Origin of the sequence: Flavivirga aquimarina, from assembly GCF_030540835.1 — a bacterium.
Lineage (GTDB): Bacteria > Bacteroidota > Bacteroidia > Flavobacteriales > Flavobacteriaceae > Flavivirga > Flavivirga aquimarina.
On sequence record NZ_JAUOEK010000169.1, the window covers coordinates 1 to 57,671 of the forward strand.

Consider the following 57,671-nt stretch of genomic DNA (forward strand, 5'->3'; position numbering starts at 1 on the left):
CGTTGAAATTGTCATTCCCGTGAAAACGGGAATCTAAATACAGAATTTCGGTTTTTGACCTTTTTAGGTCAAAATGAAACCAGCGAAATACCTCTATGGCTCTGCCTCGAGGATAGTTGGTTTCAAGAAATTCTTTATTAAAATTCCTGTCTTTCGGCTTCGCTCAAGATAAACTTTGGCAGGAATCTTTTATTGGTTTCAAATGCAGTTAAAACTATATGATTTAGTACACGTTGCTTTCAGTGTCTAAAAACTTTAAATTTTTGACACGAACCAGCCTGCCGGTGGGCAGGTTTCACCAGTTTACACTAATTCCATTTTACAATGTTTATTATTTTATATTTCGGTATTTCACGAAGCAGACTTTCAGCCTGCAAAAACGAATCTATGGACTGGAAGTCTATAGATTCGTTTAGTTAACCTTAGTATAGCTGATACGAGTTGACGTATTTCAATCTTTAAAGGTGGTGAAGAAAATGATTTTTAAAATAGTTTGTTGAAACATATCTCTTTTGGTGTTATCGTTTTTTGTTTGAGAGTACGTTAAAACTTATTCTTCAATCCAGCCCATAATAGCATTGGCAACAAATCGCGGTTCTGGTAGTAATGAGTAAATATCTTTCTCGTAATTTTTATTGTATGGTGAAATATTCATAATGTTACCATCAACAACCAAGGTACTGCTGCCTCCAGGGTCAAAGCCCATGGCTTTATCCATGCCGTATTTTAAAAGAATGTCTACCATATCAAAATGGGTAGCTCCAACAGATTCTCTAATACGTCCGTTTACCATAAGCACCATAAGTTTTCCTGCTTTTGTAATACCTACGGCTATTTTTGGGCCACGCATATCTGTAAAATCTAATCGAGCCGCTTGTGTATTAATAGAATTAGTCGTTTTCCAACCTTCATCTTCCATATTTAAAATTTGCTTGCCGCCATTAATTAACATCGGTCCTGCTTCAATAGCATACGATATCTCATCCCATTTGTAAGGGTTGGTTTTTGGCTCTAATAACTGAATATCTAATGGCATGCCTTCTTTAAATTCCCCATTAGCAAACACCTCTAAGGGTATAGACAAGGTAATCCCTACTGGAATAACAGGCACAACTTCATTTGCTTTTGTTTTAATAATTTGCTTTACTGTATGGCCTGCTATTCTTAAAATAACATGACCATCACCTTGTATAGTGTCTTTAGGATAAGACAAATCGTAATAACAAGGTTCGGTTTTGCTGTGTATATTATAATGGCCTGGAGCAAATAGGATGTTTTGTTTTCCTTTTACAATAAAGCCCGCTTTGCTGTTTACCTTTCGAATATCTACATCGCCATTTTTATAAATAATGAATGCTGGTTTATTAAAAAGTGGCGGACAGAACACGGTATTATTCATAATTAATAGGCCTAAAGGTGAGCCTATATAGGTTTCTGGCAATCCTAGTTTGCCAACCAATTCCGGGTTTAATATGTAGCCTCCATTCCAAGCTAACTCTATTTTATTCGGGTTTTTACTGGTCTTCTTATACTCATCGATGAGCGCAGGTACATTTTTAGGTTCTTTTTTGGCAATATGGGCTGCGAATTTCCAGTTATCTTTTTTGGTATCAATTTCAGCTAATACACCGCTCCAGGGTAAACCATCTTCATAAACGCCTCCAGCAAATGATGCTGTTACTTTTTCGACAGTTTTAGTGTCTTTTAAGTTCTCATTTATCTGTTTTAATAGCTTCGCTATAGGGGTGCCATTTTCAATAGCATCTTTAGATATAAGTTGCAACAATTCCTTTTCGCCAAGCGTTTTTTTAAGTTTTTTATATAGTTTACCTTTTAAAACATTATCAAAATCTTTGGCTGTTTGTATGGGAGTAGGAAATGCTAAAGTGGTTCTAACAGCTGCTGGTACAAATTGAATAAAACCGCTATCCTTAGGGATTCCCATAATCTTAGCAGTCATGGTATGCTGTACCTTTCCTATGTGGAAATGATCTATTTCTACAATGTCGGTCATCATTGCCGCATACTCACCATTGGTAATTATAAAACCGTTAGATTCTTTAATGTTTCGTAAAATCTTAATTGCTTTGGCTCCCATTTGTGGAAAATGAACCCCTTCAGACCATTGTTTTGTTTTTATTATCTGAACAACGCCTGTTTTAAATAGCAACCCTAGTTCAGGCTCCTTTCCACTTTCTAAATACTCCTTAATATTGGCATTTGAAAACCATTTTGTGATTCTCGGTTCGTGTATAAAAATATAGACTTTTTCTAATTCTTTACCTTTTTCTTTAAGGACATTTGCAGTAAGTTCTTCTTCTATTTTAAGTTTAAGCTGCGCACGGATAGGTTGCAACACAAAATATTCCAATTCATGCTTAATAAAGCGCCCTGGAAAGTACCCCTTAGGAACATTGTTTTTTAATTTTTTTGTTAAAATTTTTCGATCATCAATTCCTAAAAATTTACTATTGGTTAATTGAAATAATGCTAATTCCCAATCAGCAAAAAATTGTGGTGCTAAGGTTAAATCTGGTAGATTTTTTGGTTTAAAAACATCGCTATAAATCATATTAACCAAGCCCGTTACTTCATGATACGTAAATGCTTGATAGGCATATTGTTTTTTGTTTCTATGCCTGTATGCCAAAGCATGATCGTGTCTTATTGTTAATTCTCCATCTACATATTTAAAAATATCATCTATGGCATTATAATATTTATGGATTAAATTAAGATTAGTATTTACTAAATCAGGAATGTCATTTTCCATCATTCTAGCATACCCCATTACTTTTCCTTTTATAAGCTGCTCTTCTACTCTAAAAAAACTAGGGTCTATTAGAGATTTTAAATACGTCATAAACGACAATCTGCCATAACCAGGTAAGTAATGTCTCGTTTTTTTATTAAGTATAGCATGAAGGTCTTCATTTTCAAAATGTACCATATTTTTGTATGCTTCTAATAAATTAACCACTTGTGGGTTAACGGTATTAGAAATAGCTCCTAATTGCAAATGCAGTCTTCCTAGAATATATTGCATGTTTTTTTGCAACGCCTCTATGCTATAGCGCTTATTAATAACGCTTCTATTATGCGTAACATCAACCATTCTGTTTTGAGGATAAAACACATGATCACATATTTTTTCTGCCAATCGTTTAGGAATTTTAGAACCTTTAAACTCTAAGACGTTTAAACGTAATGACTGATCTAAATGACGACCAATAACTTCATCATAAACTTCTCTTGGTTCGTACTGTCTACAAAATATGGGTGTGCCACAAGCTGCTGCTTCAATAATGGGTAAGCCTCTGCCTTCGGTTTGACTTGGCAATAAAATTAAGGAGGCCACATCATACAGTTGCTCAATGTCTAATGGCTTTTTATATTTTTTCTTAAATTCATTTTTATCGAACTCACTAAATAAAAACCCAAGAAGGACTCTTGATCTGAATGTTTTTGGAAGCTCCTTAAGGAACTTTTCAAAATCTTTTTTTAAATCGTGATAGTAATTTTGTTGACCATGTGGTATAGGTCCTGAAACAATTAAAGATAATTTTAATTGTGGATTTGTAATAAATTTTTCGGCAAATGAATCATAAGAAAATAAGCGCTTAATTAATTTAAAATTAAGCTCTATAGATTTTCTGCTAATTACCCGTGTAGGTTGTAAGAAAACAATATTATTATTTACAAAATCAAATTCGCGAATGGTTTTATGGCCTAATAATATGGGTTTTAATGACCGTTCACTATCGGTATGGTGTGCTGCTGTATGAACTGTTATCGTGTCTTTTTTATTAGCAAAAATAGTAGACACTTGCATAAACGCTTTAATAATATCACGTTTACTCATTTGATGCATTTTCGTATCTACCGCTGTTCCTATTAATGCCACATTGGCTGGGTTATGACCATTAATATCTATAAGATGATTTTGTTGGATTTTATTAATATTTACATGCATCCAAGAGCGACTTTCCCATGGATAAACCATTTCTATAATTGAGAAAAACTCTCCGACATGCGCATTATGAAAAAAGAAATCTCTTGGCCCTTTTTTTAGACCTTTCTTTTTAATTTCGACCTTTCTATTACCGCCTTCCCAATAAAAATCATGATTATTATTAATGACTGGAATTCCTAAATATTCTGAAATTAATACGGTAGCCAAAGCCAAAGAAACATTACCAGGATTAGAGCACACATTGATTAAATACAACAGCGAAATATCATTTTCTTCAATATAATGGCCTAATTTTTCTACTAGCACTAAAACCTCTTTCCAAAACTTACCAATAAGGTCATTGTAGGCTTCACTGCCACGTTCCATTTTTATTCTAAAAAAATCATCGTATAGCGGCCAGGCATCAAAAGCCTCCATTTCTGGGAATACTTTTTTAAAGGCATCTTTTGGAATTAATTCATCGGCCTCTTGTTTAATATCTCCTGCTATAAAATGAATGGGAATATTAGGATAAATCTTCTTAAAGGTTTTGGCATATTTTTCTGTTTCTACTGTAATACCATCTATAGTGAAGTAAAATGTTAAAAAAGCAATGCCTCCTTTTTCAATGTGAGCATTAAATGACTGTGCATCACCTTCAAAGGCTGATTTTGAATTTTGTTCTTTAAATTTATCAATAAATAACCCTAAATCAAACCAGGTGTTTATTTTTTCATTTTTAAGTTCATTTAAAATATTAGTAATTTTCGCTGTCTTAGTCATTTGTTCGTTTCTTAAAATGTAAATAGGCTATTTAATTTTTCTTCAAGGACATCAAATGAGAAATATTTTTTACCAAGGTTAAAGTTATATGCGCCAATTTCTAAACATCGTTTTGGATTGTATATGATGTCTGACATTTGTTGAACACTTTTAGGAGTGAGATGTCCGTCTTCTATCATGACTGTTTCAAACCCTTTATTGCCAATATCTTGCATATATACAGGCTTGTAGTTATTTACAAATATGGGTTTTTTTGCAAGTACACTTTCAACAAAAGCATTTCCAAAACCTTCATAAGTGCTAAAATAAGTACAGGCTCTACCGTGTGCATAAACATCAGATAAATCTTTATGGTCTAATACCTTGTGAGCTGCAAATATGATTTGATTAGATAGATTTAGTTCATGAATTTGATCGATTAATTCATTATAATATTCTTTGTTTTCGTCATCATTATTATTTCCAGTAATAACCAGTTTTAGCTTTTTGTCATCTAGTTTATCAATTAACGAAATAGCCGTTTCAATGCCTTTACGTCTAACGATACGTGTTACTTGTAACAATGCAATTTCATCTTCTGTAATACCTATATCTTTAAGGAAGCACTGGTTTTCTGGAGTTGGAACTCCGTAAACCCGATTAAAATCCATAACATTAGGTACCAAAGTAGCATCTATATTAAATCTGTTTTTAAAGGTTTCTACACCAAAGGTGTTAATGACTGCGTGTTTTACGTTGGGTAGCAATAATGGGAAATTATCATCTACATATTGGTTGATCTCAGGATGCACTGAAACATAACGCTGCCCGCGTTCCCAATGAAAATCATGATCGTGAGTTACTATAGGTAACCCAGTATCTTTAATTAGTTTTTTAATAGCCACCCCCATAGACAAATGGCAAGGGAGTGCTGAAGCGTTTTCTGAAAGTATCGCGTCTATTTTTTTATCTGTAACCCATTGAAGCATGGCTTCATAAATCATGTTAGACGCACTTTCAACATGATCTAGTAATGGGTCTGGATCTTTATCAGGTTCATAAAAAGCTTTCCGTTGTCCCCATTCGGCTTCAACCGAAAAAAAGGATAAGGCAGGAAAGAGATAATCATGCTCATAATCCATATCCCAAGATTCGAATTCTCCAGACATGATAAAGACTTCATGACCTAACTTTTTTAATACTTCTATCCATTTTTCGGTTTCAAGTGCTACGCCATCTACACCACCAATTCTACCAATAATAATACCTATTCGCATGTAAATTAAATAAGGGGTTCGTATACCTAAAGATACATTTTTATAAAAAACATGAAAGGTTTTGGAAGGTTATTTGTAATAAATTACCACTTCAAAAATTTTAAGAATATTTAAAAATGAGTTATGAAATTTACTGTAGTTATTTTGTCAAATCGATAACTTAAAAGTTTTCTTTAATAACGAAATCGTTCTTTTTGAGTTCTTTAGATATCATTTTAATCTTAGTGTAACTGATTGCGAGTTGAAGTACTTCAGTCTTTAAGGGAGAGGAGGGAATGATTAATGATTTGGGATAGATATAATAGTTTTTTGAGGATTTGTTCGTTTAACGGTTTTGTATATGGTTTGTTGCGTGTTTTAAGCATCTAATTTAGCAAATACAAACCGAATAGAAAATCTACGAGGATTTTCGTAAGTAGGCGAGTACTAGCAATGAATTATACATGTTAGCATTTGTAATTTTTCATTTCAATCCAACCAAGCATAATCGACTGTAAATCCAAATTCACTCAATTCTTGAAAGTCATCTTCAGTCAAATTGTTTTCAAAATGAATTGTTCCACCATCTATTAAATCAGTCAGAATTTGTTTAGACTCAAGTATTCCTTTGTTGGTCGTTTTTTTCAAAAGTGCTATCATTGATTTTAAGTCAAAATTTTTATTTTTGACTAATGATAAAATAATCTTTGAATTATCTTTTTCTAAATAAGGGTCTCCATATTTTTCAAATGATTCAATTGAATCTTCAACAAAGCGACCTGAACCTGTCTCAAATAATTTGCTATCAATTTTAGAAACTATTGTTGGTCCTTGTCCAACTGCAATATCCTCAAACTTGTTAGATTTTAGGTACTTGTCAGATTGATAAAAAACCGCAAAGCAAGATTCAGATTCCATAGTGGATTCTGAAATAACAGAGAAACCTTTTAAATTTTTCGTTAAATGTTCTTGTACTAATTTTTCAGCTTCTTCCTTGGTCATTTCTTATAAATGATAACGATATGATATGAAATCGTTTTAATACTGAAACAAGTTCAATACAGGTTGTTTTATAACTAATGTTAAACGAAGTTCGCTAATTTTTCTGATAAAATCAAGGATCTCAATTGCAAAAGTTTACAAAATAAAAAAGAGACTATCTTAATTTTAGACAGTCTTTTTATATAGGTTTTTCGATTATGAGATTCCTGCTGAAGTTTATCTTGAGCGAAGCCGAAAGGCAGGAATTCTATTCCTCCAAAAACGGATAACGATAATCTGTAGGAGTCACAAAAGTTTCCTTTATCATTCTAGGAGATACCCAACGTAATAAGTTTTGAGCACTTCCCGCTTTATCGTTTGTTCCAGAAGCTCTGGCGCCACCAAAAGGTTGTTGTCCAACAACGGCACCGGTTGGTTTGTCGTTAATATAGAAGTTCCCAGCAGCATTTTGTAAAGCTTCGGTAGCCTGAGTTACCGCATATCTATCGGTAGAAAGTATAGCACCAGTTAAGGCATATTCGCTCGTTTCATCTACCAATTTTAAAGTTTCTGCATAGGCGTCATCTTCATATACATAAATAGTAATTACAGGGCCAAATAACTCCGTGCACATGGTGGTGTATTTTGGATCTGTAGTCACAATAACAGTAGGTTCAATAAAATAACCTTTGCTTTTATCGTAATTTCCGCCAACAATAATTTCGGCATCACTATCAGATTTAGCTTGGTCTATATATTTTGCTAGCTTATCAAAAGAACCTTCGTGAATTACTGCTGTAATAAAGTTGCTCATATCTTCCGGAGAACCCATTTTGAATGATTTTACATCATTAATTACAAATTCTTTTACATCGTTCCATAAGCTTTTAGGAATATAAGCTCTCGAGGCCGCACTACATTTTTGTCCTTGAAATTCGAATGCTCCACGAACAATAGCAGTAGCCACTTGTTTGGCATTTGCAGATTTATGTGCTACAATAAAATCTTTTCCACCAGTTTCACCTACAATTCTTGGGTAGGTTTTATAGTTGTGTATATTATTTCCTATTTGTTTCCAAAGTTCTTTAAATATAAATGTTGAACCAGTAAAGTGTAAGCCTGAAAAATCAGGACTTGCCATAATCGTATTAGTTATCATAACAGGGTCACCAAAAACAACATTAATAACGCCAGGAGGAACGCCAGCTTCTTCAAACACATCCATAATTACTTTGGCAGAATATACTTGGCTATCACTAGGTTTCCAAACCACTACATTACCCATTAATGCCATGCAAGCCGGTAAGTTTCCTGCGATAGCAGTAAAATTAAAAGGGGTTACAGCATAGGTAAACCCTTCAAGAGGTCTATATTCAATACGATTCCATGCATCACTTGTGCTTTCAGGTTGTTCAGTATAAATGTCTGTCATAAACTGCACATTAAAACGCAAGAAATCTATAAACTCACAGGCAGCATCAATTTCAGCCTGATGGATGGTTTTAGATTGTGCTATCATGGTAGCAGCATTTATTTTAGCCCTATAAGGACCGGCAATTAATTCGGCAGCTTTTAAGAAGATAGCAGCACGTTGTTCCCACGGCATTACAGACCAAGCTTTCCTAGCTTCTAAAGCAGTAGCTATAGCATCATCTATATGAGATTGTTCTGCTACATGATACGCCCCAACAGTGTGTTGGTGGTCATGAGGAGGTGACATGGTTCTGGTATTCCCAGTTTTTACATCTTTGCCATTTATATATAAAGGGACTTCAATTTTGCTATGAAACATATCTTTGTATGTTTTTAAAACAGCATCTCTTTCCGGAGTTCCCGGTGCATAGCTTTTTACAGGTTCGTTAACTGCAATTGGTACATTAAAAAAGCCTTTTCCCATGATTTTCTATTTTTCGTTATTGAATTTTCAGTAAATGAGGTGCAAATTTACGAATAATTAAATGATTAATTGGAAGGATGACTTCTTAAAAGCACGTTAATTTATTTATTTTTTGTAAGTTGCCAAACTATATTTTGACTATAGGTTATATGTGTACAGTAACAATTATCCCTAAAGGGAAAAACGGTTTTATTTTAACCTCCAATCGTGATGAAGCTCCTAACAGAGTATCATTACCTCCTGATTTTTATAACATTCATGATGCAAAGGTTTTATACCCTAAAGATGTTTTGTCTGGAGGAACCTGGATAGGTTTGAGTGATAAAAACAGATTAATATGTGTACTAAATGGCGGTTTTGTATATCATGAACGTTTGCCTGAGTATAGAATGAGTAGAGGTGTTGTTGCTAAGGATTTTATGGTTACTGAAAATATTATTGATACTATTGAAACATATAATTTAAAAGATATAGAACCCTTCACTATGGTAATTGCCGACTGGAATGATGATTTAAAGTTTTTTGAACTGGTTTGGGATGGTAACAAAAGACATGCTACAGAATTGCCTAAAGAACCTAAGTTATGGTCATCGTCGACCTTGTACACTAGAGAGATGAAAGTAGAACGCCAAAACTGGTTCGAAGCCTTTAAGAGTGAAAACGAGTTGGATGCTAAAACAGTATTACAATTTCATAAAAAAGCAGGAGAACCCAATAATGATTATGGTGTTGTTATGAATCGTGGATTCGTTAAAACGACTAGCATTACCCAGGTTGAAAAAAGAGGTAATGCTGCTGATATGTATTATGAAAGTCTACAAGATAATACGGTTACAAACAAAGCTTTTAGTTTGCCTCAAATAGTTAATGAATAGCACAGGCATAATTTTAACATTGGCATATCCAGATACTATTGTTATGGTTTCTGAGGAATGGTTTTCCCCGTATTTACGATTTATAGGTGTTGGCAAAAAGAATTATTTAAGGGCTGGACATGCGGCATTGGTATTGATTGATAAAAACACAGGCGTTTTAGAATATCATGATTTTGGACGTTACATTACACCGGAACCTAATGGAAGAGTGCGAGGAAGAGATACTGATAATGAATTAGACTTTCCAATAAAAGCAGACATTGAAAATGATAGGATTAAAAACTTAAATGATATTTTAGAATTCTTAGGGACACATCCTAAATTAACACATGGCGATGGTAAATTGGTAGCTTCTGTTTGTAATACGGTGGATTATAAAAAAGCCAGAGCACATATTACCAGTATGCAAAAAAAGGCTTTTATACGCTATGCCGCGTTTATAAAAGATGCGTGCAATTGTGCACGTTTTGTAACTGATGCATTGATAGCTTCTGTTACAGATTTAACTATTAAAACCAAGTTAGAGAAATCGAAATGGTTTACACCAAGTACGGTTGGTAATGTGTTGTTGGCAGATACAGAAAATTACGTTTATGAAGTCTCCGAAACAGGAGGTATTTCAGAATTTAAAGGCACGCAGAAGAGTGAAAATGTACGTTGCTTTTTAGATAAACTAAAAGATCATAAAGTTAATTTAGTTGGTACTTTAGAGTCTAAACCTGTTGAAGGTTTGCATAAAAAAGCACAATGGTTATCTGGTATAGCGGCAGGGGCTTGGTTTGAGTTGCATAAAACGAATAATAAAACAGAATACCAATTTAGACGTGTTTCACCTTATGGAAATATTGATTGCGATGCTATTTTTACTGTAAATGAGGCTTTTAATTATGACATTCCTTTTGAGTTTGTCCATTATTCTAACTGCAAGTTTTTTAATATAAAGCAAGGAGAACAAGTTTTTAGATTTGAACGAAAAGTTTAATTTTTCTGTCATTCTGAGTCTCGTCCTAAAGCGAGACGTAAGAATCTGTTTGTCGTTTAGGACATTCTGAGGAGCACCAGAGCGCGACGTGAGAATCAGTTTAAAAAAGATCTGGAATTACTTATGAAACAATCTCATGTATACATTATAACCAACAAAAAATAATACTGTTTTGTATACAGGGGTTATCAGTGATTTGGTTAAGCGAATGTATCAGCACAAGTCAAAATTTCATAAAGGTTTTGCAGCAAAATATAACTGTGAAAAGTTAATTTATTTTGAGACATTCGATTCTATTGAAGAAGCTATTAAAAGAGAAAAACAGATTAAAAAATACAAGCGGATTAATAAGATTAACCTCATAGAGAAAGATAATCCAGAATGGAAAGACCTATCAGATGGGTGGTTGTTTTATTTTGGATAGTGCTTAAAATGAAGAGATTGTTACGGTCGTCCCTCCCTCACAATGACGATCTACTAGTTTATAGCAAAAGGCGCACTTAATTTAAAAGTAGGTATAGCCACTTTAAACTTTTTAGTCGTAGTAAAATTTATCATGCTATAGTGACCTTGCATGGCTCCAAAAGGAGAGGTAAGTAAGCATCCAGAGGTATAAGTATGAGATTCTCCAGGTTTTAGTACTGGTTTTTTACCAATAACACCTTCACCAGAAACGATTTCAATATTATTTAAGGCATCTAAAATTTCCCAGCGGCGTGCATTAAGCTGGACAGAATCTTTACTTTGATTTTCAATAGTTATAGTATATCCAAAAGCATACTGCATTTTATAATTTTTATAAAATGAGCCTTCATAAGTGGTAATCACCGATATTTTTATGCCTCTTGTTACTTGTTGAACCATCTTGATACTAATATACAACGTATTTGTTGGATGCTAAAATAGTAAATATTAAGTGTTTAGAAGTAAGTTTTTACGTCTTTGGTTAAAAAACTAGTTAAAAAGCACAATTATTAGTTCGAAATGTTGATTGAACTCCCTTCTCCAAGACCAATAATTTTATCGTATCGTCCACCTAAATCCCTATAATAAACAATCACTTTATAATTGTTTTCAGTTTGATAGAAGTTCCCGCTAATAGCACCTTCCTCCATGTTTTTATCACCATTTGCAACAACATACTTATAGTTATAAAAGCCTTGTTTTAGTAACATAGTATTTGTATAAACGTTGCGATATTCGTCAAAAATCATTTTGGTACTCTCGTCAATAACATAGTTGTTAAAATTACCATAAACATGAATGTCTTTATTTTTTAAAGATTCAATAGGTAGTAATGAGAAATGCATCCAGACATAATCTGCCTCAATGCTTGGGTTTTCTGCATCTATGTTTAGAATAACATAATTGCCATTAATATCCGGGTTATAAGTATATGGTCTGGTAGCTCTCTCAAAGTTTGTGAATAGATAATTATGGTATAAATCCTTTAAGTCTATGAGTTGTATTCCTGTATTAGCTGCACGAACATCTTTGTTTTCAAAAAATAAGTATTCATTACCACCCCAAAAACTGGTTTCTGTATCGTATCTGTATATTAATTGATTACCAACAGTATATTGCGGTTTTATATTAGAAATAGCAGTTTTTAGGTTGTTATTTTGAACTATAATAGCTTTTACAGTTTGTGTAGGGTTATTTAGAGGTATGGTATTAGAATCAATAACGATTTCGACGCGTTGTTTTTCTTCAATAAATTCAATATTCCGCGAACGTTTAACACTAACTCCAACATTCACTTTATCTTCATAAATCATGAATTTTCTTGAAAAAACGAGTTCATCATCATTATTAAAAACAGAAAGCATATAATTCCCTGAGACTTTTAAGCGTTTGGTCTGTGCATTAGGAATAGTGAGTTTATAATGCGAATAAATTTGATAAGTATTAAAAGAGTTTTCGTAGTTTCTAATGCGCTGATTGTCAAAACCGTCCATGTATTCAGATTTCACTAATACAGATGGTGTCCAGTCAAAATTAAAATGCTCAATTTTATAATAAAAATCGGCTTCATCTCCATTTAAAGCATCAAACTCTAAGATAACATATTCACCAAGGCTTAAAATAGGGAGCTGTGTTTCTGTGGTATCACCTTTAAAGTTTATGGTTTTAATATAATCGGGAGGATTGACTTCATCTATTTGGCCAAAAATCAGATTAGAATATAAAAGAATAGTTATAATAGAAGTAAATTTTAATAGCATTATAAAGACAGTTTTTGTAAATATAAAACAAATTTTATGCCTAAAACCTTTTCTTTATTTAGAATTAGTATAAATAAAAAAGAAGACTTTATTTGAGATAATTTTATAGGTATTAATTTGTATTTTTGCACCGATTTTTAGACAACTAATTACAATAAAAAAATATGTCACACGACATTCGCATTACAAAAGGTCTAGACATTAAACTTAAGGGTGCAGCTGAAAAAACCTCCGAGAAGGCAATAGTAAGCAACTTTTATACTTTAAGACCTGAAGATTTCCACGGCGTTATACCTAAATTAATTTCTAAAGTTGGCACAAAAGTAAAAGCAGGAGAAGCTGTTTTTTTCGATAAGTCAAACGAAGCTATCAAGTTTGCTTCTCCAGTTTCTGGTGAAGTTTTAGAAATCTCTCGTGGGGAAAAACGTAGAATTTTAGCAATTAAAATTCAAGCAGATAAAGAACAAACCTATCAGGATAATGGTAAGTTTGATATAGATGCTGCAGATTCTGAAGCTATTAAATCGCATTTATTAGCATCGGGTTGCTGGCCGTTTGTAAAACAACGTCCGTACGATGTTATAGCAAACCCAGATAAAGCACCAAAAGCTATATTTATATCGGGGTACGCAAGTGCACCATTAGCTGCCGATTTAGATTTTACTTTGCAAGGAAAAGAATCTGAATTACAAGCTGCTATTTCAGCTTTAGGAAAACTTACCGAAGGTAAAGTACATGTATCTGTTGGCAAAAATGGGAATTCCCCATTAGCAGGCTTAACGGGGGTTACGTTACATAAAGTTTCTGGACCACACCCATCAGGGAACGTAGGGACACAAATAAACAAAATAGACCCGATAAATAAAGGAGAGGTTGTTTGGACCGTTAATCCTCAAGATTTGGTCATTATTGGAGAATTGTTACTAACAGGAAAGTTTAACGCAGAACGTGTTATTGCTTTAGTTGGTTCTTCGGTTGAAAAACCCAGATATTTTGTGACTAAAATAGGAAGTGAAGTAGCTACTATGGTTTATGATAAAGGGGTTGCAAAAGATTCTAATGATCGTATCATATCAGGAAATGTTTTAAGTGGAAAACAAATAAAACCAGATGGGTATTTAGATTATTATAGCAATGTTATATCTATAATTCCAGAAGGTGATGATTATGAGTTTTTTGGATGGAACAAACCTGTTTTTAATAAAATATCTACATCCAGAGCACTTACTTTTTCTTGGTTAAGCCCTAAAAAAGTATACGATTTAAATACCAATACCAATGGAGAACATCGTGCTTTTGTAACAACAGGAACTTACGAAGAGGTATTCCCTTTAGATATTTATCCAATGCAGATATTAAAAGCATGTATGTATAAAGATTTAGACGAGATGGAAGCTTTAGGAATGTACGAGGTAGCTCCTGAAGATTTTGCATTAACAGAATTTGTTTGTGTGTCTAAACAACCACATCAAAAAATAATAAGAGAAGGTTTAGACTTAATGCTTAAAGAAATAGGATAATGGGTTTAAAAGAAAGTTTACATAATTTTAAGGAAAAGAACAAAGACAAGAAGTGGTTACCTGCATTCTCTGCAATCCATACGTTTTTATACTTACCAAATGAGACGACCCATAATGGGACTCATATTAAAGCAGCCGATGATTTAAAGCGTACCATGAATACTGTTATTATGGCTATGGTACCATGTTTAATATTCGGTATGTTTAATGCTGGTTACCAACATAATTTGCAAGTTGGAGATGTACAGGCAGCAGCAGGAAGTTTCTTTAGTTCAGAATTTTGGACTATGGCTAACTTCATGATTGGTTTCTGGAAAATATTACCATTAGTCATTGTTTCTTATGGTGTTGGTTTAGGAATTGAATTCATATTCGCTATTATTAAAGGACACGAAGTAGAAGAAGGATACTTAGTAACAGGAATGTTAGTGCCATTAATTGTACCAGTAGACATTCCACTTTGGATGCTCGCAGTTGCAGTTATATTTGGTGTTGTTATTGGTAAAGAAGTTTTTGGAGGTACAGGAATGAATATTCTTAATCCTGCATTAACGATTCGTGCATTCTTATTCTTTGCATATCCTACATGGATGTCTGGAGATAAGGTTTGGGTTGAAGGCGCTGTAGAAAGAACAAATGAAATTGTAGCTGGAGCAAATCTGGATGCTATTTCTGGTGAAACTATATTAGGAAGTTTGGCACAAGGAAAAGAAGCTGGTTATGAAGTCATGGATATGTTTTTAGGATTCATACCAGGCTCAGTTGGTGAAACATCTACTTTATTAATATTATTAGGAGGATTATTTTTGATTTTCGCTAAAATAGGTAGTTGGAGAATCATGTTGTCTTCTGCGCTTGGTGCTATTGTCATGGGGCTAATCTTTAATCAAGTAGTTGATTCTGGATGGATAACAGAAAGTAGTAAATTCTACGGTTTAATGAGTACGACTTGGTGGCATCATTTACTTATTGGAGGTTTTGCTTTTGGTACGGTATTTATGGCTACAGATCCTGTAACGGCATCTCAAACAAATAAAGGAAAATGGATTTACGGTTTCTTGGTAGGATTTATTTCTATTTTGATTCGTGTATTCAATCCAGCATACCCAGAGGGTGTAATGCTAGCGATTCTATTAATGAATGTGTTTGCACCAACAATTGACCATTATGTGGTTCAAGGTAATGTGAAACAAAGAATGAAACGTTTAAAAGCAAAAACAGCTTAATCATGAGTAAAAAAACGGATTCAAATTTATATACCATACTTTTTGCCATAGCTATGGTAATAGTAGTAGGAGGTTTATTGGCGTTTACGGCATCGGCTTTAAGACCTAGAATTGATAATAACGAACGACTAGAAAAGCAACAAAATATATTGTATGCTATGGGAGTTAATGCAAACGATGAAAGTAGTGCGATATTCGTTTCTACTAAAGAAGCTCCTGAGTTGTTCTCTAAATACATTACTAAGCAATTAGTAATACAAGGAGATAATGTAACAGAAGATCCTGAAGCATATTTAATCGATGTAAAGAAGGAACAAACTAGTGCAAAAGCAGGTAATGAAAGAAGACTACCATTGTTTGTCGGTACTAAAGATGGTAAAACATTTTATATAGCACCTATTAGAGGAAAAGGACTTTGGGATGCTATTTGGGCCTATGTTGCCATGGATTCTAATATGGTTGTTCAAGGTGCTTATTTCGACCATAAAGGAGAAACAGCAGGTCTGGGTGCCAATATTAAGCAACGTTACTTTATGGACGATTTTATAGGTGAAAGCTTAATGAGTAACGGAAGTTTTAAAGGGATTACAGTTGCAAAAGGAAACAACGATCCAAAGAATTTAGAAAAGAACGATAACGAGGTAGACGCTATAGCCGGAGCAACTATTACTGGCGACGGAGTTTCTGCAATGCTTAAATCTGAGCTAAGACAGTATGTACCTTATTTTAAAACATTGAAATAATTATTATGGGACTTTTATCAAAAAAAGACGCAGCATTAATTAAAGATCCATTAGCAGATAATAATCCTATTACTATTCAAGTATTAGGAATATGTTCAGCATTAGCAATTACAGCCGAATTAGAAGCAGCAATTGTAATGTCTGTTTCAGTATTGTTTGTATTAGGAATAGGAAACGTAGTTATTTCTTTAATGAGGAATATCATTCCATCAAAAATTAGAATTATTGTTCAATTAATTGTAGTTGCAGCTTTGGTAATTATTGTTGATCAAGTATTAAAAGCATTTGCATACGAATTAAGTAAAACACTTTCGGTATTTGTTGGTTTAATTATTACCAACTGTATCATCATGGGGCGTTTTGAAGCATTTGCATTAGGAAATGGACCTTGGCGTTCATTCTTAGATGGTATAGGGAACTCTCTAGGATACGGTGTTATTTTAATTATAGTCGCATTTTTTAGAGAATTACTTGGAGCAGGAACTCTATTAGGAATTAAAGTTTTAGGAGATCCTATTGAGAAAACGGGTGTTTATAAATATGGTTATGAGAATAACGGATTTATGTTATTAGCACCAATGGCATTAATTGTAGTCGGTATTATTATTTGGGTACAAAGAACTAGAAACAAAGCATTAATTGAAGACTAAAAATTAGTAAACAGTCGCAGTAGACAGTATTGAATACTGAACACTGGGCGCTGAATACTGAATACTAGAAAAAATGGAACATATAGAATTATTTTTCAAATCAATATTTATAGACAACATGGTATTTGCGACATTCTTAGGAATGTGTTCTTACCTGGCAGTTTCTAAAAAAGTGAGTACAGCAGTTGGTTTAGGAGCAGCAGTTATATTTGTACTAGCAATAACAGTCCCTTTAAACTGGTTGTTAGATCAGTATCTTTTACAACCAGGAGCTTTAAGCTGGTTAGGTGAAGAATATGCATCTTACGATTTAAGTTTCTTGTCATTTATCATGTTTATTGCAACTATTGCAACTATGGTACAGTTAGTAGAAATTGTGGTTGAAAAGTTCTCACCATCATTATATAATTCACTTGGTATTTTTTTACCACTTATTGCTGTAAACTGTGCGATCTTAGGAGGGTCTTTATTTATGCAATCTCGTGAAATAGCAACTTTAGGATTAGCAACAACTTATGGAATTGGTTCAGGTATTGGTTGGTTTTTAGCCATTTTAGCAATTGCTGCTATCCGAGAAAAAATAAGATATTCAAACGTGCCACCAGCTTTAAGAGGCTTAGGAATTACATTTATAATCACTGGTTTAATGGCTATTGGTTTTATGAGTTTTGGAGGTATGCTAACTGGAGGTGATGATGAAGGAAAAAAAGAAGAACAAACAGTGCATGTAAGTTCTGATGAGAATATAAAAGAAGAAAAAGTGTTAGCTAACAACATAAAAGTAAATGAGTAATATGATATTAGCAATTGATTTCGGAGTTATAATTGCAACCGTAATAGCGTTTTTAATAGTTACGTTATTGTTGGTAGCATTATTATTATTTGTAAAGCAAAAATTATCACCATCTGGTCCAGTAAAGATTACCATAAATGGAGAAAGAGAAATTGAAGTCGCTTCAGGAGATAGCTTATTATCTACTTTAGGTGCGCAAAAAATATTCTTACCATCAGCATGTGGTGGTGGTGGTACTTGTATTCAATGTGAATGTCATGTTTTAGAAGGAGGAGGAGAAGCACTTCCAACAGAAACACCTCACTTTAGTAGAAAAGAATTAAAAGAAGGAGCTCGTTTATCATGTCAAGTTAAAGTAAAACAAGACATGAATATTACCATTCCAGAAGAGGTTTTTGGTATTAAAAAGTGGGAAGCAACAGTAGTACGTAATTATAACGTAGCCTCTTTTATTAAAGAGTTTGTTGTTGAGATTCCTGAAGATATGGGATATAAAGCAGGCGGGTATATTCAAATTGAAATTCCACCTTGTGAAGTTAAATATTCAGATATGGATATTACAGCACACCCTGAGGAACATGAAACACCAGATAAGTTTCAAGCAGAGTGGGATAAATTTGGTTTATGGCCTTTAGTGATGAAGAATACAGAAACTATTGAAAGAGCATACTCTATGGCTTCTTTCCCTGCAGAAGGGCGTGAAATTATGTTAAACGTTCGTGTAGCTTGTCCACCATGGGATAGAGCTAAAAATGGATGGATGGATGTTAACCCAGGTATTGCATCTTCTTATATTTTTAACCAAAAACCAGGAGATAAAGTAATCATTTCAGGACCTTATGGCGAATTCTTTATAAATGAATCTGAATCTGAAATGTTATATGTAGGTGGAGGTGCAGGTATGGCACCAATGCGTTCACACTTATACCATCTGTTTAAAACATTAAGAACAGGAAGAAAAGTGACTTATTGGTATGGAGGACGATCTAAACGCGAATTGTTCTATTTAGAGCATTTCTATGAGTTAGAAAAGGAATTTCCTAACTTCAAATTCTACTTAGCCTTATCTGAGCCATTAGAAGAAGATAATTGGAAAGTAAAAGAGAATATTGATGCACCTGGTGATGGTTTTGTTGGATTTATTCATAACTGTGTTATTGATAATTATTTAAGCAAACATGAAGCACCTGAAGATATTGAATTATATTTCTGTGGACCCCCATTAATGAATAAGGCGGTTCAAAAAATGGGAGAAGATTTCGGTATCCCTGATGAACATATAAGATTCGATGACTTTGGAGGATAAACCAATGTCATACTAGTAGTGAAACACACCTCTCTGTCATAACAGATAGAGAATCCAGAATAAAATAAAACCCAACGTAATGTTGGGTTTTTTGTTTAAATATGTTAGCAGGAATTCTTTAATTAGTAAACACTAACTTATATTTTGGTTTATCATTTTCAAATTCAAACAGTTTTGTGTAATCCATAACGTTAGAAATATTATCCAGATAGCACAAAAATTTCACGACCTCATTTAGTCCATTAAATAAAACATCTTTATCGGTTGGATTCTTGGGCTTTTCGTTTTTGTAGTGGAGAGGTAATTTATAGTTACAGGCATTTAGAAAAACACGCTCAATTTTTAATAGTTCTAGTGGCGTATATCCATTAAATTTTCTACCTAAGGCTTGATGCACCTTACCAATATAATTCAATTCTAACGCACCATGTGAGTCCGAAAGATATTTCCAATTATCAGTATTATCTAAAATATTTCCAACGGCACATTGCTTACAGCATTCGGGGTTTAATTTATTATGGTGAAATGCAGTATATAACTTTTTTAAAGCTTGTTCTAAGCGTTTTGAAGTATTCATAAGCAGTATTTTTAGTTAAATTACTAAAAATATAAATTTAGACCGTCAAATAGCCTTAAATTTTTATTGATAAAATAAGAGATAATATTAATTGGCAGTAATTTGGAATAGTTTTTTTGCCTAAAAAAATAAACGGTTTTAGGACAGTTAAAAAGATGAGAAAGAATGAATTAAACGTAAAAAAGCTTTACCTATTGGTAAAGCTTTTTTTATTATTGAAGTCTGACTTTATCTTTATATAAAGAAAATCAAGACTATTTTAATGATCTTCGTCTAATTCAGACTTGTTATAAACCCAACTAGGTAATGATGAATTATCAAAATTAGGTTTCTTCAAAGTGTTTACATTTTCAAAACAAGAAGCATATACTAATGTCTTAACATTTAAAATGTCATACACCTGATCTTGTTGGTCTTTAGTGAAAGTTCCAAATACTAAATCTGGATCAACTGATTTGTACACACCATTTTCTAACATAAATGCAAACATCATTTTTACGCTACTTTCGTAAAAATCTGTGTTTTTATCATAGTCTTCTGCATTATCAATATAACTTTTTCCAGCTACTAAAAGATATTCGTTACCAGATTTTTTGTTTTTTACGCTAACAGTACCTCTAAATAACAAGTGGTAGTTTTCATGATAAATGTCTTGCTTCCCTTTTACATTTGACTTGTTTCTTTCATAGAAATCTTCAAAATAAGGAGAACCTAAGCTTTTTATTTGGTTAGAATGAATATGCTTAATATAATCTCCTTTTGTTTCAAAAAACGAAGGTAAATTATCGGCACAATATCCAGGATACCATGCAGGTACATACTCATCATGTAATAATTCATGGCTTCCTTTTTTAAAGATTACAGGACGCTCATATACTCTTGGATTATAAAACTTATAATTTCCAATTGCGAACAGCTCACACTTATTAACTATAGTATCTTCCTGTACATTTGTTTTACAAGAAACCACCAAGCAAAAAAGCATTAAAATTTTTAGTAAGGTTTTATTCATAACTTAAAAGTATTATTGTAAACTTAAAACATTAGGCGATTTCAAGCTTACCTGGTTAAATTTTTTAAGAACAAATTTACATTTGCTCTAATTTGGGTTCGTTAGTGTGTCATTATTTTTAAATTAAAGACTAGTATAACTAGCTATGATTCATTTTGTTAATAACGCCTCAAATATAAAATTTTTTTTGAACAAAATAGATTAAAAGCAAAAAAAATCGATAAAATGTATTTTGTGATTATGGATATCATTGATTTATTGAGGTTTACATACAAAAAAAACTGTCTGTAATACCCTGTAAAGCCTTGTAATCCGTGCTATTTACGACAGTTTTAACACATGTTAATGTTTCTTTTTCGTACAACATGGTCTTTAGCTCTGTTTTTTTGATAAAAATTAAAGATATTTCATGATTGTCTTGCTCTTTTTGAAGTATTTTTTCTACATAAAAATCTAGAAAGATTGAATATGAAAGATTTAAAATTGAAAATTCGATAATTAAAGATATCCTTTTCGGTTATTTAATTGCGACATTAATTTTAAAAAGAAGTAATAATCTTGTTTCAAATAACACATTTGGTAGCTCAAAATTTGTGCAATTTAAATAGCGTTAACTATTTTTGTATTATGAGTAAACCTCTTACGGAACAAGAATTGCATAACTTAGCCATGAACTATGTTGGAAAAGATCTGGAACAGCGTGGTTTCGAATTTATAGCTGTAAATAGTAAACTTAAAAAACATCCGCAGTTTGTTTGTATAGATAAAAACAAACAATATTATTTTGTAATTGTAAGAGCAGTCATATTACCTGATAACCCTAATAATTATGATGTTGTTTGGATGGAGTCATTTAAAAAGCATGCCAGAGAAAAAGATGCAAAAGTTTTATATGCTGGTGTTGGATTAGGTAATGTAGACAATAAAAAAGGCCCCATTTTTTTAGATAAAGAATATTTGTTAGAATATAATGGTATACAAGTTTTAGAAACAAATTTGAACTGAAAAAGGGAATGCTGAAAAAAAGAATGAACACCACCTATTATTTCAAACTAATAAGCAGAAAGAAATTATATAACTATTTTTCAATTATAGTTTCAATATTCTTTGTATTCATACTTGTTTCTTGTAAAGAAGTTAAAAATACAACTGTCACAAATTTTAAAAATACCAAATTATCTGGGACTGTTTTTGGTACTTTTTATGAGATAACGTATGATTCTGAAATAAGTTTTCAAAAGGAATTTGATAGCCTGTTTTATGTTATTAATAAATCATTGTCTACCTATCAAGCTAATTCAGATATTTCAAGAATTAACAGAAACGAATCAGTTACAATTGATGAGCACTTTGAAAACGTGTTTCAAGCTTCAAAAGAAATATATAATGAAACGCATGGTGCTTTCGATCCTACCATTGGTGCTGTTGTAAATGCTTGGGACTTTGGGCCGGAAGGTAAAATTGTAAATTTAGATAGTTTAAAAATTGACAGTTTGATGCTAACAGTTGGTTTTAATAAAGTTCTTAGAACCCAAAATACTATAGCTAAACCAAAAGGGACATTTTTAGATTTTAATGCGATAGCAAAGGGGTATGCCGTAGATGTTATTGCAAAATTCTTAGATAATAAAAGCATTCAGAATTACATCGTTAATATAGGAGGTGAGCTAAATGCTAAAGGGATTAATATTGAAAAAAACACAGATTGGATGGTTGGTGTTGAAAAGCCTAATTTTGATGGTACGCAATCCCTTTCCAGAATACTCGCTTTATCTAACGAAGCTATGGCGACTTCGGGGACTTACAGGAAATTTAAAATAGATAAAAACGGAAATCGATTTTCGCATATTATTGATACTAAAACTGGATATCCAAGTAAAACTAATTTGCTTAGTATTTCGGTAGTTGCTAAAGATTGCATGACTGCTGATGCTTATGCTACAGCTTTTAAAACGATGGGGATTGAAAAAGTGAAAATGTTTTTAAAATCGCACCCAGAATTAAAGGTGTTTTTAATTTTTGAAAATAATAAAAAAGAATTTGAAACATTATCTTTAAATGGGTTTCCTGAAAATGAAAACTAAGGCTTGTAAGCTATAGGGATAATTTCTCCTGACGCTAAACAATACTTTTGTACTGCCTCTTTTGTTAAATTAGCCGTATAATCAACTTCTTCAACATTAAAACCTACACTGCGAAGTGTATCAAAATAATCACGACCATATACACGTACATGGTCATATTGCCCAAAGATTTTTGCACGCTCTTTCTTGTCAGTTATAGTATCGTCCTCAAAAGTCTTTTCTCGCGTTAAGTCTTGAGGGATTTGAAAGATACCCATGCCACCAACCTTTAAAACCCGATAGAGCTCTTGCATGGCTTTTTTGTCATCTGGAATATGTTCTAATACATGATTGCAAAGAATAATATCATAACTATTGTCTTCAAAAGGTAAATTACAGATATCAGCTTTAACATCTGCCAATGGCGAAAGCAAATCTGTAGTGGTATAATCTAAATTTTTAAGTTTTCTAAAGCGTTTATAAAAAGCTTGTTCCGGCGCAAAATGCAATACTTTTAATACCGAACTTGTTTCGGGATCTCTTAAAATAACTTTTTTTGATTCCTTTTTTGAAGAACCTGAAACGAGTTCAGGTTGAAAGAAGTCCGTTTCATTTTTTAAATATAACCATAGCAGCCTATGGCGTTCTAAAGAAAGTGTGGAAGGGGAGAGAACATTGTTTCGTTGTTTACCATAACCATAAGGTAAAAAGCTTTTGAAACTTCTGCCGTCAATAGGGTCTGTATATGTATCTCCTTTTAAAAAAAATGCTAAAACAGGACGAATGACATAACTTAACCTAATGAGTAAAGGTCTGGGAATAAAATTTAATATGAATTTGAAGAGTTTTTTCAAGTTATTTCGCTGAGTTACACAGAGACTCACAGAGATTCACTGAGGTGTGTTTATAAATCGTTTAATTCCATCTTTTAAAAGTTTGGTATGGAAATTTATTAATAATCCTAATGGATAATTCCCTAATTTCATATAAGTCAATATCTGTGCAGAATGAACATCAGTAAAAGTTTCAACGGTTTTAAGTTCGATAACAATTTTATTTTCGACTAATAGATCAATTCTATAACCATGATCTAGTTTTATATCTTTATATACTATAGGAAGAGCAATTTCCTTAGTAACGTTAAGATTTAAACGTTTTAACTCGAAAAGTAAACATTCTTGATATGCAGATTCTAATAATCCAGGACCCAGAGTTCGATGCACTTCAATGGCAGCACCAATAATTTTTTCAGTTAGATTTTTATTCATTAATTTTTCTCTGCGTATCTCTGTGACTCTCTGTGTAACTCTGTGAAACAGTTTATAAGACTAAAGCCTTCTGACGAAATTCATCTTCCTCATCACTTTCAATACCTAAAGCTTCATGCACATAAGCAAAAGTTGACAGTATTTCGGGCTTTCCATTTACAAGTGCCACGTCATGTTCAAAATGGACACTAGGTTTTCCGTCTTGTGTAACAATAGTCCAACCATCCTTTAATTGTCTTACTTTATGAGTACCTCCATTTATCATGGGTTCTATCGCAACGACCATACCCTCAACAAATTTTTTGCCACGACCACGTCGACCATAATTTGGCATTTCCGGATCTTCATGCATCTTTTTACCCAGTCCATGGCCAACTAATTCCCGAACGACTCCGTAACCTTGATCTTCACAATGTTTTTGTATAGCATATCCAACGTCACCCACGCGATTATTAGCTTTAAACTCCCTAATACCAACATAAAGAGATTCTTTAGTTACCTGTATAAGTTTTTTAGTTTCAGGATCTACATCACCAATTTCAAAAGTATAGGCATGGTCTCCGTAAAAATCGTTCATTAGCGCACCACAATCAATAGAAACAATATCACCATTTTTTAAAGGTGTTTGTGTTGGTAAACCGTGAACGACTGCATCGTTTACACTACAGAGTAAAGTTGATGGACAGTCATATAACCCTAAAAAACCCGGTAATGCACCTTGATCTCTTATAAATTCTTCAGCAAGCTTATCAAGTTGCATTGTGGTAACACCTTCTTTGACTTCTTTAGCAAGCATCCCAAGTGTTTTAGATACTATTAATGCGCTTTTTCGCATTAACTCAATTTCTTCTTTTGTTTTTACTACAATCATGCTTAAAAAATAATGGCAAAGATACTTAAAATTAAGTATTAATATTTTTACAGTTATATGACTTTTGGCATTTTTTAAGATGCTGTAAATGAATACATTTATTGTATTAAATTAAAAGAAATGTATAAAATTGTTAGTGCAGAAGATGCTGTTAAAGTAATTAAAAGTAATGACAGGGTTTATATTCAGGCAGCTGCAGCAGCTCCACAGTTGTTAATGAATGCTATGACTGAACGCCATGGGGAATTAAAAAATGTTGAAGTGTGTCACTTACATGTCGAAGGAGAAACAGGTTATGCTAACCCAGAACTTAGAGATAGTTTTCATGTAAATTCATTTTTTATTGGAAATAATGTGCGCCATACATTAACAGAAGGCAATGGTTCTTATACACCTGTTTTTTTGAGTGAGTTGCCATTATTGTTTAAAAGAAATATTTTGCCATTAGATGTTGCATTAATCCATGTGTCTGTTCCAGATAAACATGGGTATTGTTCGTTAGGTGTTTCGGTTGAAGCTACTTTGGCGGCTATAGATAATGCAAAAATTGTAATAGCACAGGTAAACCAACTAATGCCAAGAACCCATGGAGATGGTATTATTCATATTACAGAGATAGATTTATTTGTTGAATGCAATGAGCCTATACCTGTCCATATTTTTGGGGAGCCATCAATTATTGAAAATAAAATAGGAGATTATGTTGCGAGTTTGATTGAAGATAAAAGCACCTTGCAAATGGGAATTGGATCTATTCCTAATGCAGTATTATCACGTTTAACGAATCATAAAGACTTGGGTTTACATACCGAAATGTTCTCTGATGGTGTTATTGATTTAATTTTAAAAGATGTCATAAACGGAAACTTTAAAGGTGTTAATCCAGGTCGTGCATTAGCAACATTTTTAATAGGGTCTAAAAGATTGTATGATTACGTTGATGATAATCCGTTTGTTGAAATGCGCGCTTCAGACTATGTAAATGATGTGTCTATTATTAAACAAAACCCCAGAATGGTTGCTATTAATTCTGCTATTGAAATAGATGTGACCGGTCAGGTTTGTGCAGATTCTATTGGCGCTAAAATGTATTCGGGAGTAGGTGGGCAAATGGATTATATTAGAGGGGCATCTTTAAGTAATGGAGGGAAAGCGATTATTGCATTGCCATCAATTACAAAAAAAGGAATTAGTAGGATCGTACCATCTTTAAAACCGGGGGCAGGAGTTGTTACTACCAGAGCACATGTACATCATGTAGTTACCGAATATGGAATAGCTAACTTATATGGAAAAACCATTAAAGAAAGGGTTAAAGCGTTAGTGAATATTGCACACCCAAATCATAGAGAATCTATTGATAAAGCTTATTATCAACTTATATAAACAGATTTATTTTAGAAAACTAAAGAAACCTTTCTTTTTTGAAATTTCTGGAGGAGCAGTGTTTGTGAGTATTTGATATATTTCACCCCAGCCTAAAAAACCACCAATATTTCTATCGTCAATAAATATATCGGCGTTAATTTTTCTACTTACATCTTTAGTATATTCCTCTTCGGGGAAGCTATTATTTACAGCATAAAAAATAATCCCTTTATCCTCACAGAATTTAACAGCTTCATTTAGTCTTTTACCACTTCTATAAGTCCACAAAATAAGCCGATGCCCATCGTCTTGTAACTTTTTTAAAGTTTCAAAAGCAAACAACATGGGCTTTCCTATTTTTGGATATGCGTCCTCAACAACAGTGCCATCAAAATCTATTGCAATAATAAGTTTATTGTTAAAATTCATTTAAGTTAAAAACTTGGGTTTATAACAAAAGTAAACAATTTATTTTTTGCTTATTTAAACCAAGGCATGCTGTGTCATAGATTCTGGTTGTTCAACACCCATTAACTTTAAAATGGTAGGCGCCATATCACCTAAAATACCATCTTTAATGCTTTTTAATTCGGTATCGATTAAAATTACAGGAACAGGGTTTGTTGTATGTGCTGTATTTGGTGAACCGTCTGGATTTATCATGGTTTCACAATTTCCATGATCGGCTATAAGTAGTGTCGTGTAGCCATTTTCTAAAGCTGTAGTAAGAACGTCTTCTACACATTTATCTACCGCTTCACAAGCTTTTATGGCAGCTTCCATAACACCTGTATGACCTACCATATCGCCGTTTGCAAAATTTAAACAGACAAAATCAACATCACCTTTTTGTAGCTCAGGAATTAATGCATCTCGTAATTCGTAAGCGCTCATTTCGGGCTTTAAATCGTATGTAGCTACTTTTGGCGAGTTTCTTAGAATACGTGTTTCTCCATTAAAAGGGGTTTCACGCCCACCAGAGAAAAAGAATGTAACGTGCGGATATTTTTCTGTTTCAGCAATACGGATTTGTTTTTTATCATGCTTTTCTAAAACCTCACCCAATGTTTCCGTTAAATTATCTTTATTGAATATAACATTTACATTTTTATAAGTTTCATCGTAATTTGTAAGTGTTACATAATACAAATTTAATTTGTGCATGTTTTGCTCATGGAAATCAGTTTGCGATAAAGCTTCAGTTAATTCCCTACCACGATCTGTTCTAAAATTAAAAAAGATAACAACATCATCTTCTTTTATAGTTGCTTGAGGATTACCAGATTCATCAACCATAATAATAGGTTTGATAAATTCATCAGTAATATCATTTTTATAACTTTTTTGAATAGTTTCAGTGACATTAGTAGAGGTTTCACCAATGCCATTTACCATAGCATCATAAGCCAATTTAACACGTTCCCAACGTTTATCTCTATCCATGGCGTAGTAACGACCAGTAACCGTAGCTAATTTGCCATTTGTTTTTTCTAAATGATCTTCTAATTCGGTAAGAAAGCCATAACCCGATTTAGGGTCTACATCACGACCGTCTGTAAATGCATGAACAAAAGTTTTGGTTAATCCAAAATCGTTAGCAGCATCTAATAATCCTAACAAATGATTAATATGAGAGTGTACACCACCATCACTTAACAATCCTAAAAAATGAACATTTTTATTATTAGTTTTAGCATAGTTAAATGCATCTACCAGTACTTTTTCGTTATTTAATGTTTTGTTTTTTACAGCTAAATTAACTTTTACTAAATCTTGGTATACGATACGTCCTGCACCAAGATTCATATGCCCAACTTCGCTATTTCCCATTTGACCTTCAGGTAACCCAACATGTAATCCGTCGGTTCTTAGCGTGGCGAATGGATATTTTTTATAAAGAGTGTCTATATAAGGCGTGTTTGCATGATCGATAGCAGAAACTTTAGGATCTGGTGAATTACCCCAACCGTCAAGTATCATTAAGATAACTTTTTTATTCATTTTTTGTTAAAATTTATATAAAACAAAGATAAAGAAGTTGTACAAAATAATACGGAAATAGCATTCTAAATACGAGGTTTTTTGGGGTTTTTTCGAGGTTTTGAAAAAAAGAATCGTTCAGTTAATTATTTGTGAAAAAAAAGTTAAAAATGTGTTATTTATTATTTTTTGTGTAACAGATTGAAATTAATGTCGTCTCTTTAGTATATCAAAAAACAACTATAAAAATCAAATTAAAACTTTCATCATGAAAAAATCAATCATTATCACAGCCATTGCATTATGTTTCTCTATTGTAACTGTTAATGCCAAACCTATTACAAAAAACATTAATAATACAAATGCAGAGTTTGTATTTAAAGTAAACTCATTTTGCGTTTCAATTGCTAAAGGCGATTTAGAAACTGTAAAAAAACTTATTAATAGAGGTGCAGATGTAAATGAAATGTCTAATGGAATGACCCCTGTAATGTACGCTGCTAAATTTAACAGAGTAGACATTTTAAAACTTTTAATAGCTAAAGGCGCTAATTTAAAAGCAAGATCTGCTAAAAAAATGACAGCATTAAAATATGCAGAATTACATGGCGCAAAAGAAGCAGCCGCGATTATAAAAAAAGCTATAGTCGAAGCCAAATCAAAAAAGAGAAAATAATTATAAAATAAATAATTATTTTGAGTTAGTCACTCGTAAAAGCCTCGAATTTCGAGGCTTTTTTATTTTATTGGTTTTTGTACTTTTCTATAGCTTCTTGAATTTTTTCAATCCTATTATCTGGATCTGGATGCGTGCTTTGAAATTCTGGAACTCGATTTGGGCCGGCTGCAGCCTTTAAAATTTTCATAACACCAATCATTTCTTCGGGGTTATAACCGGCATTGAGCATAAAAAGAACACCAAGGTCATCGCTTTCCAACTCATCATCTCTTCCATTAGTCAGTAGAGTATTTTGACCAATACTATTTACAAGACCACCCATATCTGCACCAACAGAACCGGCAGTGGCTAATCCTTGCCAATATTCACTTTCTGCAATTCTCTCAGCACTATGACGACCTAGAACATGCCCGATTTCGTGACCCAAAACTCCGGCTAATTGGTCTTCGTTTTCTAATTTAGCAAATAAAGCATGGGTTATAAATATTTGCCCTCCAGGTAATGCAAATGCATTTATAGTGTTAGGATCTGCCAGTAAATGAAATTCGTATTGATAAGGTGTGCCTTTAGCAATGCTATTGTTTACTAGTTTATTGCCAACATTATCAACTAAAGCTTGATATTGATTGTTTGGATGTAGCCCTCCGTGTTGTTGTGTCATTTGAGGAGCACTTTGTAAACCTATGGCAATTTCTTTATCTGGTGTCATAGATATGGTTTGTGTCCTACCGGTATAAGGGTTTACTTCTTGTTGGCTGCACCTTTTGAAAACAAAAAATAATGCAATGGCTGCACCTATTAATAATCTGACTTTTAGATTTTTTCCTCTCATTTTTTTAGTTTAATAGAAAAGAATTTTTTTGAGATTCAACTTTATTATAGATCTATGGGCAGATAAAATTTTCATTGAAATTCTTTATTGCAATTAAAAATATAAAAATTTTCTATACTAAATTGACTCGTTTAAAATTAATATGCAGCTAAATAAAATCAATTATGTATTTAGACACTATATTTTATTAAAAGTCACTAGAACAGTTATTAAAATAGAATTAATTTTAAGCACTCATTTTATAAAATATATATTATGTCTATTACATTTAAAATTATAGAAAAAGAAAATATAAATGCTGTTATTCCTTTGGTACAAAAGCTAAACAGTAATAAAATTTCTTATGCTGTTTTAGAACAACGTTTTTCTGAAATGATTACTCAAAATTATGAATGTGCCGTGATATATGATAATGATGATTTAATAGGCGTTACAGGCCTGTGGTTTTGTACAAGGCATTATTCTGGTAAAAGTGTGGAAGCAGATCATGTTTATATAGATGAGGCTTATCGAGGAAAAGGTTTGGGGAAGCAGTTTTTTGAATGGATATATAAATATGCTTTAGAAAAAGGCTATGAAGCTATTGAACTAAACACATATGTAAGTAATTATGCTTCTCATAAATTTTATTATAATGAAGGTTTTAATATTTTAGGATATCATTTTTTTAAAAAGTTATAATTTTTTCTTGCAAAAGAGTTAACAGTTTGTATATATTTGCAGCGTTAATAATGCGGGAGTAGCTCAGTTGGTAGAGCGTCAGCCTTCCAAGCTGAATGTCGCCAGTTCGAACCTGGTCTCCCGCTCACAAAAGCTTCATAGAAATATGGAGCTTTTTTATTTTAAATGGTTTAACTCGGTTCCAGATGGCACTTCGTAAGGTGTTTTGTTGTATTCAAAAACACGAGCGGTTAAATGTCCTTTTAAAATAATAGAATTATCTTTTACTTCTAACCAGCTACCTTCTCGTAAGCCAACAACAGGCTGGGTATTGAAATTATGAAACTCTTTTATTCTGGTTTCTCTGGTTTCACCCATATGTTTGCTACTTTTATCTGGATCTAAATAATGTGGGTTAATATTAAAAGGAACAAGACCTAATGCATTAAAGCTTGGTGGATACACAATAGGCATGTCGTTAGTTGTTTTTATAGTAAGTCCACAAATGTTACTTCCTGCACTAGTACCTAAATAAGGCGTTCCGTTTTTTATAACCGTTAGTAAGACGTCAATTAAATTGTTTTTATAAAGCTGGTTAGTTAAAACAAATGTATTACCACCACCTGTAAAAATGGCTTTGGCGTTTTTTATAGCATCAATAGGATCTTTGTATGTATGAATACCTTTTACATTTATATTTATTTTAGAAAAAGCTGCGTTAACAATTTTGGTGTACGCATCATGAGATATACCACTTGGTCTTGCATACGGAATAAAAAGAAGTTCTTCAATTCCGTTAAAGAGAATTGCTAAATCATCTAAAATATAATCCAAATAACCACTTCCATGAAGTGTTGAAGTACTTGCAATAAGTATATTTTTCATAAAAAATAATTTTCACAGTAAAATTAGCTATTATAGAACTAACATTAATATTATGTGTAAGAAATTTTTATGAGTTTTGATATAGAAAAGTCTAATAAAAATACTATTTTCAATAAAAATACAATTATGAAAAAAGCTATTTACTTTTTTACTTTATTATCTGCCATGCAAATTATGTCCCAAAACATTAAGAGAGCACCAGTTAATGGGAGAATCATTGTAGAAAGTAGTGATATTTCTGGTATTACTATTTATAATATATCATCAAATAAAGGGACTATAACTAACGAAAAAGGAGAGTTTATGTTGCTTGTGGCATTAGATGACTTAATAGAAGTAAGTGCGTTGCAATACGAAAATATTAGTTTTAGAGTTAATGAAGCCATTATTAAGTCTAAAACAATAAAACTCTTTTTATTTGAAGAAGTATATAAGCTAGATGAGATTGTTGTATCGTCAAAAGGGTTATCAGGAAATTTAAATACAGATGTAGATAACACCGATTTTTTCGAGCCAAAATTAGATGCTTTGTATTTCGGAATTAAACATAGTGACGATTTCGGTTTTAAGGATGATTATATGTCTAAAACAAAAAACATTACAATGAATTCTGAGCGTCAAACCATGATTAATGGACTTAATATAGTAAATGTAGTCGATCAATTATTATTGCCGTTATTTAGATCGAAGGTTATTAACAAAAAAGAATCTGGTATTCCCGATATTCCTGTCGAATCGATAAAGTACTATTTTGGATCAGAGTTTTTGGTTGATAATTTTAATATTCCAAATCATCGAGTTGAGGAGTTTATAAGATTTGTTGAAAGTAATGATTTTGACTTTTCGTTACTTAACTATGGGAAAGAAATGGATTTTCTTGAACTATTGAATAAAAAAAGTATTGAGTTTTTAAGACTAAACAAGAAAAAACAATAAACGTATCTAAGCTTTTTCTATTGAAATAAAAATGAGCTTAAAAAACTATTTTAAGTTTCAAGTTGGTTTTTAACAAAAGTTTAGAATGGTTTTTAAATTTATTTAAGACTTTAAAAGCGTTCTTTATGCTCTAATTTCAACAACTTGAAACGAGCACCTACCTCTTTTATACTCCTTTTTTTATCACTTCACTTAAGTGGTCAATCAATTAATAGAATAGAAATAAAAGGTGTGCTTCTTTCCGATAGCAATGATGTAGAAGCTGTAACAATTTTTAATACGTCATCAAATAAAGGCACCATTACCAATGAAAAAGGGGAATTTGTTATTGAAATAGCATTATATGATACTATTGAAATTTCAGCCTTACAATTTCAAACCGTTACAATTACTGTTGATGCAGACGTTTTTAAAGCAAAACAGTTAAAAATACAATTAATTGAGCAAGTTAATCGATTAGATGCTGTGACACTTTCTTCAGGTCTATCAGGAAACCTAGTAACAGATATGTTAAACGTTAAAACCGTTGACCCTATTCGTATCGATATGGGAAATATGAATGTGGCTTTTGAATATAATGACGATAAAGCTTTTGACAATGAGGCCGTACAGAATCATTTAAAAGCAGTAATAAACCCGGAAGCACGCAATTATCTTCCCGACGTTGAGAAAATTTTTAAATTATTATTTAAAAAAGATTTACCTCTCAAATATGATTTATACAAGAGAAAAACAGAAGAAAAACCAGTTCCAGAATTAAAAGGGATATTGGATGTTTATGACCATAAATTTTTAAGCGAAACTTTAAATATACCATTAGAAGATGTTACAGATTTTATTGCTTTTGTAGAAAGAAAAGGGATTGAGCCAAAACTTTTCACGAGTGAAAATAGAATATATCTTATTGAGTTTTTAGTAAAACAAAGTGAATTATTTTTAAAGTATTAAGATGTTAAAAAATAAGGCTATAATAATAATGTTTATGTTGTTTTCTTTTCAAGTAGCTGTTTCTCAATCTGTAGAAATATCTGGAAAAGTTCAAAGTAATGCCAATGTTGAAAATATTCACGTTATTAATAAAACAGCACAGGTTTTTACCATCACCGATAAAAATGGAGCGTTTAAAATTAATGTTTCTTTGTACGATTCTTTGATGTTTTCATCTATTCAGCATAAATTAAAAGAGATTGTCATTTCAAAAAATGAGATTATATCTAAAATAATTATAGTAAACTTAGATGAGCAAGTTAATAAATTAGATGAAGTCGTAGTTGGTAAAGTCTTAACAGGAAATTTGCTTACCGATATTGCTAATATGGAAGGAAAGCCACCAGTTAATTTTTTCGATCTTGGTATTCCAGGATATACGGGAAAAATAGCGACACAAAGTGAACGTAGACTAAGTCAAGCAGGAGATTTTAAACCTAAAATGTTAATAGGAATGGTATTGGGGGGAGCTTCTTTAGACCCTATAATTAATGGGATTTCTGGTAGAACTAAAATGTTAAAAAGGCGCGTTGAGATTGAAACAAAAGAAACACTTATGCTAATTATAAAATCGAGATTGTCACGAGACTTTTTTGCATCTAATCCGTTAGATGAAGAATTAAGAATGGATTTTTTCTATTTCTGTGCAGATGACGAACATTTTATTAAATATTGTAAAAATAAAACCGACTTTAAAATACTGATTTTTTTAAGGCATAAGTACAAACAATATTTAAATAATTTAGAATCTGGTAAAGACTAATACTTTTGGAATGCTTTTTGAAACTTTTATTACCAAAATGTATTTATGTTATAATATGATTATATGAAATTCTGGAGATTAGACAATTAAAACAGTAAAGGGTAAGTTTATAAAACGCCAAAATAATTACTTTAGCAAAAAATAATATAGATGAAATTGATTAAACCATTTTTGTTTTTTTTAATCATACCGCTTTTTGCGTTTACCGGTCTGCATAAATATTATATAAGTGTTACCCAAATTAATTTTATTGAAGAGAAACAATCTGTACAAATAACAACAAGAATTTTTATTGACGATTTTGAAAATTTGTTACGCGAACGTTATGATGAAACTATAACGTTAGCAGGTAATGATGAACCAAAAACTACCGATAATTATATTGGTAAGTATTTAAAAGAAAAAATAAAGATTAAAATTAATAACGAAGAGGCATATCTTACTTTTATAGGCAAAGAATACGATCAAGATATTATGCGTTGTTATTTAGAAATAGAAAAAGTTAGTAACGTTGAATCTTTTGAAGTTAGTAATAAAGTCTTATTCGATTTATTTGAAGACCAGCAGAATATTATTAAGACTAAAATAAACTCTAAACAAAAAAGTTTTATTCTTATTCGCGAAAAAGATAACGTATTGTTAAATTTTAATTAAAAAGAAGTTAAAATCTTGCTTAATTTATTATTTTCGATTTTTAGTAATAATGGTTCAATTATTTTTATCAAAATGTTGAATTTATTAAATAAAACATAAAAATTAATAATGAAAAAGCTTAATTATTATTTCCTTGCTATAGTTCTACTTTCAACTGGTCTTTTTGCGCAAGACAAAGAAGCAATAAAACCTCAAGGCCATACGGATCAGAATAAATTTAGGCAAATGAAAGATGTGCTGCCTACACCTAATACAACCAGAACCGCTTCCGGAGCTCCTGGTTACCAGTATACACAGCAGAAAGTTGATTATATAATGGACATTCGTTTGGATGAATCTAAAAATCAGATTTATGGGAACGAAAAAATAACATACCATAATAATTCTAAAGATTATTTAGAGTATTTATGGGTGCAGCTCGATCAAAACATGAGAGCTAAAGATTCAAAAACCCCAGATATTACAACTGAAGAATTTAACTCGCCACTTAATGGACCGATAAGTTTCACTAAAGCAAATTTAAAAAAGATTTTTGACGGCGGTTTTAATATTGAATCTGTACAAAACTCGGATGGTTCAGATTTATCTTTTATGATAAACCAAACCATGATGCGAATTAACTTACCCAAGCCATTAGCGCCTGGTGAAGTATTTAAGTTTCAAATAAAATGGTGGTACAATATTAACAACCATATTGAAGATAATGGCCGATCCGGCTATGAAGCATTTCCAGATGGAAATAATAATTATGTAATTGCTCAGTTTTATCCAAGACTTTGTGTTTACGATAATGTTGAAGGTTGGCAAAATATGCAGTTTTGGGGACGTAGTGAGTTTGCTTTAGAGTTTGGAGATTTTGATGTTAAGTTAACAGTACCTGCAGATCATAAATTAGAAGCAACAGGAGTATTACAAAACAAAAAGGACGTTTTAACAAAAGAACAACTTAAGCGTTTTGAATTGGCTAAAAAATCATATAAAGACCCTGTTTTTATTGTCACTCAAGAAGAAGCCGAAAAAGCCGAAACAGAAAGAAGTGCAAAAACTAAAACTTGGCATTTTAAAGCGAATAATGTAAGAGATTTTGCTTTTGCTACATCAAGAAAATTTATATGGGATGCTATGGCTGTAGATATAAATGGAAGGGCTGTTATGGCAATTTCTTTATATTCAAAGGAAGGTAATCCGCTTTGGGAAGAACATTCAACAAGGGTTGTAGCCAATACATTAGAAGAATATTCTAAGCTTACTTTTGATTATCCGTATAATAAAGCCGTTTCCGTACATGCACAAATGGGCATGGAATACCCTATGATTTGTTTTAATTATGGGAGGCCTAACCCAGATGGGACTTATTCAGAAAGATTAAAAAGAGGTATGATTGGGGTTATTACCCATGAAGTTGGTCATAATTTTTTTCCAATGATTGTAAATAGTGATGAACGCCAATGGACATGGATGGACGAAGGTTTGAATTCATTTGTAGAAACCTTAGCAGAATTAGATTACGACCCTAATTTTATAACAGGTAATCTACCTAAAGATATTGTTCCATATATGGGTGGAGATCAAAGCCATATTTCTCCAATTATGTCGCAAGGAGACTATGTGTATCAATTTGGGCCTAATGCCTATACTAAGCCAGCAGCAGGATTATATATGCTAAGACAAACTATTATGGGGCCTGAGTTATTTGATTATGCTTTTAGAACATATTCAAAACGCTGGATGTTTAAACACCCAACACCTGCAGACTTTTTTAGAAGTATGGAAGATGCTTCTGCTATGGATTTAGATTGGTTTTGGAGAGGATGGTTTTATACTACAGATTATACCGACATAGGTGTTAAACAAGTTAAGAGTTACTATTTAACAGACAAACCAACTGAAAAAGCTAAAGAAATTGCAAAGCAGAATAATTTTAATCTTGATGAATATAAAGATAAGTTGATTTATTTTGCAGAATCGGAAGAAGGCGTTATTCCAGAAGATGCAAAAAACGCTTCAGACTTTGCATCGTTAAATAATCATATAAATAGTTTAAGTGCAGAAGAAAAAGCACGATTAGGTGATGCACCAAAATATTTTTATGAAGTTACTTTCGAAAAACCGGGCGGATTGGTAATGCCAATAATTTTAGAGTTAACTTATGAAGATGGAACAAAAGAAAGAAAAACATTTCCAGCACAAATTTGGAGATACAATGATAAAGAAGTAAAAAAGGTTTTTAAAACTCAAAAAGCAATTACTAATATCATGGTAGATCCAGATTTGGAAACTGCCGATGTAGATATGTCTAATAATTCATGGCCCAAAAAAGTAGAGCAAAGCGATTTTGACCAATTTAAAGAAAAGGTTAAAGGATAAAATAGATAAAATATTAGAATAAAAAAGCCGATTTTACAATCGGCTTTTTTATTCTAACAAACAAACTCACTATATTTGCGTTGTGATACAACAAGCTACATTTTTATTTATTAGTGGTGCAGAAATAGCATTCATACTATTTATTGTTATTATGGTTTTTGGTGCGGATAAGTTACCGGAAATTGCTCGTGGCTTAGGTAAAGGGATGCGTACTCTTAAAGATGCTACCAACGACATTAAGCATGAAATTACCAAAACAGCCGATAAAAATGGCATAGATACAAGTATCACAGATGATGTTAAGAAAGAACTTAATAAGGTTAAAGACGATTTAGACGATTTTACAGGTTCGGTTAAACGCAAATTTTAGTCTCATTTCACGATTATAATCGATTATTTACTTCTTGTCGGATTAATTTGTGTTTTCAACGAATATTTTAAGTTTCTCATTTATTGGAAAATATATTAGCCTAACCAAATCTATAAAAATCTAACCAAAATGAAAACAATCCTACTTGTATGTTTTCTCAGTATCATAACCTTATCTTTTTCTCAAGATGATAAACACATTATCTTTCAAATTGATAGTTTAAATTCTGGTGCTTTACGATTTTATGATAATAATGAGATGGTAAATGCACTATCCTTATCTAATGAATCTAAAAGATTATCAGAATCAATTAATGATGTTTATGGTAACGCATTAGCTAATTTTACTCAAGGTCAAATTTATAATTCTATAGAGGAGTATGATACTGCCGAGAGTAGATTTATTAAGTCACTTAAATTCTCATTAAAAATTGACGATAATTATTTAATAGCAAATTCGTATTTAAATTTAGGAAAGTTATATAAGGAAAAGAAATCATTAGATCAAGTGCGTTATTACTTTGATAAAGCTTTGAAATATGCTTCCACGGGTAATGTTAAAGACCATAATAATCTTGATAATCAGTACGGTCTTTTGTTCGATATTCAAATTAATTTATGCCAATTATACTTAGAGAATAATTTCACAGAAAAAGCACTAATATATCTTTTAAGAGCAGAGAATATTTTAGGTAAATATAAGGCGAATTCGAATGCTTATGGCCATTTAAAGTATACTAAAGGGTTATATTTTATTGAAAAAGGATTATTTAGTAATGCGAACAAAAAATTTAATGAAGCTTTAGCATTTCTAGAAAAAAACGATACAGGTAATAAGCAACAGTATAATTTACTTTTACTTAATGTTTATGATAAACTGGTTTTATCTTTAGATAAGCAAGATTTAGACGAACAGGCTTACCAGACGTTATTGAAATATAATAATTATATGTATCAATATACGAATGAAGCGCAATCTGAGCGAAAATCTATTATGGAATCAAAATTCCTTATTGAAGATTATAAAAAAGATGCCCAAATAGCGAATACGGCACGTATACAACAAATTGAAATTACGAATAAAGTAAAAACCTTAAATATTATTATTACAGTTGTATTATTTCTGTTTCTTATATCGTTAATCACAGTTTATAAAAGTTATATTTCTAAAAGAAAATTAACTAATATTTTAAAAGATCAAAATGAACAATTAGAATTTGCTAGAAATGAAGCTGTAAAATCATCAGATTTAAAATCGAAATTTATATCAAATGTAACACACGAATTAAGAACGCCTCTTTATGGTGTTGTTGGTATAACTTCATTGCTGCTTGAAAACAATGATTTGAGTGAAAGTGATACAAAACTTATAAATTCACTAAAATATTCAGGTGATTATTTATTGAATCTTATCAATGATATTTTACAAGTAAGTAAAATTGAATCACAAAAAATAGAATTAAAAAACACTTCGGTTAATTTAAGAACATTAGTAAAAAATATTGTTGATTCTTTCGAATTTAGATTAAAAGAAACTAATAATAAAATTAATGTACTAATTGATGATGCACTTCCGGAATGTGTAAAATGTGATAATGTAAGGCTTTCCCAAATTTTAATTAATTTAATAGGAAACAGTATAAAATTTACTGAAAGCGGGTATATTAACTTCCGACTTATTATGTTAAACAAAAATGAGGAAAAAGTAAGTATACGTTTTGAAATTGAAGATAATGGTTGTGGCATTCCGCAACATAAATTCGATACTATCTTTGATAATTTTTCACAATTAGATGAAAATAATAACATTAATTATCAAGGCACAGGCTTAGGACTTTCCATTACTAAAAACTTGGTTGAGTTGTTTAATAGCGAAATTGAACTTGAAAGTGAAGTAGGGTCTGGTAGTATGTTTAGTTTTAATATTTCTTTTGAAATAGATAAAGTAGAAAAGAATAAGACGCAATCAAAGAATGAAGTTGAAACGAAAACTTTAAATAAAGCATATAATATTCTGGTAGTTGAAGATAATAAGATAAACCAGATCGTCACACAAAATCTATTAAAAAAGGCTAATTATGAATATCTTGTTGTTGGCAATGGTTTAGAAGCATTAAATGCTGCTAAGAAAAATAAGTTTGATCTTATTTTAATGGATATTAATATGCCAATTATGAATGGTAGGGAAGCAACTAAACATATCAGGGAATTTGATGTTCGTGTTCCTATAATAGCTTTAACAGCATCTGATGTTGGCAGCGTAAAAAAAGGTTGTAATGGAGATGGTTTTAATGATGTTATTTATAAGCCATTTGATAATTATGAATTTTACCAAATTATTGAAACAAATATAGAGTTGAGCAAAACAGGGTTGCCGAAAAATAATGAATCTATAAAAAATGTTTTAATAGCATAAATAAAGATTGTTATTTAGGCTTCATACTAATTGTTAATCCATCTCTAATGGGCAAGACTACGGTTTCAATGCGATTATCATTTTTTAAAAGGATGTTGTACTCTAATAATGCTTTTGTTGAGGTGTCATCAGGTTGTAACTCTTCAAGTATTTTACCGCTCCAAAGCACATTGTCAGATAAAATAATACCTCCAGGGTTTAATTTATCGATAACTATATTAAAATAATTAGGGTAATTTTCTTTATCGGCATCAATAAATACTAAATCAAAATTTATATCCAGATCAGGGATAATATTTAATGCATTTCCTGTATGCTGAAAAATTTGATTCCCATAACCCGATTTATCAAAATACTTTCGTTGAAAATCTACTAACTCTTCATTAATATCAATTGTGTGTAATTCTCCAGAAGCTTGTATTCCTTCTGCTAAACATAAGGCAGAATAGCCGGTGTAAGTCCCTATTTCTAAAATGTTTTTTGGGTGTGTTAATTTAGATATGATGCTCAAAATACGTCCTTGATAGTGTCCGCTAAGCATACGGGGTTGTAATATTTTTTGATAAGTTTCTCTACTAAGTTGTTGTAATAAGTCTGGTTCGTCTTCAGAATGTTTTACAACATAATCGTCTAATTTTTCAGGTATAAAATGCATGGTTCTCCATAAATGTACACCAGAAATTAATTTTTAATAACTGGTGAAATTAGTATTACAAATATATCAACAATCAGACTAATAAAATCAAAAATTGTATATACTAATTAGCTAGAATTCTGCTCACCAATTTTTGTTTTTCAATATCATTATTACCAAATAACCAACGCAATACATTGTCTTCCCATATGTCATCATATTGATTTTTATTGATAACACGTTTCTCTATGGCCAAGTCTAATAATTTCCCAGGGTAAGAAGATTGTGCATCACTTTCCATTTCGCCCAAAGGATAAGGGTCATCTAACCCCATAATTACTTGATTACTGCCTTGGCGGTCTATCATAAGTTTTAATGAATCGGTATCATGCACTAAAGTATCAAAATAAATATTCGGGTGTCCAACAGCTTTTCTAGGATGGTGTTTCCCTTTAAACAAATCCGGCCTACCATCAAAACCTTGAATACGTCTTCCTAAATTCATTTGAGCCAGTTGTCCGCCATGTGCAAAACAGGTTCTTATGTTAGGAAAACGTTCTTGCATGCCATTTAACGTGTAAAAATGATAAGCATCACCACATTGTGCCAGCATCCATATTAAGTGAAACCGCCATGAGGAATTTTCCAGATTTATCATTTTATCACCATCGTAAGGATGTATTTCGATAGCTAGTTTATATTTATTAGCCAATTCAAAAATAGCATCGTTTTCTTGGTCAAAAACAGATCGCCATTGTCCAATAGAATCCATAAAATGAGTTGGTAAGCACAATACTTTCATATCCAATTCTTCTACACAGCGCTCAATTTCGTATAAAGCTCCATGTATAAACCCTGGGTGTACTACAAAACCACAGGTAAACTTTTCCGGATGATCGTGCTGTACTTTTGCGTTAAAATCGTTTTGAAAACGGAGCGCTTTTTTCATTTCTTCTAAACGCAGTCCATTACCGTAAAGTTGCGATAAGTTTAAAACTACTGCATGGTCTAATTTGTTACGTTCCATCCATTCTAATTTTTCATGTAAAAAGAAACTGGAATCTGTTACAGGTCGTCTCCAACCTTTTTGAAGCATGTATTTACGTTCGTCGTCTACCCAAAATATTTCCTTTTCTTTCATGAATTCAGGAATCTGTTCCGGATATGGAAGTAAATGTGAATGACCGTTTATGCGTAGTTTACGTTTCATTTATGTTGTTGGTTTGACCTTAGACAAATCATAGTGGCTTGCATGGTTGCATACGTTATATTTTGTTCGACATTGGTTACAACACCTTCACAAAATGTAAGTGTTTTACCGGATTTAATTACGTGTCCTTTGGCTATAATTTTATCTGTTTTAGCAGCTTTTATAAAGTTCGTTTTAAATTCAACAGTAAGTACATCAGAACCTTTTGGCATGGCACTTAGGGCTGCATATCCACAGGCTACGTCTGCTATGCTAGTAAGTACTCCAGCATGAAAAAAGCCGTGTTGCTGTGTTAGTGTGTCATTTAAATGGCATGTTATGATAACTTCTCCTTCTTTAATTGAAACTAACTCGGCACCAAGTGTTTTCATAAACCCTTGTTTGTTATAACTTTGTTTTATAGCTTCAATCATTATTGCTAAATCTATTTAGGAGGTTGCATAATATTTTCACAACTTTTACAGGTACGTTTTTTCTTGTTGCTATAAAACTTATCAAATATTTTTGGCATGTCTGTTTCTATATCGTCAAGCTTAAACTTTTTCCTGTAAAGCAAATTATTACAATTTTCGCAGTACCACTCTAGGGCGTCTTTCATTTTTTTAGAACGCGGATACTCAATAACCAATCCAACTGTATTAGCTACACGTTGTGGAGAATGCGGCACTTTTGGCGGCAATAAATAAATATCTCCTTCCTTAATATGAACATCTTTAGGAGTATTGCCATCAATAATTTTTAAAACCATATCGCCTTCAACCTGATAGAAAAATTCAGGAGTTTCGTTGTAATGATAATCTTTTCTGTTATTAGGCCCACCAACAACCATTACAATAAAATCACCATCTTTCCATACACATTTGTTACCCACAGGAGGTTTTAAAAGATGTCTATTTTCTTCAATCCAAGCTTTAAAATTTAAAGGAGAAACTAACTTATTCATCTATTTATATTTTGTTTTTTTATTGTTTAGATGTAATTATATACTGAATTCATCTTTATAAAGTTACAAACTTTTTGTTCGTCCACCGTCAACAGGGACGTTAATTCCATTAACATAACTTGCAGCTTCGCTGGCTAAAAACGTAATCACATTTGCGGTTTCTTCTGGCTTGGCAAAACGTTTTATTGGGGTATGGGTTTTCATTATTTTAGTCATTTCTTCAACCGAAACAGCAGCACCTTTTGCCTTAATTTCTATAATTTCTGTTAAACGTTCGGTTTCTGTAAAACCCGGCAACACATTATTTATCGTAATACCGAATGAAGCAACTTCGTTAGATAAGGTTTTACTCCAATTACCAACGGCTCCTCTTATAGTATTGCTAACACCAAGACCCGGTATAGGCTCTTTTACCGAGGTGGAAATAATATTTATAATTCTTCCAAATCCTTCTTCTTTCATAAATGGAATAGTAGCCTGTGCTAGAACATGATTGCACTTAAGGTGTTGTATAAACGCATTATCAAATTCTTCTAAACTGGCGGTTAAAATATGACCGCTTCTTGGTCCACCTGTATTATTAATAAGAATATGAAACCCATGATTTTCATTAATAAACTTAATTGTTTTCTCTTGCAAATCTCTGGGATCTGAAAAATCTGCTACTATAAAACTGTGGTTCCCATGTTCGGGTAATTCATTTAAAACAGCTTTAAGTTTATCTCTATTTCTAGCAACTAATGTTACATTAACACCTTCTTGTGCTAATGCTATAGCTGTTGCTTTGCCGATGCCTTGAGTGCTTCCGCATACCAAGGCGTTTTTATTGTTTAAATTTAAATTCATTTATTCGTATATTTTTTTAGCACGAGTACTCATTTTTTCCATAAGCATTTCAGGGCTTTTAACTGACGTAAACCCAAATTTTTTATAAAGCAGATGCGCATCTTTTGTCGCCAGCATCCACTTATCGATTGCTTTTAATTCAGGAAAATTTAAGATCTTGTCAATTAATAATTTAGAGTATCCTTTTCCTTGATAATCTTTAATAACAAAAACATCCATTAGATAAGCAAAAAAAACTTTATCGGTCATAACACGAGCATAAGCAATTTGGTTCCCATCAATAAACAAACCGAAGTTTATTGTGTTCTCTATGGCCATTTTTTGCTCTTCAAAGGTTCGGGATGATCCCCAATATGAGTTTTTTATAAAATTACAGATTAAATTTAAATCCATGTCTTTGGTTTGAGACGAAAAATAAATATTGTTTTCAAGGGCTACCATAGTTTCAATATTTAATACATACATTTTTAGCTTCGGTAAAAAAGCGAAGCGCTTCAAATCCACCTTCACGTCCAATACCAGAGGCTTTAATACCACCAAAAGGAGTTCGTAAATCACGTAACATCCATGTATTGACCCAAACGATGCCAGATTGTAGCTGATTGCTCATTCTCATAGAACGTTTTAGATTATTTGTCCATAAGGTAGCAGATAGTCCATATTTAACTTTATTGGCGATCTGTAAAGCATCGTCTTCCGTGTTAAAAGGCATCATCGTTACTACGGGACCAAAAATTTCTTCTTGATTTACTCTACATTCGTCTGTAGATACTTCAATAACTGTAGGTTCTAAATAATAACCATTTTCGTAACCCGTTATTGTCATTTTATTTCCTCCACAAAGAATCATTCCGTTTTCTTCTTTGGCGATAGCAATATATTGCATGACCTTTTCCAGATGAGGTTTAGATACTAAAGCACCTATATTTGTGTCTTCTTTAGAGGGGTGGCCAACTTTAAGCTGTTTTACTTTTTTAATAAAATCAGTTTTAAATTTTTTATAAATGGATGCTTCAACAAAAATGCGACTTCCGCATAAGCAAATCTGACCTTGATTAGCAAAAGATGAGCGTACTGTTGTTTCTAGCATGTCGTCATAATCGCAATCTGCAAAAATGATGTTTGGGTTTTTACCTCCGAGTTCCAACGATAATTTCTTAAACAAAGGGGCTGCTACTTTTGCAATATGTGCACCTGTTGTTGTTCCTCCTGTAAACGAAATAGCTTTAATGTCCGGATGTTCTATAATGGCTTGCCCTGTCGTTGTACCTAAACCATGAACAATATTTAAAACTCCTTTAGGTAAACCGGCTTCTGTACAGATTTCACCTAATAAATAAGCTGTCATAGGGGTAACCTCACTGGGTTTGGCAACTACACAATTTCCTGCTGCAATAGCTGGAGCAATTTTCCAGGTAAAGAGATAGAGTGGGAGGTTCCAGGGTGAAATACAACCTACCACACCAATGGGTTGACGTAATGTATAATTTATAGCGTCAAGACCAACACTTTCATGACTCTCACTTGCAAATTGAGTAATGGCATTCCCAAAAAAGCGAAAGTTGCTTGCTGCTCTAGGAATATCGATTGTTTTTGCCAAACTAACAGGTTTGCCGTTGTCTTTACTTTCTGCTTCTGCAAAGCGTTGTAAATTAGTTTCCAGTAATTCTGAAATTTTGATGAGGATTCTGCTTCGTGCTTCCAGAGTGGTTTGAGACCAAGTCGGAAATGTAGATTTTGCTGCGATATAGGCGTTTTCTACATCGGCTTTTGATGAGTTCGGTATTTGTCCATAGACTTTGCCATTTGCTGGGCAATAGTTATCTATCCAATCGTTTGAGGCTGGATTATGGAATTGACCGTTTATATAATTCTGTATGTTCATTGGCCTGTCTGGTCGAGCGCAGTCGAGACCTGCTCGGTTTCTGGATTATATTTTGAATGTGTTGCATTTCTACATTCAGCTAAAATTTGTAACAAATCAAAATTTTCATTAGCTAAAGCTAACTTTTTCTTTGCACTCCAATTTTTAATTTTCTTTTCGAAATAAATAGCTTGATTGATGTCGTTAAACTCTTGATGAAAAATTAATTCGACAGGTCTTCTTTTAAAAGTGAAACAACTTTTGTCAAGTCCGTTTTGGTGTTCTACAAAGCGTCTTAAAATATTATTTGTAACTCCTGTATAGGTTAATCCATCAGAACATTTTAGTATGTATACATAATACGTTTTCATAATTAACCTCTCGACTGCGAGGAGACATTTAGTTAAAAATCATTGTTTCTTATAAGCCATAACCTTAATCTCTACTACTAAATCTGGATGTGGTAATTGGTGTACGGCTACTGTTGTTCTGGTTGGCCCTGTTTCTTTATCAAAAAACTCAGCATAAGCTTTATTATAGCCTGCAAAATCGTTCATGTTTACTAAAAATGATGTAACGTCCACTACATCTTTTAAAGTAGCGCCTTCTTTAGCTAGATTCTTTTCTATATTTTGTAAAACTTCACGGGTTTGTACTTCAATATTTAAACGCTTGGTACCCATGTTATCAATAATATCAACACCAGCAATCGTATTGTCGGCTTTGCGTGAACTAGTGCCTGATACAAATATGAAATCACCTACTCGTTTGGTGTGTGGGTAAGCGCCTCTGGGTGTTACATTGCTACTTTTCATTTTATATATATTTTGTCAACCCATATTAATATGGGGTTTATTTTCATTAATTTTTTTCCTAACTCTTTTTAAGTCCAGCAATTTTGTCTTCTTCTAGAATATCTTGGGTTGCTGTTTTAACTTTTTCTAATATAACTTTTAATGCATCTTTTGTCATATCATGCGTAATTGAGAGCTCTTTATCTGTTAACATATTTAAAATAGCTTTGTCTTGGGCACGTCCTTTTAGCATAGCTTCTCTATAACCGATATTCTCATTAAATGTAACTAACGAGTATTTTGATGAGTATTCGTCTGGAAAGCTCTTTTCTAAAGCCATTTCTAATTTACGCTTTTCTTGGAATATAGGGTTAGCGACGTGGTCTTTCATTTCATGAAAGTTATCTATGGCTAAATCTGCAATAGCATCTGTGTCTTTTTTGCGGTTTTTTTCATAGGCTTTAAATACAGCTTCCCAGTTTTCTAAATTCTGATCTAAAACAGCATCGAATTCCACAACATCTTCAAAAGAGGCATTCATGCCTTGTCCGTAAAAAGGAACAATAGCATGAGCAGAATCACCCATTAATAAGGTATTACCTTTATAATGCCAAGGCGAGCATTTTACAGTGCCTAATGGTGCTGTTGGATTATTAAAGAAGTCTTTAACAAGATTTGGCATTAATTGCAAAGCATCTGGGAATTCTTTTTGAAAGAATTCTGAAACGATTTCGGGCGTGGTTAAATTATTGAAATTATATGCCCCATCGTCGTAACTTAAAAATAAAGTGACTGTGAAACTACCATCTAAATTTGGTAATGCAATAAGCATAAAAGTACCACGAGGCCATATATGTAATGCATTTTTATAAGTTTTATAATCACCGGTTTCGGTTGGTAGAATACTAAGCTCTTTATAACCATGCGTTAAGTAGTCTTGCGAAAAACTAAATAAAAATGTTTTACCTAAATAGTAGCTCTTTCTCATGGCAGATCCAGCACCATCTGTGGCAATAATGACGTCGGCATCCTCTACAAAATCGGATTTTGTCTCGTAATCTTTAAATAATGCGGTTGTTTTTTTAAAATTGACCGATTTACATTTTTTATTGAAATATATAGAAACATTTTCATGTTTTTCTGCTTCATCCAGAAGTAATGCATTAAGCTCACCACGAGACACAGAGTTGATGTATTCATGATCGCGTCCACTATAATTAGATAGAAACGCATTGCCTTCTTTATCATGAATCATACGACCAGTCATTGGAATGCAAATTGCTTTTACTTTATCTTCTATATCAACCAGTTTCATAGCTTTATTGCCACGATTTGAAAAAGCTAAATTTATAGAACGCCCTGCGCTAATATCTACTTTTCGTAAGTCCGGGCGCATTTCATAAACTGAAACATTATAACCTCTTTGACCTAAACGTAAGGCTAGGAGAGAACCACAAAGACCAGCACCTATTATAAGTATATTTTGTTTTTTGTTCATAGAGTCAATTACTATCAGAGGGAATCTTAATTAAGTATGATTTATAAACGAATTACCTGATTAAATAAAATTTGTTTAGCGCATTTTTTATTTGTTGAATTTCCTCAAGAGTAATTCTAAAATCGTATAACTCAATATATTCTTTTTCTTGTTGGTTATCATAATATTCAATTCTGTTTTGTTTCGAATCAAAATTAACTTTAGAGTTATTATTATATGAAATATTCTTAATAACCTTATTTCTTATAATGTACAATATTCTTTTTTTTGTAATTATTAAATAATCAAATTTTTCACGTTTTAAAAAAAATAAGAGACCTAAAAGAGATTTATCTGATGACAATAATGTTTCTGAAAAATTATGCACTGAGGCTTTTTTTATCATTAATATTTTGTGCTTTGCAGACAAGGTTTATGTTGTTTCAGTTTTTCTTATTTAATATATCTTTCAATTTATCAACTATATGATAAACATCTTGAAATGAATTATATAGTGGAGTGGGAGCACAACGAATGACATCGGGTTCTCTCCAATCACTTATTATTCCTGCTTTTGTTAAGTTATTATGTAACGCTTTATTTGCGTTTAAAACCTGTATGGATAGTTGGCAACCACGTTCTTTTGGATTCTGAGGTGTTATTATTTTAATAACATCTTCTCCCAGCTGTTTTAGTAAAAACTCAAAGTAGCCTGTTAATTTTTTAGACTTATTGGTTAGTTTTTTTATGCCTACTTCGTTAAAAATGTCTAAAGAAGCTTTAATGGCAGCCATTGATAATATGGGTGGATTACTAAGTTGCCACCCTTCGGCTCCCGGGAGCAAATCAAACTCCTGGCGCATATTAAAACGTGTTTGTTTATTATGGCTCCACCAACCCGTAAAACGATTTAGGTCTTTACGATATGCATGTTTTTCGTGTACAAAACACCCTGCTAAACTACCGGGGCCGGAATTTAAATATTTATAGGTGCACCAAACGGCAAAATCTGCTCCAGAATCATGCAAATTCAGTGCTACATTTCCTGCACCATGCGCACAATCAAATCCAACGGTACAGCCATGTTTATGTCCTAGTTGTGTAATGTGTTTTAAGTCGAAATATTGTCCGGTGTAATAGTTTACACCACCAATCATAATTAATGCTACCTCGTTACCGTGCTTTTTAAGAATAGCTTCTAAATCGTCATAGTGTAATAGTGCGCCATTTTTTCTAGGTTTCCAAAGAATTAGATCTTCTTTGTCATCGAAACCGTGATGCCGTAATTGTGATTCTACGGCATATTTATCGGATGGAAATGCATCACTTTCAATAATTATTTTATAGCGTGATTTTGTTGGTTTATAAAACGATACCATCATGAAGTGAAGATTAGCAGTCAATGTATTCATGGTAATGACTTCAATAGGTTTAGCACCAACAATGTTAGCCATACTTTCGGTTAAAAACTCATGATATGGTAACCATGGATTTTTTGCTTCTGTATGCCCTTCTACACCTAAATTGGCCCAATCTTCTAGTTCTTGATTTATGTATGCTTTTGTTTGTTTTGGTTGAAGTCCGAGTGAGTTTCCCGTCATGTATATCAATTCATTTCCATGTTTGTCTTTTGGGATATGAAATAGATTCCGGTAATTAGAAAGTTCATCTAATTCATCTTGCTTCTTTGCGTAATCTAAAGTTGCTTTATGCATTTTAGAGCCAATGATTTAACATTAAAATTTATGATTTTACTAATGAAAAATTTTGTTCTATTTTGTAAAATCGTTTCATAATACGAAACACTGTTTCAAAAATAATACTTATTTTTGAATAATAAAAACTATTTGATTTCTCTATTGTAAAAGGTAGTTTGATCGGCATTGCCCTTATGAAAGACGTTAACAAAGATTTAAATTTATCTGTTATCAAAGCTTTTAAGCTTTTAGATGTGTATTTAAATGATAAGCAAGCATGGGGTGTACGTGAATTGGCAAAAAAAACAGGTTATAACAAAACGACTACCTATCGTTTATTAAGTACACTAGAAGCCTTGGATATTGTACAAAAGAATGATAACGATAAATACATTTTGGGACTTAAATTATTTGAATTAGGGAATTTAGTATCTGTACATAAATCATTGAGATACTACTCCAGAATTCCTTTAGAAAATATTGCTAAAGAAATTAAAGAAACGGTACATTTTGGTGTATTAAATAATAGCCGGGTTTTGTATTTAAATAAAGTAGAAAGTCCACTGGGGTTAAAGGTTAGTACACAAATAGGGTCTTCTCAAGATGCATATTGTACAGCTTTGGGTAAAGTGCTTTTAGCTTTTTCTTCTACAGATCAAATTTCAGATTATTTAAAGCATGTAAAACTTAAGACCTGTACTTTAAATACTATTGTTAGTTCTGATGGTTTATTGACGGAGCTTAAGCAAATAAGAGAAAAAGAATATGCATTAGATATGGAAGAGCTTGAATTAGGTCTTATTTGTATTGCTATACCAGTTTTTAATAAAGATAAAAAAATCGTAGCAGGGATAAGTGTTTCGGGGCCGTCAAGTCGATTTAAACCTGAAAATATACAATCTTATTTGTCTATTATAAAGAAAGGTGCTTTTGAAATAGAGGCACATATACGTGATTACAATTAAATTTAACTCAGGTTAAATTAAAATGGGGTTTGTTCTGTTTAAGGCTAATAGCAAAGTGTAAATATTTTAAATAATCATTTTGTATCTTTAGTAAAACTTCTTGATATGGGTAAAATAAAAGAATATTCAAACGGAGAAACGACTGTTGTTTGGGAAGCTGAGAAATGCATACATTCTGCAATTTGTGCCAAAGGTTTGCCTGAAGTATTCCAACCAAGAGAACGACCATGGGTTAAAATAGATGCTGCTTCTACAGATGCTATTATAGCTCTGGTAAAACAATGCCCTTCTGGCGCATTACGTTTTTATATGAATGCTGAAGGTGATAAAACCTCAGAAGTTTTAGAGACAAAAGTTGAGGTTTTAGAGAATGGGCCTTTATTGGTTTATGGTACATTAAATGTAACTTATAAAGATGGCACCCAGGAAACTAAAAATAAAACCACTGCATTTTGTAGATGTGGAGCTTCAGAAAACAAGCCTTTTTGTGATGGTGCGCATGTAAAGCAAGGTTTTAAAGACTAATATATTAAAAAGAGATCCCAAAATATTAATACTAAAAAGGAAAAAAGCGCTTTAACCATTGATTAAAGCGCTTTTTAATATATATAGACGCAAATGCGGAAAATTCTATTTATACTTTATATACGATCTTAGTCGTAAGTTGGATGTTTTAATTTCATCAAGACTAAATTAATTATTAATTAAATAGCAAAGGTTATGCCAAAATTATTGAAACGTTACTTTTACATTAGTGAATTTAACACCTTGATTGCCTGCTTGTTTTGTATGGCCTAAAGCTAGTTTTATTCCATTATAATCTTGATAGTTCTCAAAGGTATTAATAAGGCCGGCTTTTGCTTTATTTCCTTTTCTAAATGCCCATTCCCTAATGATATAATCTTTATCGAAATAAATATCGTAAGCATCACCAGGGGTATAACCGCCTTTTTTGGAATAAGTTATAGTGATTTTATTCATTTCTGTTTTGCTTATAGGGGCTTCTGTTTTTATAGGATCGGAAATACCGGCACTGGTATCCCAAACCAATTGAAATGGAATAAGTAACCAGAATTTGTCATTTATAAACCCACGATCTGCTTTTTGAGATGTACTATCAATAGTTTTTCTATTGTAATGTATGGTGTCCTTTTTTGTTATTAGTGTGATATCGTTTGTTTTTGGGTTCCATGTCCAGTTTCTTTTTCCTCCAAAAGTAAAGGTGATTTCAGAAACGTTTTTCCAATGCTCAAAACCGTGAGCATTTGCAATTTTTTCTGCTATTGAAGTTTCGGTAACAACTAATGCTTTCTCTTCTTTTTGTTTGCAAGAATAGCAAAGGCTTATTAGGCTTACTATAAACAGTATTTTTTTCATAATTTAGAATTTTTAAAACAGATATGTAATTCAGTTGTGAATGTAAACGAAAATTATTTTAAAACCAATAAAAGAACATGGAATGAGAAAGTAGCAATTCATGCTAAAAGTGATATGTATCATTTGGATGACTTTAAGAAAGGTAAATCGTCTTTAATGCCTTATGAGTTGGAAGCTTTGAGAGATGTACATGGGAAATCACTTTTGCATTTACAATGCCATTTTGGGCAAGACACATTAAGTTGGAGCAGGTTGGGAGCCAAATGTACTGGTGTTGATTTAAGCGATGAAGGTATTAAGCTAGCACAACGTTTAAATACAGAACTAAACTTAAATGCTGAATTTGTTTGTTGCAATGTTTTAAATACGTCTGAGTTTGTAAGAGATACATTTGATATTGTTTTTACAAGTTATGGTGTGATTGGTTGGTTGCCTGATTTAAAACCTTGGGGGCAAATGATTGCTGAACGTTTAAAAAAGGGGGGGGCGTTTTTTATGGCTGAATTTCATCCTATAGTTTGGATGTTTGATTATTTAGAAGATAAACCTGTTATGAAATATGGTTACATGCAAGATGACGTTATTTATGAAGAATATGAGGGGACTTATGCTAACCAAGAATCAAAGATGATTAGTAAAGAATATGGGTGGAATCATGGTTTGGGTGAAGTTGTTTCTGCTTTAACAGAAGCTGGTTTGCATATTGAGTATTTAAAAGAGTATGATGAAAGTCCTTATGATGTCTTGACGGGTTTGGAGAAAACTGAATCTGGGATGTATGTAACTAAAGATAAATTATATCCGTTGATTTTTACATTAAAAGCTACTAAGTTGTAAATCTTTTGTATGGATAGGTTTGTTTAATACCAAAAAAGATAATTTTTAGGTAAAAATTAGAAATTGCATGATTTGGTTTTGAAATATATTTTATGAGATATCTTAATGTTCTTGTGATTTTAATAACTCTTTTGGAAATTTGGCTTTAAACCTATTTAATCTGGGAATGGATACATTTCTTATATAACTATTATTGGGATGTAACCTTTCATAGTTTTGATGGTAATCTTCGGCAACCCAAAACTTTTGAAATGGATATACTTCGGCAGCAATTTTAACACCTAGTTTTTTTGCTAAAGCTTCTTTTTTCTTTAAAATAATTTGTTTTTGAATTTCGTTCTGATAAAAAATGATGGAACGGTATTGCGAGCCTCTGTCATTACCTTGTCCGTTTATCTGAGTTACGTTTTGCGAAGCGAAGTATACATCAACTAAAGTTTCAAAACTTACAATATTAGGGTCGTATATTATCTCGACTGCCTCTGCATGTCCGGTTCTTCCTGTGTTACTAGCATCATAGGTTGGGTTTTTAGAATGGCCACCAGAATACCCGGAAATAGACTCTTCTACACCTTTAACGCTTTCGTAAATAGCTTCTACACACCAAAAGCAACCACTGGCAAAATAGGCTTTGGCTTTGCCATTTTTTAATGGAATTTCAACAGGTTCTGCATTAATAACTGCTTGCTGTTTTGGGTTGACTTGTGCTGTATTATGACAATTAAATAATAGTGCGAAAACAAAAAAGATGATCAATTTTTTCATAACGATATTTTTTCTTTTTTAATAGACGTATAAAAATACAAAACCTTAAAAGGTTAATTAGTATTTATAATGAAGATGTTTCGTATAGTCAACATGACAAAGGAAAATCTAAGACATAAAAAAGCCTTCATAAGTATGAAGGCTTTAAAAATATATTTAATAATGGATTAAAGTTTAGCAAACATTTTTTCCATTTTTGCTTTTTGTTCTTCAGCTAAAACAGCATCAACCAAAATTCTGCCACTATGCTCATCTGTAATGACTTTTTTACGAGAGGCAATTTCTACTTGTACCTGTGGTGGTATTGTAAAGAAAGATCCTCCTGAAGCACCTCTTTCAATTGGTACAACGGCCAATCCGTTTTTTACATTCGTGCGAATTCTGTTATAAGCTGCAACCAATCGCTCTTCTATTTGAGTTTTGTAAGCTTCAGACTTCTCAATTAAAGCTTGCTCTTCTTTTTCAGTTTCAGCTAAAATGGCATCTAATTCACCTTTTTTGTGTTTTAAATGAGTCTCACGTTCTTTTAAACGCTCTTTTGTTTCAGCTATAACTTCTTTTTTCTGTTCTATTTGAGCTTTAAATTCTTTAATGTGCTTTTCAGCTAATTCAATTTCTAATTCTTGAAATTCTACTTCTTTAGTTAAAGAATTATATTCTCTGTTATTTCTAACATTTTTTTGTTGCTCACTATACTTTTTTATTAAAGCTTTAGATTCTTCAATAATGTTTTTCTTTGATGCTATATCATTATTGATTACTTCTAAACTTGCAACAAGTTTTTCGACTCTTATACTTAGTCCAGTTACTTCATCTTCTAAATCACGAACTTCTAATGGAAGTTCTCCTCGAACATTTCTGATTTCATCTATACGAGAATCGATTAGTTGTAAATCGTATAAAGCTCTTAAACGCTCTTCTACAGTTACTTCTTTCTTTTTAGCCATACTTTAAAAATACTTAACAGGATTGGTAGTTGTCTTTGATAAAACGACTGCAAAATTAGTAATTTTTTTTGTAAGATACGCTACTAAAAGATTTTTTGTGAACTGTTCGCTTTCATAATGCCCTATATCTGCCAAAAGTATGTGGTTTTCTCCCATAAAAAAGTCATGATATTTTAAATCTGCTGTTATAAAAGCATCAGCACCAGATGCTTTAGCTGCTTCGATGGCAAAACTACCAGAGCCGCCAAGCACGGCTACCTTTTTAATTGGTTTGTGTATGAATGGAGAATGCCTGATAAGCTTAGTTTTCATTCTGGTTTTTATATAATTTAGGAAGTCCGACTCGTTCATGGGATCTTTTAATTCGCCTAACATACCCATACCAATATTCTGATTTTTATTTTCCAGTGTCGTTATTTGATAAGCAACTTCTTCATAACTGTGCGATTCAAAAAGGGTTTTAATGATTTTTGATTCTAAATGTTTAGCATACGTAACCGTAATTTGAGTTTCGGGTTCGGTATGTGTTTTCCCTTTTTCTCCTTTTGTTGGTGTAGTATTTTCGTTACCATTAAAAGTGCCATAGCCTTCTACATTAAAACTACAATTACTATAATTACCTATATTTCCTGCTCCAACATTAAATAAAGCGGTTCGCAATTGCTCAGCTTCATCTTTGGGTACGTACGTTGTAAGTTTTTTTATGGTTTCTGACTGCGGAATTAGAATCTGTTTGTTTATTAGTTCCAATTGATTACAAATCATGTCATTGACGCCTTGTAATGCATTGTCAAGAGCTGTGTGCATGCTATAAATAGCAATATCATGTTTAATGGCTTTCATGACTACACGTTCTACATAATTTTTACCTGTTAACTTTTTTAAGCCTTTAAAAATAATAGGATGAAAACTAACTATGAGATTGCAGTTTTCTTTTATGGCTTCGTCTACAACGGTTTCAAGTGTGTCTAATGTAACAAGAACACCCGTTATTTTTTCATTTCTATTACCGACTAAAAGACCAACATTGTCAAAATCTTCAGCGTAAGCTAATGGAGCTAATTCTTCTAAATAGTTAATAATGTCTTGAACAATCATACGTATTTGTGTTTAAATTCAAAGATAAAATAATTACATTCGTTGTGATGATTTTTTTGCGTTACATTTTGTTACCAATTGTTCCCATTTACTATTTAGTAACATGGTTAAGGAATATATTATATGATTTCGGAATTAAAAAATCGGTGTCTTATAACTTCCCTGTTATTTGTGTTGGTAATTTAAGTGTTGGTGGTACAGGGAAAACACCTATGATTGAGTATTTAATTAATCTTTTAAAGGATGATTATCTAGTAGCCACATTAAGTCGTGGTTACAAGCGTAAAACGGAAGGCTTTCAATTAGCAAATATCGATGCTACAGCAGAATCAATAGGGGATGAGCCTTATCAATTTTATAATAAGTTTAAAAACGACATACTTGTAGCGGTTGATGCTAACAGGAATAATGGGATTAAACAATTGCAATTAATTGATAAACAACCAGATGTTATTTTACTAGATGATGCGTTCCAACACAGAAAGGTGAAAGCTGGATTTAATATATTGCTCACTACTTATAATAACCCGTATTTTAAAGATATTGTTTTGCCTACTGGGAATTTACGAGAACCTAGAAGTGGTGCTAAACGGGCTAATATTATAATTGTTACTAAATGCCCAAAAGATTTAAGCGAAGCTGAAAAGAATAGTATCTTAAAACAAGTAGACCCAGAAACTAATCAGCATGTGTTTTTTAGTTCAATTAGCTATTCAAATAGTGTTATTTCTAGTGAGGCTACTAAGGCTGTTGAAGATTTAGAGGACTTTACCTTAGTTACTGGTATTGCTAATGCTTCCCCTTTAGTTCATTTTTTAGGTGATAAAGGTTTAAAATTTGAACATTTAAACTTTAAAGACCATCATGATTTTTCGAAACAAGATATTATTGAACTAAACAAACGTGCATTAATAGTGACTACTGAAAAGGATTTTATGCGTTTAAAGCAATATGAATCTTTAAAAGATAAATTATTTTATCTCCCAATTAACGTTGTAATTAATGATGAGGTAAGAATAAATAAGTTGATAAAAGACTTTTTAAAAATTAAGCTGTAGCAGACTGGTCGTTATTAGCTGCCAAAGCATTGTAAAGTTTTTTCTCGAATTCTTCTTGTTTAAAGGGTTTAGGGATAATATCGGTAAAACCAGCTTCTTCAAATTCGTGCATTTTATCTTCAATCGTTACTGCTGTTAGAGCAAAAATAGTTAACTCTTTATCAAAGGCTCGAACACGTTTGGTCGCTTCCATACCACTAATACCTGGCATATGAATATCCATTAAAATAATGTCATACTTGTTTGCCTTAATCATTTCAACCGCTTCTTCACCATTGTCTACAATATCACATTTAAGATTCATTTTAGTAAGAATCTTTTTAGTGATCATTTGATTGATTTTATTGTCTTCAACAACTAAAATCTTAACATTGGTTAAATCTAATTTGCTCGCGTCCCCATCAAAATAAGTCACTTTATTGTCTTTTTCTTCTTCAATGGAGGTATATTCAAGAGGTATTTCAAAGTAGAATGTTGTTCCTTTTTCTAATTCACTTTTAACGTAAATTTTTCCTTTTAAAATATCAATTAGCCCTTTTACAATAGACAGCCCTAAACCAGTACCGCCATATTTGCGGTTTATTTGAATAGAACCTTGTGAAAAGCTCTCAAACATATTGTCTTGTTTTTCCTGGCTAATGCCAATACCATTATCTTCTACTTCGAAGCGTAAGGTGTAAACATTATCTTTTTCTTCTATTTTATAAACTCTAATCCAAATATCACCGTCTTTGGTAAACTTAATAGAGTTACCAATTAAATTAATGAGAATTTGAGAGATTTTTAATTGATCTGCAATAAAGTTTTCGGGCAAATTAGTATCGTATTCAAAATGAATTTCAATATTGTTGTCTTGTGCCGAATTGTTAAGTGCTAATACAATATTATTTATTTTCTTTTTTAAGTTGAATGATTCTGGTTCAATATCAACTTTATTTGCTTCGATTTTATTTATTTGAAGAATATCATTAATAAACGTTAAAAGATAATCCCCAGAAAACTTTAATGATTTTAAATGTTGAACTTGTTCTGGTTTTGGGTTTTCATCCAGTAACATGTTACTTAATCCGGTAACAGCATAAAGTGGTGTACGTAACTCGTGAGTTACTGTAGATAAGAAATTAGCTTTGGTTTTTGATGCCAATTCTGCTTTTTCTTTAGCAATAATAAGTTCTCCATTTTTTTTATGAAGCATATTATTGGTTTTAAGTCTAATGTTATTGTTTTTGTAAAGCGATAAAGTTAACAGCGATAAAATGGTAATTAAAGCAACACTCAAAATAGAAATTAAAGTACCTAAATTT

56 protein-coding genes and 1 tRNA gene (1 of these 57 running past the window's edge) are annotated in these 57,671 nt (G+C 32.2%); 26 read left to right on the forward strand and 31 right to left on the reverse strand.

The genetic code is table 11. The features are described 5' to 3' along the window. Window positions 1–550 precede the first annotated feature (550 nt). The 4 genes from Q4Q35_RS17500 to pruA form a co-directional block, all read right to left on the reverse strand. On the reverse strand, window positions 551–4,735 hold the full coding sequence (locus Q4Q35_RS17500) for a phosphodiester glycosidase family protein (RefSeq protein ID WP_303279316.1): 4,185 nt from the start codon (window positions 4,733–4,735) through the stop codon (window positions 551–553). Between the two features lie 11 nt (window positions 4,736–4,746). After that, window positions 4,747–5,991 carry a glycosyltransferase gene (locus tag Q4Q35_RS17505; RefSeq protein WP_303279317.1) on the reverse strand — a complete coding sequence of 415 codons (1,245 nt, stop codon included), beginning with the start codon at window positions 5,989–5,991 and terminating at the stop codon, window positions 4,747–4,749. Between the two features lie 468 nt (window positions 5,992–6,459). Further along, complete coding sequence (locus Q4Q35_RS17510; protein ID WP_303279318.1) at window positions 6,460–6,972, reverse strand: hypothetical protein; 513 nt, start codon at window positions 6,970–6,972, stop codon at window positions 6,460–6,462. 247 nt (window positions 6,973–7,219) lie between these two features. Next, window positions 7,220–8,848, reverse strand: a complete 1,629-nt coding sequence (gene pruA, locus Q4Q35_RS17515; RefSeq protein ID WP_303279319.1) for an L-glutamate gamma-semialdehyde dehydrogenase — start codon at window positions 8,846–8,848, stop codon at window positions 7,220–7,222. A 149-nt stretch (window positions 8,849–8,997) separates the two neighbouring features. Between pruA and Q4Q35_RS17520 the strand changes: the two genes are divergently transcribed. The 3 genes from Q4Q35_RS17520 (at window position 8,998) to Q4Q35_RS17530 (ending at window position 11,129) form a co-directional block, all read left to right on the forward strand. Next, window positions 8,998–9,723: an NRDE family protein gene (locus tag Q4Q35_RS17520; protein WP_303279320.1), complete on the forward strand. Its 726-nt coding sequence runs from the start codon at window positions 8,998–9,000 to the stop codon at window positions 9,721–9,723. Then, window positions 9,716–10,705, forward strand: a complete 990-nt coding sequence (locus tag Q4Q35_RS17525; RefSeq protein ID WP_303279321.1) for a DUF6695 family protein — start codon at window positions 9,716–9,718, stop codon at window positions 10,703–10,705. Before Q4Q35_RS17520 ends, Q4Q35_RS17525 begins: the two co-directional genes overlap by 8 nt. Before the next feature lie 208 nt (window positions 10,706–10,913). Then, window positions 10,914–11,129, forward strand: coding sequence for a GIY-YIG nuclease family protein (locus tag Q4Q35_RS17530; protein ID WP_367892756.1), 216 nt, complete (start codon window positions 10,914–10,916; stop codon window positions 11,127–11,129). A gap of 53 nt (window positions 11,130–11,182) precedes the next feature. On the opposite strand, the gene apaG is transcribed toward Q4Q35_RS17530, so the two are convergent. Both apaG and Q4Q35_RS17540 read right to left on the reverse strand, forming a co-directional pair. After that, a complete protein-coding gene (apaG, locus tag Q4Q35_RS17535) occupies window positions 11,183–11,569 on the reverse strand; it encodes a Co2+/Mg2+ efflux facilitator ApaG/CorD (protein ID WP_303279322.1) in 387 nt (128 codons plus the stop codon). Between the two features lie 110 nt (window positions 11,570–11,679). Then, the gene (locus tag Q4Q35_RS17540; protein ID WP_303279323.1) at window positions 11,680–12,930 is read right to left on the reverse strand and encodes a type IX secretion system plug protein; all 1,251 of its coding nucleotides are present in this window, start codon (window positions 12,928–12,930) and stop codon (window positions 11,680–11,682) included. Between the two features lie 164 nt (window positions 12,931–13,094). Between Q4Q35_RS17540 and Q4Q35_RS17545 the strand changes: the two genes are divergently transcribed. The 6 genes from Q4Q35_RS17545 to nqrF all read left to right on the forward strand — a co-directional run bounded on the left by Q4Q35_RS17545 (window position 13,095) and on the right by nqrF (window position 19,168). Beyond that, a complete protein-coding gene (locus tag Q4Q35_RS17545) occupies window positions 13,095–14,450 on the forward strand; it encodes a Na(+)-translocating NADH-quinone reductase subunit A (RefSeq protein WP_303279324.1) in 1,356 nt (451 codons plus the stop codon). Then, window positions 14,450–15,676, forward strand: coding sequence for an NADH:ubiquinone reductase (Na(+)-transporting) subunit B (locus tag Q4Q35_RS17550; RefSeq protein ID WP_303279325.1), 1,227 nt, complete (start codon window positions 14,450–14,452; stop codon window positions 15,674–15,676). The genes Q4Q35_RS17545 and Q4Q35_RS17550 overlap by 1 nt, the downstream gene beginning before the upstream one ends. A gap of 2 nt (window positions 15,677–15,678) precedes the next feature. Then, window positions 15,679–16,419: a Na(+)-translocating NADH-quinone reductase subunit C gene (locus tag Q4Q35_RS17555; RefSeq protein ID WP_303279326.1), complete on the forward strand. Its 741-nt coding sequence runs from the start codon at window positions 15,679–15,681 to the stop codon at window positions 16,417–16,419. Between the two features lie 5 nt (window positions 16,420–16,424). Next, window positions 16,425–17,069: an NADH:ubiquinone reductase (Na(+)-transporting) subunit D gene (locus tag Q4Q35_RS17560; RefSeq protein WP_303279327.1), complete on the forward strand. Its 645-nt coding sequence runs from the start codon at window positions 16,425–16,427 to the stop codon at window positions 17,067–17,069. A 73-nt stretch (window positions 17,070–17,142) separates the two neighbouring features. Next, window positions 17,143–17,862 (forward strand): NADH:ubiquinone reductase (Na(+)-transporting) subunit E, encoded by a 720-nt coding sequence (gene nqrE, locus Q4Q35_RS17565; RefSeq protein ID WP_303279328.1) that lies wholly within the window; start codon window positions 17,143–17,145, stop codon window positions 17,860–17,862. Between the two features lies 1 nt (window position 17,863). Next, a complete protein-coding gene (gene nqrF, locus Q4Q35_RS17570) occupies window positions 17,864–19,168 on the forward strand; it encodes an NADH:ubiquinone reductase (Na(+)-transporting) subunit F (RefSeq protein ID WP_303279416.1) in 1,305 nt (434 codons plus the stop codon). 118 nt (window positions 19,169–19,286) lie between these two features. On the opposite strand, the gene Q4Q35_RS17575 is transcribed toward nqrF, so the two are convergent. Then, the gene (locus Q4Q35_RS17575) at window positions 19,287–19,745 is read right to left on the reverse strand and encodes a Na(+)-translocating NADH-quinone reductase subunit F (RefSeq protein WP_303279329.1); all 459 of its coding nucleotides are present in this window, start codon (window positions 19,743–19,745) and stop codon (window positions 19,287–19,289) included. Between the two features lie 259 nt (window positions 19,746–20,004). Continuing rightward, on the reverse strand, window positions 20,005–20,757 hold the full coding sequence (locus Q4Q35_RS17580) for a hypothetical protein (RefSeq protein ID WP_303279330.1): 753 nt from the start codon (window positions 20,755–20,757) through the stop codon (window positions 20,005–20,007). 627 nt (window positions 20,758–21,384) lie between these two features. Here Q4Q35_RS17580 and Q4Q35_RS17585 point away from each other — a divergent pair. Further along, window positions 21,385–21,762 carry a DUF8840 domain-containing protein gene (locus Q4Q35_RS17585; protein ID WP_303279331.1) on the forward strand — a complete coding sequence of 126 codons (378 nt, stop codon included), beginning with the start codon at window positions 21,385–21,387 and terminating at the stop codon, window positions 21,760–21,762. 8 nt (window positions 21,763–21,770) lie between these two features. Continuing rightward, entirely contained in the window at window positions 21,771–22,841 is a 1,071-nt protein-coding gene (locus Q4Q35_RS17590; protein ID WP_303279332.1) for an FAD:protein FMN transferase, read from the forward strand. Here Q4Q35_RS17590 and Q4Q35_RS17595 read toward each other — a convergent pair. The 3 genes from Q4Q35_RS17595 to map are packed head-to-tail and all read right to left on the reverse strand — an operon-like array spanning window position 22,838 to window position 24,959. Continuing rightward, window positions 22,838–23,674 (reverse strand): class I SAM-dependent methyltransferase, encoded by an 837-nt coding sequence (locus Q4Q35_RS17595; RefSeq protein WP_303279333.1) that lies wholly within the window; start codon window positions 23,672–23,674, stop codon window positions 22,838–22,840. The two genes, Q4Q35_RS17590 and Q4Q35_RS17595, sit on opposite strands and share 4 nt — an antisense overlap. A 36-nt stretch (window positions 23,675–23,710) precedes the next feature. Next, on the reverse strand, window positions 23,711–24,088 hold the full coding sequence (locus Q4Q35_RS17600) for a GxxExxY protein (RefSeq protein WP_303279334.1): 378 nt from the start codon (window positions 24,086–24,088) through the stop codon (window positions 23,711–23,713). A gap of 52 nt (window positions 24,089–24,140) precedes the next feature. Then, window positions 24,141–24,959: a type I methionyl aminopeptidase gene (gene map / locus Q4Q35_RS17605; protein ID WP_303279335.1), complete on the reverse strand. Its 819-nt coding sequence runs from the start codon at window positions 24,957–24,959 to the stop codon at window positions 24,141–24,143. 120 nt (window positions 24,960–25,079) lie between these two features. On the opposite strand from map, the gene Q4Q35_RS17610 reads away from it, so the two are divergent. Next, window positions 25,080–26,345: an acetyl-CoA hydrolase/transferase family protein gene (locus Q4Q35_RS17610; protein ID WP_303279336.1), complete on the forward strand. Its 1,266-nt coding sequence runs from the start codon at window positions 25,080–25,082 to the stop codon at window positions 26,343–26,345. A gap of 6 nt (window positions 26,346–26,351) precedes the next feature. Here Q4Q35_RS17610 and Q4Q35_RS17615 read toward each other — a convergent pair whose 3' ends face one another. Both Q4Q35_RS17615 and gpmI read right to left on the reverse strand, forming a co-directional pair. Beyond that, window positions 26,352–26,756: a BT0820 family HAD-type phosphatase gene (locus Q4Q35_RS17615; RefSeq protein ID WP_303279337.1), complete on the reverse strand. Its 405-nt coding sequence runs from the start codon at window positions 26,754–26,756 to the stop codon at window positions 26,352–26,354. A gap of 54 nt (window positions 26,757–26,810) precedes the next feature. Next, a complete protein-coding gene (gene gpmI, locus Q4Q35_RS17620) occupies window positions 26,811–28,328 on the reverse strand; it encodes a 2,3-bisphosphoglycerate-independent phosphoglycerate mutase (RefSeq protein WP_303279338.1) in 1,518 nt (505 codons plus the stop codon). A gap of 247 nt (window positions 28,329–28,575) precedes the next feature. Between gpmI and Q4Q35_RS17625 the strand changes: the two genes are divergently transcribed. After that, complete coding sequence (locus Q4Q35_RS17625; RefSeq protein ID WP_303279339.1) at window positions 28,576–28,983, forward strand: ankyrin repeat domain-containing protein; 408 nt, start codon at window positions 28,576–28,578, stop codon at window positions 28,981–28,983. A gap of 67 nt (window positions 28,984–29,050) precedes the next feature. On the opposite strand, the gene Q4Q35_RS17630 is transcribed toward Q4Q35_RS17625, so the two are convergent. After that, window positions 29,051–29,818 carry a M48 family metalloprotease gene (locus Q4Q35_RS17630; protein WP_303279340.1) on the reverse strand — a complete coding sequence of 256 codons (768 nt, stop codon included), beginning with the start codon at window positions 29,816–29,818 and terminating at the stop codon, window positions 29,051–29,053. A 255-nt stretch (window positions 29,819–30,073) separates the two neighbouring features. On the opposite strand from Q4Q35_RS17630, the gene Q4Q35_RS17635 reads away from it, so the two are divergent. After that, window positions 30,074–30,499: a GNAT family N-acetyltransferase gene (locus Q4Q35_RS17635; protein ID WP_303279341.1), complete on the forward strand. Its 426-nt coding sequence runs from the start codon at window positions 30,074–30,076 to the stop codon at window positions 30,497–30,499. A gap of 52 nt (window positions 30,500–30,551) precedes the next feature. Continuing rightward, window positions 30,552–30,624 (forward strand) — tRNA-Gly (locus Q4Q35_RS17640). 31 nt (window positions 30,625–30,655) lie between these two features. Here the strand turns inward: Q4Q35_RS17640 and pepE are convergent. Beyond that, on the reverse strand, window positions 30,656–31,363 hold the full coding sequence (pepE, locus tag Q4Q35_RS17645; RefSeq protein WP_303279342.1) for a dipeptidase PepE: 708 nt from the start codon (window positions 31,361–31,363) through the stop codon (window positions 30,656–30,658). 126 nt (window positions 31,364–31,489) lie between these two features. Here pepE and Q4Q35_RS17650 point away from each other — a divergent pair, with 126 nt between their 5' ends. The 7 genes from Q4Q35_RS17650 (at window position 31,490) to Q4Q35_RS17680 (ending at window position 39,855) form a co-directional block, all read left to right on the forward strand. Further along, window positions 31,490–32,299, forward strand: coding sequence for a carboxypeptidase-like regulatory domain-containing protein (locus Q4Q35_RS17650; RefSeq protein WP_303279343.1), 810 nt, complete (start codon window positions 31,490–31,492; stop codon window positions 32,297–32,299). 144 nt (window positions 32,300–32,443) lie between these two features. Next, window positions 32,444–33,247, forward strand: a complete 804-nt coding sequence (locus Q4Q35_RS17655; protein ID WP_303279344.1) for a carboxypeptidase-like regulatory domain-containing protein — start codon at window positions 32,444–32,446, stop codon at window positions 33,245–33,247. Between the two features lies 1 nt (window position 33,248). Next, window positions 33,249–34,049, forward strand: coding sequence for a hypothetical protein (locus Q4Q35_RS17660; RefSeq protein WP_303279345.1), 801 nt, complete (start codon window positions 33,249–33,251; stop codon window positions 34,047–34,049). A gap of 150 nt (window positions 34,050–34,199) precedes the next feature. Further along, window positions 34,200–34,703 (forward strand): DUF6702 family protein, encoded by a 504-nt coding sequence (locus Q4Q35_RS17665; protein ID WP_303279346.1) that lies wholly within the window; start codon window positions 34,200–34,202, stop codon window positions 34,701–34,703. Window positions 34,704–34,811: 108 nt separating this feature from the next. Then, a complete protein-coding gene (locus Q4Q35_RS17670) occupies window positions 34,812–37,070 on the forward strand; it encodes a M1 family metallopeptidase (RefSeq protein ID WP_303279347.1) in 2,259 nt (752 codons plus the stop codon). Window positions 37,071–37,152: 82 nt separating this feature from the next. Then, a complete protein-coding gene (locus Q4Q35_RS17675; protein ID WP_303279348.1) occupies window positions 37,153–37,440 on the forward strand; it encodes a Sec-independent protein translocase subunit TatA/TatB in 288 nt (95 codons plus the stop codon). Between the two features lie 129 nt (window positions 37,441–37,569). Next, the gene (locus Q4Q35_RS17680; RefSeq protein ID WP_303279349.1) at window positions 37,570–39,855 is read left to right on the forward strand and encodes an ATP-binding protein; all 2,286 of its coding nucleotides are present in this window, start codon (window positions 37,570–37,572) and stop codon (window positions 39,853–39,855) included. A 10-nt stretch (window positions 39,856–39,865) separates the two neighbouring features. Here Q4Q35_RS17680 and Q4Q35_RS17685 read toward each other — a convergent pair whose 3' ends face one another. The 11 genes from Q4Q35_RS17685 to kynU all read right to left on the reverse strand — a co-directional run bounded on the left by Q4Q35_RS17685 (window position 39,866) and on the right by kynU (window position 49,338). Continuing rightward, window positions 39,866–40,510 (reverse strand): O-methyltransferase, encoded by a 645-nt coding sequence (locus Q4Q35_RS17685; RefSeq protein WP_303279350.1) that lies wholly within the window; start codon window positions 40,508–40,510, stop codon window positions 39,866–39,868. A 103-nt stretch (window positions 40,511–40,613) separates the two neighbouring features. Further along, window positions 40,614–41,699, reverse strand: a complete 1,086-nt coding sequence (locus Q4Q35_RS17690; RefSeq protein WP_303279351.1) for an amidohydrolase family protein — start codon at window positions 41,697–41,699, stop codon at window positions 40,614–40,616. Next, the gene (locus Q4Q35_RS17695; protein ID WP_303279352.1) at window positions 41,696–42,112 is read right to left on the reverse strand and encodes a PaaI family thioesterase; all 417 of its coding nucleotides are present in this window, start codon (window positions 42,110–42,112) and stop codon (window positions 41,696–41,698) included. The genes Q4Q35_RS17690 and Q4Q35_RS17695 overlap by 4 nt, the downstream gene beginning before the upstream one ends. Before the next feature lie 11 nt (window positions 42,113–42,123). After that, window positions 42,124–42,642, reverse strand: coding sequence for a 3-hydroxyanthranilate 3,4-dioxygenase (locus Q4Q35_RS17700; RefSeq protein WP_303279353.1), 519 nt, complete (start codon window positions 42,640–42,642; stop codon window positions 42,124–42,126). Window positions 42,643–42,705: 63 nt separating this feature from the next. Further along, on the reverse strand, window positions 42,706–43,488 hold the full coding sequence (locus Q4Q35_RS17705) for an SDR family oxidoreductase (RefSeq protein WP_303279354.1): 783 nt from the start codon (window positions 43,486–43,488) through the stop codon (window positions 42,706–42,708). Beyond that, on the reverse strand, window positions 43,489–43,953 hold the full coding sequence (locus tag Q4Q35_RS17710) for a GNAT family N-acetyltransferase (RefSeq protein WP_303279355.1): 465 nt from the start codon (window positions 43,951–43,953) through the stop codon (window positions 43,489–43,491). Continuing rightward, on the reverse strand, window positions 43,934–45,373 hold the full coding sequence (locus Q4Q35_RS17715) for an aldehyde dehydrogenase (RefSeq protein WP_303279356.1): 1,440 nt from the start codon (window positions 45,371–45,373) through the stop codon (window positions 43,934–43,936). Before Q4Q35_RS17715 ends, Q4Q35_RS17710 begins: the two co-directional genes overlap by 20 nt. Then, window positions 45,370–45,723: a GIY-YIG nuclease family protein gene (locus Q4Q35_RS17720; protein WP_303279357.1), complete on the reverse strand. Its 354-nt coding sequence runs from the start codon at window positions 45,721–45,723 to the stop codon at window positions 45,370–45,372. The genes Q4Q35_RS17715 and Q4Q35_RS17720 overlap by 4 nt, the downstream gene beginning before the upstream one ends. A 39-nt stretch (window positions 45,724–45,762) precedes the next feature. Continuing rightward, window positions 45,763–46,167 (reverse strand): RidA family protein, encoded by a 405-nt coding sequence (locus tag Q4Q35_RS17725; RefSeq protein ID WP_303279358.1) that lies wholly within the window; start codon window positions 46,165–46,167, stop codon window positions 45,763–45,765. A gap of 58 nt (window positions 46,168–46,225) precedes the next feature. Next, window positions 46,226–47,644, reverse strand: coding sequence for an FAD-dependent oxidoreductase (locus tag Q4Q35_RS17730; RefSeq protein ID WP_303279359.1), 1,419 nt, complete (start codon window positions 47,642–47,644; stop codon window positions 46,226–46,228). A 422-nt stretch (window positions 47,645–48,066) separates the two neighbouring features. Then, a complete protein-coding gene (gene kynU, locus Q4Q35_RS17735) occupies window positions 48,067–49,338 on the reverse strand; it encodes a kynureninase (protein WP_303279360.1) in 1,272 nt (423 codons plus the stop codon). Between the two features lie 176 nt (window positions 49,339–49,514). On the opposite strand from kynU, the gene Q4Q35_RS17740 reads away from it, so the two are divergent. Further along, on the forward strand, window positions 49,515–50,285 hold the full coding sequence (locus Q4Q35_RS17740; protein ID WP_303279361.1) for an IclR family transcriptional regulator: 771 nt from the start codon (window positions 49,515–49,517) through the stop codon (window positions 50,283–50,285). Window positions 50,286–50,390: 105 nt separating this feature from the next. Then, entirely contained in the window at window positions 50,391–50,810 is a 420-nt protein-coding gene (locus Q4Q35_RS17745) for a (4Fe-4S)-binding protein (RefSeq protein WP_303279362.1), read from the forward strand. A gap of 204 nt (window positions 50,811–51,014) precedes the next feature. On the opposite strand, the gene Q4Q35_RS17750 is transcribed toward Q4Q35_RS17745, so the two are convergent. Beyond that, window positions 51,015–51,662 (reverse strand): hypothetical protein, encoded by a 648-nt coding sequence (locus Q4Q35_RS17750; protein WP_303279363.1) that lies wholly within the window; start codon window positions 51,660–51,662, stop codon window positions 51,015–51,017. Window positions 51,663–51,698: 36 nt separating this feature from the next. Between Q4Q35_RS17750 and Q4Q35_RS17755 the strand changes: the two genes are divergently transcribed. Continuing rightward, window positions 51,699–52,499: a class I SAM-dependent methyltransferase gene (locus tag Q4Q35_RS17755; protein ID WP_303279364.1), complete on the forward strand. Its 801-nt coding sequence runs from the start codon at window positions 51,699–51,701 to the stop codon at window positions 52,497–52,499. 102 nt (window positions 52,500–52,601) lie between these two features. Here the strand turns inward: Q4Q35_RS17755 and msrA are convergent, their stop codons facing one another. The 3 genes from msrA to Q4Q35_RS17770 form a co-directional block, all read right to left on the reverse strand. Further along, window positions 52,602–53,264 carry a peptide-methionine (S)-S-oxide reductase MsrA gene (msrA, locus tag Q4Q35_RS17760; protein ID WP_303279365.1) on the reverse strand — a complete coding sequence of 221 codons (663 nt, stop codon included), beginning with the start codon at window positions 53,262–53,264 and terminating at the stop codon, window positions 52,602–52,604. Between the two features lie 167 nt (window positions 53,265–53,431). Next, window positions 53,432–54,211 carry a zinc ribbon domain-containing protein gene (locus Q4Q35_RS17765; RefSeq protein WP_303279366.1) on the reverse strand — a complete coding sequence of 260 codons (780 nt, stop codon included), beginning with the start codon at window positions 54,209–54,211 and terminating at the stop codon, window positions 53,432–53,434. Between the two features lie 3 nt (window positions 54,212–54,214). Continuing rightward, a complete protein-coding gene (locus Q4Q35_RS17770) occupies window positions 54,215–55,309 on the reverse strand; it encodes a Nif3-like dinuclear metal center hexameric protein (protein ID WP_303279367.1) in 1,095 nt (364 codons plus the stop codon). 47 nt (window positions 55,310–55,356) lie between these two features. Between Q4Q35_RS17770 and lpxK the strand changes: the two genes are divergently transcribed. Further along, window positions 55,357–56,367 carry a tetraacyldisaccharide 4'-kinase gene (gene lpxK, locus Q4Q35_RS17775; RefSeq protein ID WP_303279417.1) on the forward strand — a complete coding sequence of 337 codons (1,011 nt, stop codon included), beginning with the start codon at window positions 55,357–55,359 and terminating at the stop codon, window positions 56,365–56,367. On the opposite strand, the gene Q4Q35_RS17780 is transcribed toward lpxK, so the two are convergent. Next, on the reverse strand, window positions 56,357–57,671 hold the 3' portion of the coding sequence (locus tag Q4Q35_RS17780) for an ATP-binding protein (protein WP_303279368.1). It continues 866 nt past the right edge of the window; only the last 1,315 of its 2,181 coding nucleotides appear in the window; its start codon lies off the right edge, out of view; its stop codon occupies window positions 56,357–56,359. The two genes, lpxK and Q4Q35_RS17780, sit on opposite strands and share 11 nt — an antisense overlap.

Coding starts and splice junctions, on each gene's coding strand:
- Q4Q35_RS17500 (WP_303279316.1), bottom strand. CDS start 4,735: ATGACTAAGACAGCGAAAATTACTAATATTTTAAATGAACTTAAAAAT.
- Q4Q35_RS17505 (WP_303279317.1), bottom strand. CDS start 5,991: ATGCGAATAGGTATTATTATTGGTAGAATTGGTGGTGTAGATGGCGTA.
- Q4Q35_RS17510 (WP_303279318.1), bottom strand. CDS start 6,972: ATGACCAAGGAAGAAGCTGAAAAATTAGTACAAGAACATTTAACGAAA.
- pruA (WP_303279319.1), bottom strand. CDS start 8,848: ATGGGAAAAGGCTTTTTTAATGTACCAATTGCAGTTAACGAACCTGTA.
- Q4Q35_RS17520 (WP_303279320.1), top strand. CDS start 8,998: ATGTGTACAGTAACAATTATCCCTAAAGGGAAAAACGGTTTTATTTTA.
- Q4Q35_RS17525 (WP_303279321.1), top strand. CDS start 9,716: ATGAATAGCACAGGCATAATTTTAACATTGGCATATCCAGATACTATT.
- Q4Q35_RS17530 (WP_367892756.1), top strand. CDS start 10,914: ATGTATCAGCACAAGTCAAAATTTCATAAAGGTTTTGCAGCAAAATAT.
- apaG (WP_303279322.1), bottom strand. CDS start 11,569: ATGGTTCAACAAGTAACAAGAGGCATAAAAATATCGGTGATTACCACT.
- Q4Q35_RS17540 (WP_303279323.1), bottom strand. CDS start 12,930: ATGCTATTAAAATTTACTTCTATTATAACTATTCTTTTATATTCTAAT.
- Q4Q35_RS17545 (WP_303279324.1), top strand. CDS start 13,095: ATGTCACACGACATTCGCATTACAAAAGGTCTAGACATTAAACTTAAG.
- Q4Q35_RS17550 (WP_303279325.1), top strand. CDS start 14,450: ATGGGTTTAAAAGAAAGTTTACATAATTTTAAGGAAAAGAACAAAGAC.
- Q4Q35_RS17555 (WP_303279326.1), top strand. CDS start 15,679: ATGAGTAAAAAAACGGATTCAAATTTATATACCATACTTTTTGCCATA.
- Q4Q35_RS17560 (WP_303279327.1), top strand. CDS start 16,425: ATGGGACTTTTATCAAAAAAAGACGCAGCATTAATTAAAGATCCATTA.
- nqrE (WP_303279328.1), top strand. CDS start 17,143: ATGGAACATATAGAATTATTTTTCAAATCAATATTTATAGACAACATG.
- nqrF (WP_303279416.1), top strand. CDS start 17,864: ATGATATTAGCAATTGATTTCGGAGTTATAATTGCAACCGTAATAGCG.
- Q4Q35_RS17575 (WP_303279329.1), bottom strand. CDS start 19,745: ATGAATACTTCAAAACGCTTAGAACAAGCTTTAAAAAAGTTATATACT.
- Q4Q35_RS17580 (WP_303279330.1), bottom strand. CDS start 20,757: ATGAATAAAACCTTACTAAAAATTTTAATGCTTTTTTGCTTGGTGGTT.
- Q4Q35_RS17585 (WP_303279331.1), top strand. CDS start 21,385: ATGAGTAAACCTCTTACGGAACAAGAATTGCATAACTTAGCCATGAAC.
- Q4Q35_RS17590 (WP_303279332.1), top strand. CDS start 21,771: ATGCTGAAAAAAAGAATGAACACCACCTATTATTTCAAACTAATAAGC.
- Q4Q35_RS17600 (WP_303279334.1), bottom strand. CDS start 24,088: ATGAATAAAAATCTAACTGAAAAAATTATTGGTGCTGCCATTGAAGTG.
- map (WP_303279335.1), bottom strand. CDS start 24,959: ATGATTGTAGTAAAAACAAAAGAAGAAATTGAGTTAATGCGAAAAAGC.
- Q4Q35_RS17610 (WP_303279336.1), top strand. CDS start 25,080: ATGTATAAAATTGTTAGTGCAGAAGATGCTGTTAAAGTAATTAAAAGT.
- Q4Q35_RS17615 (WP_303279337.1), bottom strand. CDS start 26,756: ATGAATTTTAACAATAAACTTATTATTGCAATAGATTTTGATGGCACT.
- gpmI (WP_303279338.1), bottom strand. CDS start 28,328: ATGAATAAAAAAGTTATCTTAATGATACTTGACGGTTGGGGTAATTCA.
- Q4Q35_RS17625 (WP_303279339.1), top strand. CDS start 28,576: ATGAAAAAATCAATCATTATCACAGCCATTGCATTATGTTTCTCTATT.
- Q4Q35_RS17630 (WP_303279340.1), bottom strand. CDS start 29,818: ATGAGAGGAAAAAATCTAAAAGTCAGATTATTAATAGGTGCAGCCATT.
- Q4Q35_RS17635 (WP_303279341.1), top strand. CDS start 30,074: ATGTCTATTACATTTAAAATTATAGAAAAAGAAAATATAAATGCTGTT.
- pepE (WP_303279342.1), bottom strand. CDS start 31,363: ATGAAAAATATACTTATTGCAAGTACTTCAACACTTCATGGAAGTGGT.
- Q4Q35_RS17650 (WP_303279343.1), top strand. CDS start 31,490: ATGAAAAAAGCTATTTACTTTTTTACTTTATTATCTGCCATGCAAATT.
- Q4Q35_RS17660 (WP_303279345.1), top strand. CDS start 33,249: ATGTTAAAAAATAAGGCTATAATAATAATGTTTATGTTGTTTTCTTTT.
- Q4Q35_RS17665 (WP_303279346.1), top strand. CDS start 34,200: ATGAAATTGATTAAACCATTTTTGTTTTTTTTAATCATACCGCTTTTT.
- Q4Q35_RS17670 (WP_303279347.1), top strand. CDS start 34,812: ATGAAAAAGCTTAATTATTATTTCCTTGCTATAGTTCTACTTTCAACT.
- Q4Q35_RS17680 (WP_303279349.1), top strand. CDS start 37,570: ATGAAAACAATCCTACTTGTATGTTTTCTCAGTATCATAACCTTATCT.
- Q4Q35_RS17685 (WP_303279350.1), bottom strand. CDS start 40,510: ATGCATTTTATACCTGAAAAATTAGACGATTATGTTGTAAAACATTCT.
- Q4Q35_RS17690 (WP_303279351.1), bottom strand. CDS start 41,699: ATGAAACGTAAACTACGCATAAACGGTCATTCACATTTACTTCCATAT.
- Q4Q35_RS17695 (WP_303279352.1), bottom strand. CDS start 42,112: ATGATTGAAGCTATAAAACAAAGTTATAACAAACAAGGGTTTATGAAA.
- Q4Q35_RS17700 (WP_303279353.1), bottom strand. CDS start 42,642: ATGAATAAGTTAGTTTCTCCTTTAAATTTTAAAGCTTGGATTGAAGAA.
- Q4Q35_RS17705 (WP_303279354.1), bottom strand. CDS start 43,488: ATGAATTTAAATTTAAACAATAAAAACGCCTTGGTATGCGGAAGCACT.
- Q4Q35_RS17710 (WP_303279355.1), bottom strand. CDS start 43,953: ATGTATGTATTAAATATTGAAACTATGGTAGCCCTTGAAAACAATATT.
- Q4Q35_RS17715 (WP_303279356.1), bottom strand. CDS start 45,373: ATGAACATACAGAATTATATAAACGGTCAATTCCATAATCCAGCCTCA.
- Q4Q35_RS17720 (WP_303279357.1), bottom strand. CDS start 45,723: ATGAAAACGTATTATGTATACATACTAAAATGTTCTGATGGATTAACC.
- Q4Q35_RS17725 (WP_303279358.1), bottom strand. CDS start 46,167: ATGAAAAGTAGCAATGTAACACCCAGAGGCGCTTACCCACACACCAAA.
- Q4Q35_RS17730 (WP_303279359.1), bottom strand. CDS start 47,644: ATGAACAAAAAACAAAATATACTTATAATAGGTGCTGGTCTTTGTGGT.
- kynU (WP_303279360.1), bottom strand. CDS start 49,338: ATGCATAAAGCAACTTTAGATTACGCAAAGAAGCAAGATGAATTAGAT.
- Q4Q35_RS17740 (WP_303279361.1), top strand. CDS start 49,515: ATGAAAGACGTTAACAAAGATTTAAATTTATCTGTTATCAAAGCTTTT.
- Q4Q35_RS17745 (WP_303279362.1), top strand. CDS start 50,391: ATGGGTAAAATAAAAGAATATTCAAACGGAGAAACGACTGTTGTTTGG.
- Q4Q35_RS17750 (WP_303279363.1), bottom strand. CDS start 51,662: ATGAAAAAAATACTGTTTATAGTAAGCCTAATAAGCCTTTGCTATTCT.
- msrA (WP_303279365.1), bottom strand. CDS start 53,264: ATGAAAAAATTGATCATCTTTTTTGTTTTCGCACTATTATTTAATTGT.
- Q4Q35_RS17765 (WP_303279366.1), bottom strand. CDS start 54,211: ATGGCTAAAAAGAAAGAAGTAACTGTAGAAGAGCGTTTAAGAGCTTTA.
- Q4Q35_RS17770 (WP_303279367.1), bottom strand. CDS start 55,309: ATGATTGTTCAAGACATTATTAACTATTTAGAAGAATTAGCTCCATTA.
- lpxK (WP_303279417.1), top strand. CDS start 55,357: ATGATTTTTTTGCGTTACATTTTGTTACCAATTGTTCCCATTTACTAT.